Source organism: Legionella sheltonii (assembly GCF_026191355.1).
Classification (GTDB): domain Bacteria; phylum Pseudomonadota; class Gammaproteobacteria; order Legionellales; family Legionellaceae; genus Legionella; species Legionella sheltonii.
Genome location: NZ_JAPHOQ010000022.1, coordinates 1 through 46649, shown reverse-complemented (window position 1 = coordinate 46649; position 46649 = coordinate 1). Strand labels below are relative to the sequence as shown.

Here is a 46649-nt window from a genome sequence, read left to right as displayed (position 1 = left end):
ATCAATAAATCGTATTTTAGAAAAAAATCCTTCGAATTTCTTTATGGTCTATATAGTAAAATTTAAATAGCAACAGATTGCCCTTCTACTGTAATCCGATATATTTCTTAATTGTTGATCGTTTTAATTAAACCTTATCTCGATAAAAGCTAATTATCGAGATACACTGATTTAAAAATTATTCAGGCAGATTGAATGAAAAAAAATTTCCTTATTTATGGTTCTTATGGATATACCGGTAATTTAATTGCTCAGTTAAGCCTACAGCAAGGATTAAAGCCGATATTAGCAGGAAGAGATGAAGAGAGATTAAAGCGGCAAGCAAGGGCTTTGAATTTGGAGTATCGAGTATTTGATGTGAACGATTTGGAGCAAGCTAAAAATGCTCTTGAGGATCTTATAGCAGTAATTCATTGTGCGGGCCCATTTAAGTATACCTCCAAAAGCATGGCGCTGGCCTGTCTTGCCACAAAAACCCATTATTTGGATATTACCGGTGAGGTGATGGTAATAGAAGAACTTATGTCGATGAATGAACAGGCAAAAACTAATGGTATCATGCTATTACCTGGTTCTGGATTTGATGTAGTTCCTAGTGATTGTTTAGCTGCTTATTTAAAGCATACTTTACCAGATGCCAATCGATTGATTCTTGCCATTGGTACATTTGCTCAAAGTGCACATTTAGGTATTTCTCATGGTACTGCTAAAACGATGTTGGAAGATATCCCTGAGGGAACTAAAATACGAGATAAAGGAATTTTAAAAACAATTCCGTTTTGTGGAAAAACCCAGTTTTTTGATTTTGGGAGCGACAAGAAATTGTTGTGTGCCACTATTTCATGGGGGGATTTGGCATCTGCTTGGTGGTCTACACAGATTCCACATATAGAAACGTATATGGCATTGCCGAAAAAAATAATAAAGCTGAAAATTTTTATTAACTTCTTTAAATGGTTTTTAAGTTGGTCTCCAGTTAAAAGGTATCTAATGCATAAAATTAATCAACTACCCGCTGGGCCTACTGAGGATCAAAGACAACACTCGGTTGTAAAAATATATGCTGAGGTAAGCAATGAAGCCGGCAAAAAAATTGCTGCATTGATGACTACACCTAATGGTTATACATTAACTGCTTTATCAACGTTATTGATAATTCGGAAAGTTATAGCAGGAGATGCTCCAATTGGTTTTCAAACCCCTTCTAGTGCATATACAGAAGATTTAATTATGGAGCTACCTGAAGTAACGCGTGTTTTGGTTAATCCGTGTTAACATCCATTTCGTTTTCAATCTGGAGAAAATATTTTCATAACCCATTATAATTTACGTTTATATAAATTTTAAAAATGCATAAGGAAATTAGATGACTCTTGAAAAAATAGAAAAAGGACTTAATGGCCTAGAAACTGGTATCGAAGAAGTAAAATTAATGAATTTGGAGTTGAATAAAAATAATGATCGTTTCCAAGCCCTTATTGAGCAAATGGAGGAGCGACTCAATCAATATGAGAATGCTCTAAATGCAGCACAACAAATAAAAATGAGTAGTGGAGAGTTACTAAATAAGTATGGCATAATGAAACCGCCAAGCCAGCAAGAGTCTTTAACAACCACATTGGAACCCCGGCGTCCTTGAGTTACAGTTATAGGCCCCTTAATTTGGGGATTGTATAAGCTGCTGTGATTTGCGTTAATTTCTTTCAGATTTCTTGATTGCTTAATCAGCTAAATGAATTGAGCATTCTGAACTCATTGCAAAAGCAATCAAGCTAATCTGTATAATTTAATCGGATGATCCCGATGTTTTAACATCGCATTACCAACAAATTCGCCCTTAATTTCAGGTAATTCCTTCATGGCATCTTCAGAAATAAGAACATGGGAATTATATGTTTTATTTAACTGCTCTATATGCGCAGCTGAATTGACTACATCACCAATAATGGTATATTCCTGTCTTTTTTTAGTCCCAATCGTACCTGTGATCGCATGACCAAAATGGAGTCCTATTCCTAATTTGAGATCAGGTAGATGGCCCTTTTTTACCTCCTCTTCAGTGCGTTTTATAATCTCAAGTGCTGCGTTTACGGCATTAGCCACATCATTGCCACTCGATATAGGTGCCCCAAATACAGCCATAAAACCATCACCTAAAAATTTGTTGATAATCCCTTTATTATCATGAATGATTTTGACCATAAATTTAAAAATATTATTGAGATAATTAACCGCAATTGATGGTTCGCTTACCTCGGTAAAATGAGTGAAATTTCGCACGTCCAAAAACATAACACAAACAGGTATGTACTCACTGAAATTACCATCCTTAGATAATAATTTGGAGACAACTTCAGGTGAAACATGCTGACCAAATATACTTTCAATTCGGTCCCGTTCTTTTTGTGCCTCAAATGCCACAAACAATTGCTTTTTAATTTGTGATGTGACAAAAGCGGTAGCAACCCCAGCAACTAATAACATACCTCCTCGATTGGCAAAGGCATACCATGCGATTAGATAGTAATCAATTCCTTCGATTGGAGTGTAATGCAGCACGTAATAAGAAAAAAACCAATATTCAATGGCTGCAACCATTCCTGAAAACCCACATAACCATTCATTTAAGGTCAGTGAAGACAGAATAATAAATATAAAATAAAGTAAAACAGGTGGCATTAAAAGAACATAGATTGGGGTGTGATAATTTATGAGAACTATTATTCCTATTGTTGGAATATTTATTTCGATGAAGGCTTTGATATATTGTATTACGAGGGGAATATTTTTCTGATGAAGCATGTATTGAGAAACAACAATACGCATTAATAAAAAATAAAACGCTACCGCCACTAAAGAACTCGGCATAACCATTGGGGATACGTTCGCTTGTCGATAATATACTTCAGGGGAATGAATAAAAAATATTATCCAAATGAGAGCCATTAGAATAAAAATAATAGATAGAATGGTTGTTCTTAACTTTTCAGTTTTTAATATTTCCAATTCCAAAAGAGATTGAGTCATTTACACTAACCCATGAGTCCATTTCTTTTATTTTAGATTAAAATTATAAATAACAATTATTTGCTTGAATCCAGTTCCTCTGAATCCGAGAACATGTTCCGTCATCTCGTTTGCTAGGTGGGCTTTCCGATCCTAACACGGTGTGACCGGATAGGATTGGGCTGTTGCTTCCTATCCAGGCTACAATTTTGATACCTACTTACATCGATACCAAATGTTTATCTTTAAGTCGCACATAATGTTGTGCTGAATATTCTAATCTCTCGATTTCTTGATCAGTTAATTTTCTAATTGCTTTAGCTGGGTTACCAAGATATAAATAACCACTCTCCAATTTCTTTCCAGGAGTGACTAGAGAGCCAGCAGCAACCATTACATGACGCTGAATATGTACTGCATCTAAAATTAAGGCGCCCATACCAATGAGACAGAAATCATCCACCCGGCAGCCATGCAATACCGCTTGATGTCCAATTGTAATCCCTTGGCCTAAAATTAATGGTTGTCCACCAGCAGTATAAGGACCATCATGGGTAACATGCAAAACAGCCCCATCTTGAATACTGCAGGCATTGCCAATTTTAATGGAGTTCACATCTCCGCGTATCACGGCCATAGGCCAAACAGATACATCGTCGCCCAGAAATACATCACCAATGACTACTGAGGTAGGATCAATGAAAACTCTTTGGCCTATTGAAGGTGATTTACCTTGAAAACTACGAATTGCATTATTCATGTTATTAGACCATAGTTACAAATTCTTCAGCGCTCGTGGGATGAATCGCAACCGTATTATCGAAATCTTTTTTACAAGCGCCCATTTTTATTGCCACACCAAAACCCTGGAGCATTTCATCCGCTGCTACTCCAATAACGTGCAAGCCAATAATTTTTTCTTCTTTGCCCAAGGTGACTAACTTCATCACTGTAGGTGTTTTTATTTCTGCAAATGCATCAAACATAGGAGTAAAACGAGTTTGATATATTTTGATCTGATCTTTACCGTATTGCTCAATGGCTTCTTCTTCACTAAGGCCAACTGTTCCTACAGGAGGATGACTAAAGATTACAGTACAAATATTATCATAGTTTAAACACGCCTCAGGTTGCTGGCCAAATAAACGATCTGCTAAACGTCGACCCGCAGCAATTGCTACAGGGGTAAGTGCAGGTGCATTCGTTACATCACCTAAAGCATAGATTCCCTGCGCGCTCGTATTTTGAAAGGCATCGACTAAAACTAAACCTTGTTGATCAGTTGCAACGTTTACCTTTTCTAGATTTAATCCAGATGTCCTGGGAGTCCTTCCCACGGCGACAATAATTACGTCTATGTCCTGAATAATTGAACCGCTTACAGCGCATACTATAGATTTTCTGCCATCGCTATGTAAATTAATTTCTTGTGCTTTATGATTTGCATGAATCTGAATGCCTTGTTGCTGCATCATATCCATTAATGTTTCTCCCAAAACTTTATCAAAACGAGATAAAGGTCGAGAACCCCGCATTAAAAGATGGGTTTCACTTCCCAGGCTGTTTAATACTCCGGCCAGTTCCACTCCGATATAGCCGCTTCCAATAATTGCAACTTTTTCAGGTTGTTTGGTTAATGCAAAGAAACCATCCGAGTCAATCGCATGCTGAATCCCATGAATTATTGGTAGTGAGGGCTTGCCACCCGTTGCAATGATGATATGCGGTGCATGATAAAAAGAATCATTTACTTTGATCGAGTGTGCATCGTGAAATGTCCCTAAACCTTGAATCAGGGTGATATTAAATTGAGCAAAACGCCGTGCATAATTTTCCCTGAGTCGGTCTATATAAGCATTACGCTTCGTAACGAGGGTATTCCAGTCAAGTTGAGTTGAGGGAGTAGAAAACCCATAGTCGGATGCATGGTGCATGATGTCACAAATCATGGATGCATTGAACATAATTTTTTTGGGGACACAGCCTAAATTAACGCAAGTTCCACCCAAGTGATTAGGTTCTACCACTGCTACTTTAGCGCCATGCTTTGCGGCTCGAACAGCACTGGCGATACCACCACTGCCTCCACCTAATACAATAAGATCAAAATGGTTGTTTTTCATAGACAATTTTTGACAAATAAGTTTATATTATCAGGAACTGTCCAAGCAACCAATATAAAATCCCAATAAATGAAGTGTGAGTAATGGGATGTTTTTCCATTGTCCTGCTTTTATTGCTTAGATTCTAACAAGAATATCTTTAGGTGATGAAAGCAAAATTATATCGCTCTAATTTGTATTGTTAAGTAGTACAAAAGCAGCTGATTTCAAAACTGAATTATCTTTTTAAATAATTTGTAATCATTTTTTCGGATCTCATTCTTGAGGCTTATCAAGGATTAGGTTTAGGAGATTTTGGGTTGCATTTTAGACTTATCCTGGTTTTTTCCTGCAAGAGGGCGGAGATCTTGGTTAATGATCTTTAATAAGGAGATTAATATGCCAGTATCAGAGATTAAAATTAGTCGTTTGGTGATTTTGGGAGATAGTCTATCGGATAGGGGTACTTTTAATAAACGGATGCTTTTTGGTTTTATTCCTTTGGGAGATATTTATGAAGTAGGTTTTGATGCACCTAGAGGGCGCTTTACTAATGGATTTGTCTGGGGAGATTATTTTGTTACAGCGATTATTGAACAATTTGAAATAGAACATGCTCGTAAAAAACTGAAAGTCACGCGGGATGCGCCGGGGAATGCAGACGTGGCTGACGCGATTTTAGCTAATGATCATCATTTGTTGAGCAAAAATGAGAAGGCATTTAGTCTCAATAGTGATAAACATATTTTATACAAAGGAGAGCGCTTTGTCCGCTTCTATTGCGAAGCGGGTTTAACCTCATACGATTATAAGACCCAACTCACGCTGAATCCCATGGATGAAGCAGCTCGACTGGTCTTAAGCCATTTAGAAGAGAAACAAAAGTTACTCAGTGCGGACGATAAAAAATATCATATTAGCGCTCGGGAAAAAGCTGAAACTTTAGTTATTGAATGGTCTGGGGCGAATGATTTAGTTACGGTAAATTCCGAACCTACATTTCTTGAAGCAGAGAATGCAATTAATGCGCGAATCGCCAATCTTGAAACCTTGATTCAACAAGGGTATAGGAATTTTGTTTTATTGAATTTACCCGATCTATCCTTAACTCCAAAATATAAGGCTAAAAGTAAAACAGAACAAAATAATGCCGCTGAATGCTCGGCACATTTTAATGAGCAATTGGCAATTAAAGTACAACAAATCCTTGAAAAGTATCATGGTCTGAACATCCCTTTGAATCTTTCAGTTTTCGATGTCAGTAAACCATTTAAGGAAATTTATGATCATTGTAAAGATTATGGTTTTGATGAGGATAAATTAACATCTCCATATATTGAGTCGGATGAATTTAAACAAAATCAAAAAAATCCTGTGGATCACGAAGAACATATTTCGCCAGCCAAAGGCTACATGTTTTGGGACATCTTACATCCTACTATGAATATGCATTCTTGGTTAGCAGTAAAATTTAAAGAAGCCTACAATAAAATTTTTAAATTTACTCCTCCTGAATCATTAAGAAAATGCCGTAAGGAAGCAGAAGATGCAATGGGTCATTTTTCACCTGCCTTTTACGCCCATTTGCCGCAAGATTTAGTACAAATAATAAGTACTATGCATAGCAATGCAGTAAATATGGCTAAGTCATTCAGCTCATCACGTCGTGAAAAAGGCGAGTTATTGAAACAATTTATTTTTGAACTGAAGTGTCAAAGTGGTAATTTACGAGAGATTGATGCCTTTATAAAATCATTTATGCAAGATCCAGAGAATATAAAAATAATAAAAAAACACAATAATCCCATATTTGATTTTTTTGCGGGTAAAAAAACGACCCGCTCAGAAGATCATATTGGTGAACTCAGTCGAGCGCTTGTAGCTCATCTTAATGTTCCGGAACAACTAACCATGTGATGAAAGAAATTTCGCTGCTGGCAGGTCGTCATCCCCAGTGCAATGAGGAATCTCTCAAAATACTGTGCTACAGCATGGAGATCCCTCGCTACGCTCGGGATGACAACCTTTCACGGAATGAGTTGCAGCCGTTTTATTCTGCACTTACTTTAAATGCCACATCCACATTGCCGTGAATTGCTTTAGAATAGGGACATACTTCGTGAGCTTTGGCTACCAATTCTTCTGCATCTTGTTGATTTAGACCCACGACATATGCATGCATTTCAACACCAAGTTTAAATCCTTGTTCTGGTGTGGAATACAAGGAGACTTGAGAGAGAATAGAGGCATCTTTTAAAGGAATGTTCTGTAAACGAGCGACATGACGCATGGCACTTTCGAAACATGCAGCATAACCGGCAGCAAATAGTTCTTCGGGATTGGTACCGCCACTTTGGCCACCAAGTTCTTTAGGTTTCGCAAGGTCCAGTCTTAATAAGCCGTCTGATGTTTCTATATGACCCTCTCGACCACCATGTGTACGCGCTGTTGCGGTATAAAGTGCTTTCATTTTTTAGTCCTTTAATTATTAAGAATAACAAAGTTAGAGTTGATTGATGAATTTGTCAATCAGAAGTAACCCTATATATTATATTGCATTCATGAATTGGCACATTAGGGCTTTTGACTCCGTAAAACAAACCCTTATCTAAATAATTACATACCTGATTTGTATTTAATGAATTAAGGCATTGGGATAAGGTCTTGTGCTGACAATGTGGAAAAATTGCATTCGTTTTGCTTATCGCTTGATAATGCTGATCACCCCAGCTGTTTATATCGCTCGTGTAATAGGTAGTATAATTTTTAATTTTAAGATTATTATCCAGGTTAAATATTTTCATCCCCGGGTAATTATGATGGACGCGACTAACACTGGGCGTAGAATAAGCATAGATATTGGTGCCATGATCTAAACTGATTTTTCTGAGTTCATCCATATGCGTATGTGAAGAAAGCAGGGTAATTTCTCCATATGATTTTTTATTGTTATTTAATATTTTTATAAATTCATCGACGTACTTTTTATGCCAAATAGGTGTCCCCTGGTATGAATTGCCAGGTGGTTCATGCATAGCAATTAATAGCTGTTTGGCATGATGTGTTTTTAATTGTTGGTCGAGCCATGAAAGTTGGATGGAGGCATCGTGTTCTTGATTGGGGTATTCAGAAAGTACGGGTGTTTTTGTCCATTGAGTTGCATTTAGGGCAATTAAGATAATTTGTCTATTTCCAGGTATCACATAACTGGAATAATATCCATCGTGGCTCATGTGACTGTCATCGATAATTAATTCTTTACAATGAGCACAGGCTCCATTCCAGCCTGCAGCAAAATTTAACGGAGAAACACCATTCGCTTCAAAAGGTTGATAATTACCCAGTAAGGAATCGTTATTCCCTGTGATATAAAAAATAGGTTTCTGCCCTCTGTCGTTTTTATATAACTCTTCAAATACAGTCTTTTCGAACTCCCCCTTTTTCGATGTATTAAATAAAGAGTGAGTGGGTAAATCACCTAAGCAAAGAATAAAATCTACTTTTTCGCTTAATTTTTCATATTGCTTCATCGCAATATTTAGAAATTCTGGACCCGTGTCTTCTCCGTCATTTGATGAGTTACTACTGCCGTAATGAATATCACTAATGGTTAAAAAGTTAGGTGCTGCATGTACTGAATGAAGAAAACAAAAAATCAATAAAACAACTTTAAGTGGGTTCAATTGCATCTCCATTGATGATTAATTATGTTTATGAGCCAATCCAATGATATCAACTTATGACGTTGTGGCTGCATCCAGGTCAATTGCTATTAAGAGAAGCCCCTCACCCACTGGGTGGGTGAGGGCATTAACTGCAATATGCCATCCGCCCTGTAAGCCTCTTCTCCACATAGGAGAAGGGACGTTTCACTATACCCCTAGGCAGCTTCGCGAATACTCCAGGTTCTTTGCGCCTGATTGGGTAAATCCAAGGCCTCTACCCAGAGTAGGGCGGGGTTACCCGAAGGATTAATGGATAGCGTCTTAGCCGACAACATGACCGCAAAAGGATATTTTTGGGCCACCGCTTGCAATGTTGACCATACTTTTCCTGGATCAGCCTGGTTGTCATTGACTATCAGTTCATTGCCTCGATAGATAACATTAACCGATTGGCCTCGTAGCGCAGTTCGTAGTGCTGACTCCAATCGGCGCCATTTCCCTTGATGTGCTTTTTGTCTTTCTGCTTGAGTCGGATTCAATTGAAAACTAATTCGTTGATGCGGTGAAAAAATTCGACTCAAACGACTGCTTCCCGGACTATTTTGTAAGAAGTAAGTGCATAGGGCATCCAACACAGGACGGCCAGGGCCAGAAGCTTTACCTGGTTGTCGGTTAACATACATTGCAAAAGCTAAAGTATGGCCATTGGCTGTATATAAATACCCAGAAAGACTGTTTATTCCAGTCATAGTGCCTGTTTTAGCGCGCACAAATCCTTGTTGCGTTGGAATTTTAAATCTTTTTTGCAAGGTTCCATCACGCCCGGATATGGGTAATGCGGCGATGTATTCATAAGATAATGGAAAACGTTGGTATAGGAATTTTAATAGGGATATGGTTTGTTCTGGGGTTACTAAACTGTACCTTGACAAACCTGAACCATCAGTAAAAATTGCATTACTGAAATCAATGCCTGTTTGTGATTGTAAAAAATTCTTAACTAAGGGTTGAGCATCTCGCCAGTTGACGGGTATTCCTTTATTGAGTTTTTCTGCAGCATGCAGGTACAAGCTGTCTGCATAGAGGTTATCTGAAGGCTTTAATGTATCTGCCATCAATTGTGATAACTGTTTGGAGTGCTGTGTCGCAATTAATAAAGAGCCTGTTGGCGTTTTACCTAATTGGACCTGACCATTGAGTTGGATATTCGACTTTGCTAATTGACTCTTGATCATGCCTTGGGCATACATTAGAGGATTTTTTATTGCCAGTCGTTGTTGCACTGCCCACTGTCCAACACCAACGCAACCGCGAACAGTTAAATGATTCTCTTGATCCAAACTAAAACCTACACCACAGCCTTTGCTATCCGCTTTGGTTGTTGCCTGATTGTTTAGAGCAATCGCGCCCCCACCATCATCTACTTCAACCACGGCGGGATCGCCAGCTTGAGCTCCAGGATTTACAGTGACAGTCAAGCGATTGGAGTCAACCATAACTGGTGCGTTGGGTGCACCATAGCTGTAAGATAAATCAGTTGTCAGCCATCCGGGTGGATAGGGGTCTACATTAGCCAGGCTGCTGTCAATGTACACATTACCTTGAATGGTATGGATGTTCCATTCTTTCAATGAAGAAAGCAGGGTATTTAAATCATCACGATTAAAAGAGGGATCTCCACTCAGTCGCACATAAACGTTCCCCTGCAGCACCCCTTGTTGTATTTTTCCTGAGCTCATACTTAATTGGTTTTTAAAACGATAGTCTGGCCCCAGTACCATTAATGCTGCTGCTTCAGAAAAAAGTTTTAAATTACTTGCAGGGATATATAATCGTTGTGCATTACGACGATATAAAACTTTACCGGAAGTGAGGTCAAGGACGACAATTCCAAGATTGACATTAGGGTTGACGCGATTAATTAAGCGATCTACTTCAGTTTGGATACTGGCACTATAGGCGAATGCGGATAAGGCCAATAAAAACACGCCAGTCAATGTCTTTCTCATCGATGTCGTTCCTTTTGTTGTACCCTATACAGAATATAGAGTTGGTAAACATTAATCATATCTTAAGCCTAAACGCTCCAACAGTCCCGCAAGGGTATCATTATCAAAAAATTTCACTTGCAGCCATCCACCATGCTCATTATCGTTTATTATTTGCACGGGTGCACCTACTTGTTCTGATAATAGGGCTTGTAGTCGTTCAACATCCCGATCTTTTTTCGCATTTTTGGGGAGGGCAAAATCTTTGTTTTTTTGTGTTCGAACAGCATGTTCTAACTGTCTTACAGACCATTGTTGTTCTATAGTTTGTGCCGCCAAGTATTCCTGCTGGGCCGGATTTAGCCCCACGAGAACACGCGCATGACCCAAAGATAAGCTTTTATCTCGAATTAAATTTTTTATTTTTTCACTCAAATTCAGTAACCGTATGATATTGGCAATATGGCTTCGTGATTTTCCTACTAAAGTGGCAATTTCATCTTGATGATAATGAAACTCATCAATCAAACGCCGATAAGCGCTTGCCTCTTCAATCAAATTTAAATCTTCTCGTTGGATATTTTCAATTAAAGTGAGGGCACAAGCCTGTTTATCAGTATAGTTTCCGATGAGGCAAGGCACTGTGTGTAATCCTGCCATTTTTGCTGCGCGCCATCTTCGCTCTCCAGCAATAATTTCATAACGCTGTTTCGCTATGGTTCTCACGATTAAAGGTTCAATTAGTCCTTGAGATACAATCGATTGCGCGAGTTCTTTCAAAGCAGCGTCATTAAAATCTTCTCTGGGTTGATACTGTCCTGCTTGAATGTTTTCTATGGGTATATGATGAAATTCAACGTGCATGAAACAAAGTATTGGATGGGATTGTTGAGAATTGTTTCATATTTTGCTGGGAATGGAAATAGGGATTTAAGGGGGTAAGCTCTGCACACGATATCACTCGCAGACTGCATTCTCTGTATTATAACGAACGCTTTATTTTGCTGAAGCTAAAAAATAAAGAGTCTAATCAATTAGACTCTTTAATCCATTTTTTTATTTGGTCTACATAGCTAAAGAATGAGAATGGGAGGACTCAACTTCGATCAGGAGTCGTGAAATGGATTTTTTGTCTAGACTTCCATCTCTTTTATAGTGCAAATTAACCTCTGGTCTTTCTAATGATTCTTTAAGATATTTTTTTAGATCCTGGTTAAGACAATGATAAACAGCCTGATCATAAGGTAATAAATTTTTTATTTGTCGTTCTAATGCTAATACAACCCATGGGGTAGTATGTGGAATAACCGCTTCCAGGATTTGATGCAGCCTTTGTTTTTCTGCCGGACTGTCTTTACTAATTTGAGTAATGAGCACAGCAAAATCGATATGTCTATCGATTGAGGCATGAGCAATAATCGTTGCAAATTGTTGGGGAGACAATACTCCAGCCGCCATCTTACCGTAAGGTTCTTGAGTATTTCTAAAAATCTCCCAAAATTTAATTTCTTTTAAAGAACTTTTTAATTGTTCTTCGGATAAGGTTTCTAAAACAATTTTTAAGCGGTTGCTTCTGTTTTCAATATAAGACAGATGGTTTGTGGTTTTTGAATCGATTTGCCAAAGATGTTGCAGTAGATTTTTAAAATCAGGTGAAGAGGCTCGTTCAACTATGATTTTAATTTGATGATCCGGTAAGCTCATCAAATCTTCAAATAGCTTTTCGCTCTTTATAATATAATCTTCTGCATTTAAATCGGAAATAAAAGCCTCTAATGCCTGATCAGCCCATTCTTTTTTTGGTACAACCAGATGAGTATATACAGGCTTAGCGGGAAGATGGACAGTCCATTTGGACGGAGCAGTATTACTTCTCGTTAAATGGGTTGTGGTGCTCGACTTTAAGGCTTCAGCCTCTTTTAAGGCAATTTGATTATTTATTTTAATATAATGATCCGCTAATTGGGTCAATTTGATTTTAAATGAAGCAGGACAGGCTAAATGAGCCAGCTGATCAATTAGAGCCTCCCGCACTTTTCCAGTAGCAAAAGGCAGGATAGAAACAAGTTTGCCTAATGTATAGGGGCCTGGTTTCAATTTCTTTATCATGGCATTGAGGATATCATGTCCTTTGCTATTAGAAGCAAACAGCTCTAATTGCTTACGACTTAACGTGTTGGCTGCAGCCGCAATGTAGTTGTCTTTATTTAATATTTTTAAAAAATCTGGTGATTCAAAAGATGCTTTTAGCTGTTCTTCAGAAAGTGCATCAAGCATAACAGCAAATTTTCTGCTTTGAAATTCTCTTTTAGAGGGCTCAGATTCAAAACCTGTAAAACAACGCCATAAATCATCAAGTTCGCTGGAGCTGAATCTTTTGGCTTTCATTGGACTTAATCTCTTTACAAATAATCTAATATCTTGATTGGAGAGCTTTTCTAATTTATTCCAGAATTCATTCTGAGCTCGAGTTGAATTTTTGATTACTGCAACGAGTTCGGCAATCTCTTGTTCCGGCACCTTCGATAAATTTTCTTCTTCTTTCAATTCAGCTTGTGCTTCATTTTGAGCGATTAATGCGTTTACTTTCGCCATAAAGGTTTCGATGTGCTCCGGCTGGTCGAAGTAATGGGGTGCAGATGTTTTTGAAGTTTCTGGTTTTTCTTCGGTCTTTGAGAAAAAAATATTAGGGACAGTACTTGCTCTGATAATTTGAGTCGCATTTGCTGAACCAGAGTGTTGAACGACATTCGGTCCTTCCTTAGGTTTGACCCCCGGGGGGGCTTCTTTGGGTTTGGTAGCCTTGAGTTCTTCTTTTGGCTGAACTTTTTCTGTTTGTTCCTCGATAGAGCCTTCATCATTAGATGAATCTGGTTCCTCTGCACGTTCATTTAATGGTAATTCTTGTTCGGAAATATCACTCACCTCAATAGTAGCCTGAGTGAGTACCAGTCCGAAAAGCATTGCACTGATAGTTCCTAAGGAACCGATTTTGGCACCTTTAAGAGTGGTTTCTAAAGGATTACTTTTTGTAAATAGCCCGGTTAACCAGCCTGTAAGTCCTCCCAAAAAGAGGAGAGGCGAGCTAAAGATTAGTCCGATAGTACTCACGAAAATAAGGAGAACGCCAACTGTACGTTTTAAATAATCAGGGGAGGCAGATTGTTTTTTTTTCTTGGGAGAATCATCGCTCATAAAAATTCCATCTTTTAAAATTAAGCTAATGGACAAATAAAGACCACTAAAAATATTGGGAGCGTATAATGATGGATTTAGAGTAAAACATCAATCTTTATTATAGTCCTGGCTCAGCCTAATACGGGAGTTTTTTTCGCAACCTCTTTTGCAAGAACTGGATTCAAGAACCTGAGATGGCTTTGGTGAGCAGTAAATAGAAACGAGCAAACTAGAACGTCTATCTGACCGGTTTAAATAAAATATTTCCTCTCGTTGCTTTTGCAGTTAATCCACTTTAAAGGGCCTATTTGTTTCTTGACAACAGATCGATAGAGCCATAACATTGGTGAATTTGTGATCTTTATGGTTTTTTAATGGCTAAAAATACGCTTTATAACTTTCTTGATCTCTGTGTTTATAAAAATAAAAAACTGCATCTGGGTAATGATGTTTATCTGATAAAAACACAAGACAAGACAAATTGTCCCTACTTTCGCTTTGATTTGCCGATCGAACAGCCTATTTCCTTTAAATTTAAGGACTTGGAACTTAATCTCTCGAAACATCATATTAGTGTTTATGAAGGTGAAAACTCAGAGAATCCATCGCTTAGCCAATTTCATTATTCTGCGTATTTTGTGGATAAAAAAAACCAAGAGTACGTATTGCATGTATTTTTTAATGAGCGTAACCAGTTATCTCAATTACCGGTACTTTCCTTAGTGACCGATGATGATAAAAAAACTCATCTAGAAGTTGAGGAGTATTTATCCGATCAATTTATTACCTTAGCAAGAGAACAAGTCGATCCGATTATTTCTGAAATTCAGCGAAGAAAAAGTGAAAAAATTAGGAATTTGCAAACGCAATACGAGAAGGATGAACTTCAGGCATCAGAGTTATCAAAAGATCTAAAAGCAAAGAAATCAGAGCATGAGCTTGTTGTTGAACGCATGATAAAGACACTTAAAGCTTTAAATCCATTATTCAAACATGATTCCTACATTAGAATTGCAAAATCGCTTGAGTTATTTATTCAGCAACAAAAGACAGCAAGTCAGCAAAAAAAAATAACGGGTCAGCAGACAAAAAAACAAGCTTCTAAAGCAGATTCAAAGAAACCTGAATTGCTAGAAGAAAAACCTAAATCTGCATCGAGATTAGCGAAAAAATCTTCTCAATTCCAAGCCCCCAAATCTTCTTCAACTTCTCATGTAGAGGAAGAATTAGACGCTGCAATTTTAAAATTCAATAATCTAGAAAATGATGATGCAAGAGCGGTTAACGAAATTTGTAATCTATATGCCGAAGTCAATTCTATTTTACTATTAAGTGAGGATGATGATCTTCCTAAAGACTTTATGGACAAAATGAATACTTTGCAATTGAAAATCAACCTCAAAGCTACGACATTACTGCATCATTTGATAGCACAAAGAAAATTCGACATAGCAAAGACATTTACACCTTTCCATTATCAGTTAGATGAGAAATTCCTTATCCAGGCTTTAGAACAGGCGGATGGCGAATTCTTGGATTTTTTATTGGATCACGGTGAATATATTCTCGACAATCAACCCATAAGAATAGAAAATCAAACATTCAAATCGGCAGCCCACTACTGTTTCAGTACGTGTCAGAAAAAGTCAATGGCCTCTTGTTTATCTACTTTGCTTCGCCATGGAGCGTCCATTTTGGTGAAAGGAACAAATGGATTACCACTCGCTCATACCATTCTTTCAACGCCACAACATCCATTACGCCCAGCACTGGAAGAAAATAAATCTTTAACATTGCAATCTAGATATTTTTACGCTCAGTTAGCCAATTTAGTACAAAATTATATAATGACAGGTGTTGTTGACTCTGAGAGAAAGGAAAAGCTGACTCGAGATATGGAGTCTTATCGTGATGAAGCGCAGTCATTTCCTTTATCAAAAAATCTTGATAAGGGAGTAGGTAATAAACTTCGCAAACATATTGATCAGTTAGCGGAGATTTTGACGCCAAAATACGACAATGCGCACAATGACTTACAACAAGCAATAAGATCCTCAATTCACCAGGGACTTCTAGGGGTAGGGGATCCGAAAAAATTAAGAAGAGTCAATCTACTTTTTAAAGAAGCAATCAAATTTGTCCAGGAGGACAAATTGGGTACCTGGAATGGAGAAGAGGAGCAATTAAGAAAACTATTGGGGGCAAAATAATTTGCCTGCGATAACGTACGCTTACTGAAATTCAGTGTTAATCATCTTGCATCAGCGACATAGATTATCAGGCTGTCGAGAGATAAAGAAAAGAGGTCCTTTCTTTATAGATCTCAATGAAATAAATAACTTGGCTGGGGGAAACTTAATATGATTGTACAAATAGTGCAATCCCTCAGCCCAAGGCTCGACCCAATCTTATTTTAAAACAGACCATATACTATGGCCGAAATAGCGATAATGCCTATAGCTGTAGTAAATATATTGCTTACTGTATTTGACTGATATTTTTTCATTGCCGGAATTTTTGCAATTGCAAACATAGGCATGATAAACAATAAAGTAGCAATGACCGGTCCACCTAATGTTTCTATCATTTTTAAGATATTGGGGTTTATGGTCGCTACAATCCAGCATGTTACTACCATGAAAATTTCAATAATTCGCTGGAGCCTGCATTGACTTATTGTTTTTCCAGAGGGTTTTAACATATTCACGATAATGCTGCTTAGACCCTCTTTAGCACCCAAATAATGACCTAAGAATGATTTGGAAATCGCAATAAAGGCAATAATCGGAGCAATGCATGCAATAAGTGGTGTTTTAAAATGATTCGCTAGATAGGACAGGATAGAAATGTTTTGTTGTTTTGCCTGCATAAGGTCTTGAGGTGAAAGACTAAAAACACAGCTAAATACAAAAAACATAACCGAAAAGACCATAAGTAAATGGCTGTAGCGCATAATTGATGTGCTACGTCTATCGGCATCGCTGCCATATCGTTCTTTTTGATTGACAGCAAAAGATGAAATAATGGGTGAATGATTAAAGGAAAATACCATAACTGGAATGACTAACCATAGAGTCATCAAAAGACCATGCCCACCGTTCGCATGTAATGAATTGCTTTGTTGTAGAATGGCGTTGTTCCAGTTGGGAATTAAATAAAGTGATAAAAATAATAATATCGTTGCAAAAGGATAAACCATAAAGGACATTGATTTAACGATAATTTCCTGTCCAAAACGGACTATAGCCATGAGGGCAAGGATGAGTACTATGGCTAAAAGTGCTCTGGGTGGGGCAGAAATGCCCAACTGATTTACGAGAAAACTTTCAGTGGTATTGGTAATTGCTACACTGTACATCAATAAGATAGGGTAAATGGCAAAAAAATATAAACCCGTAAGTATTCTTCCTGCAAAAGTACCAAAATGTTCTTCAACTACATCGGTGATGTCATTTTGGTTCGAAGATCCTGATAAAACGAAACGGCAAAGCGCACGATGGGAGAAATAGGTCATAGGGAAGGCAAGTACAGCCATTATAATTAAAGGCCAGATTCCATTTAATCCGGCATCGATTGGAAGAAATAATGTTCCCGCGCCTACAGCAGTACCATAGAGGCTAAGCATCCATACGGTATCGTGTTTTGTCCAAGAATATTTTTTATTCACTGCAAGAGATGAAAGTATTGCTGTAGATTCATTTGATGACATTAAAATATCCGTTCCTTTTGTAATACCGTGCACTGTGTTCAATATTAACACTGTGAAGCTAATATTTCAACAGAATCTGTTTGTGCTGCTGAAAGCGCTCGATTAATTTATTTAATTTTCAGCAGCTAGTATTCCAGCTTTGTTCCATAAAGCCTATCTCCAGCATCACCTAAGCCAGGAATGATGTACCCTTTTTCATTAAGCTGTTGGTCTATTGCTGCTGTGAAAATAGGAATCTCAGGATGCTCTTCATGAAAAGCAGCTATTCCTTCTGGCGAGGCAAGTAAACAGAGAAATTTAATCGATTTAGGACGAATGGCTTTAATTTCTTTAACTGCAGCAATTGCCGAATTTCCAGTGGCTAACATGGGATCAACTACAATAACATCTCGATCCCGAGTATGTTCTGGAAGCTTAATATAGTACTCGATCGCCTCAAGAGTTTTAGGATCTCGATACAAACCAATATGGCCAATTCGTGCTGTCGGTACAAGTTGTAACATGCCATCAACCAAACCATTTCCGGCACGTAAGATTGAAACAAAAACCATTTTTTTACCTTTTAAAACAGGTGATTGCATCAAGGCCAATGGCGTTTCGATCTCTTCATATTCCATTTCCAAATCACGAGTGATTTCATAAGCAAGCAACATGCTTATTTCATGCATCAAGGTGCGGAATTTAACTGTGCTGGTGTCTTTTCGACGCATAATCGTTAATTTATGCTGAATTAACGGATGTTTCACTACTACAACGTGTTGATTGTTCATTTTAACTCCAAACTGCGATTTGAAATGGTAACTTGGGCTTCTTCTAGCCCTGCTGTATTTGTCTTAACTTAAAAAACGGTGCCATCACTAATAATCTGTATGGGAGGAATACCTTCAGGACGTTTCTGTCTCGCAATCCGTCGTCCAGCTTCCCAGGTACCTCCTTGTAAAATTTTGGCTAAAGGAAGTTCTTTGGCATTTTTTTGTAATTTTTTTCTGATTAAGTCGGCTAATTCATCCAAGAGAGCAATGGTTAATGCACGCCACTCCACAATGATTTCTGAATCAGGAGGAAGTGCTGTTTCCAGAATTTTTTTATTTTTAATATGCAGCACTTCACAATCAATAAATAATCCTCCGTTTCGATATTCTGGTAAACCCGTGAGCTCTTCCAGATGCGTCACAGAAATTCCTGCTTGTTCTAAGGGTTCAATTAAGGAATAAGTGAGCCATTGGGATAATTTATGAAAGGGAATATATTCTGATCCGGGTTCATTAGTTTTTAATGCATTGTATTGCCATACATCGCCAAGAGGGATTCCATGAAATAAAAGTCTGGCTGGCCATATGCCATTAAATGCATTAAGGACTTCATGAAAAATTTGTGCTGCTGTCAGCGTGTGATTTCTTGCTAAAGAACTGATATAGGTATAAAAATTACCCAAGCGGTTTTCTTCTCCAAAATGTTCTTTATCCTGTTGTATTAATGCACCGAGCCGGTTGAGCAGAGTAACACGTCCAGGAAGACCATCTAAAGGATTGTTGATAGTAACTAGAAATCCGCGTCGTAAGTCGTCTTCATTGAAATTCAATAGACGTTCAGCATCCACTCTGAGGGGCTCATTGGGAAAGGCACTAAACCTTCCTTGTTGATAAAGAGCTAAACTAGCTAAAGCAAGACCTTCCGAACGGGAATATTCTCTTCCTGTCCCAGGTTCGGTATAGCGCCAGTATTGGCCTGCACCGGCATCGAGGAATACACTAATGATAACGAGCTCATAAAGTATTTTTCCTCGCTCATCGGCAGATAAACCACTCAAATGCTTCAGCATTTTTTTTATTCGATTAACCCCTCCGGCTTCAAAATGACGCCAGCGACTATGATAAGGAATATCCAGCTCCGGATAATTATTTTGAATGACCTCGATAACAAAAGAAGCAGTGCGGGTCATCTTTTCTGGATCTAAGGAAAAGTAGGCTGACTGATCGTGTTTCACTCGTTCCAAAATAGCTTTTGATCGCAAGCGTATGGTGCGAGGATCTTTTAGCGTAGCCAATACGTGGGCAATTTCTTGTTGTTCATTACTCATTAAGATCACGTCCTTTAGTTTTTGCTAATTCATTGATATCAACAATACGATCAGGTGAGTAGTAACCCGCTGCGCGTTTGGCATTCATTTCAACCTGGGCATCAGGGGGAACAAGTTCATCAGGAATGGATACTCGTTCCACGACTTGAATTCCTGATTTGAGTAATGCCTCATATTTCATATTAGACATAGAAACAAAGCGATGAATTTTGGTAATACCAAGCCAATGTAAGACATCTGACATGAGCTCTTGGAATCGCATGTCTTGAACTCCTGCCACACACTCTGTTCTTTCAAAGTATTTTGCGGCGGTATCGCCACCTTTTTGTCTTTTGCGGGCGTTATAAACGAGAAATTTGGTTACTTCTCCGAGAGCCCTTCCTTCTTTGCGATTATAAACAATCAAGCCAGCTCCACCTTTCTGGGCTGATTCAATAGATAGTTCAATTCCATGTACTAAATAGGGCCGACACGTACAAATATCAGAGCCGAACACATCAGAGCCATTACATTCGTCATGAATACGACAAGTTAATTCAATTTTGGGATCGTGGATGGTGGTTACATCGCCAAAAAAATAAGCAGTTAATCCGCCTATCGGCGGTAAAAAAACATCAAGATCAGAGCGTGTTACCAGTTCGGGAAACATGCCAGCTGTTTGTTCAAATAAGGTCCGACGTAAATGTGATTCGGAAATTTTAAAGCGCTCAGCAATTCCAGGTAAATACCAGACTGGCTCTAGTGCTGCTTTAGTCACGGCAACATCACCTGACTCTTTTAATATTTTTCCATCGGGTATGAGACGACCTTTTTGGATTGCTGTATGCAATTCAGGAATATTAATATGCGCTTTAGTAACTGCTATTGTGGGGCGAATATCATATCCTGCTTGAATTTCATCAGCGAATACACTTGCCACGAGATGTCCCCAAGGATCAAGTGAAACAATCTTCTGAGTATCATTCCATTGAGGATGGGGACCTATAGTGACTGGTGGAGTAGTATCTGTTAGATCGGGTACATGCTCTGGATCCAATACACCGGCAGCAACTGCAAGAGCTCGGTAAACTGAATATGAGCCTGAGTGGGTGCCGACTGCATTGCGATTTTTGATATTCGTAAGCGAAGCGATAACAGGACCACGTTCTTTAGGGTTTTCTGCTCCCCATTTAATTTTTAATGGAGCAGCAGTATGTCCGGATGGATGTGATGATAAAACAATATGTCCTTTGGATTTTTTTTTTGACTCATCTTGTACCATAGTACCAATCCTTTAAATGATGACCACATCAATTTATCATAACAGAAGAATTTAATTGGTATAAAGTACTATTTTCCCTTTATGAACAGGGAGTCATGTGTCATTGTGCTAAGGGAATATTCTCGCTATTATGATTCCCTTTTTATTGATTATTTAGGAATTAGTCGCCATCTCTTTTTGAAGAGGTTGAGAGAACCGAACTACAATTTACAAATTTTTTAAAGCAGGAACGTTTATTGAGGAAATTTGCCCATTATGACTACTTTGATTATATGTTTGTTCATTGCGATACTATTACCCTATCTTCTCAAGGTGGTTGTTGCTTATTTTATGCAAAAAGAAGGCCGCTACGACAATAATTATCCAAGAGCACAACAGGCAAGATTGCAGGGGATGGGAGCGCGAGCAGTTGCCGCACATCAAAACAGTTTTGAATCGTTGCTTGTTTTTGCAACTGCTGCATTAACTGCGATGGCTACGAAACATATAGGTATTTCAATTCAAATTGTGGCGATTGTTTATATTATTTCCCGAATTATTTATTGTTTTTTTTATTTAATGGATAAGGCTTCATTAAGATCAGCCGTGTGGTTTGTTGGTTTTGTTTGTTGTTTGATTATATTGGGTCTATGTATGGTGTGATTGGGATATGAGTTTATGGAAAGGGGCTGTTAATAAGAGGTTAAAAGGGTTTTTTGATGCACAAAAAAAATGATGTTCAGCAGGTTTCACTTCAACCTTTATTGGTTTTTGTTGTTTTAATGCTCATGATATTGATGCAGATGACTACGGATCAATATGTTCCTTCATTGCCTGCCATTACCAAGATTTTTAACAGCAATGAGGCATCGATTCAATTAACGTTATCTCTTTTCATGTTGGGCTTAAGCATTTCCCACGTATTTTATGGTCCTTTGTCCGATAAAATCGGTCGTAAACCGCCACTGATGTTTGGTGTTGGTTTGAGCATTTTGGGTAGTTTAATCTGTTTTGTTGCCCCTTCAGTTTTAGTATTGATTGTTGGTCGCTTTATTCAAGGATTTGGTATTGGATGTTGCGGTTCAGTGGGCCGTTCTTTGGTGCGAGATCTTTTTACTGACAGAGTGTTATCCAAGATCGGCTCTTACGTAGGCATTGTAAGTGTATTTATTATGGTCGCCTCTCCAGTTCTAGGTGGATATATCCAGGAGCATTTTGGATGGCGAATGAACTTTTTATTTTTATTAGTCTTCGGCATTGCTATATGGATTTTGGCCCTGTCCTTTCTTCCAGAAACCAATAAAAACCTTAATCCTGATGCAACTCAATTTAAAGTAATGCGTGCAAATTATTTTACTTTATTAAAATCTAAAGTCTTTGTCGGTTATGCATTGTGCGCTTGTCTTGCTTCTGCAGGCTTAATTGGTTATCTGGCGATTGCACCCTTTCTTTTTCAGGATGTATTGGGACTTAGTCCTATAGAATTTGGTCAATTAACCATTTTTATTGCCGGAGCTATTTGTGTGAGTGGGATAATTAACAGTCAATTGGTGATGAGCAAAGGGGTCTCCTATATGGTATTTATAGGAATTGTATTCATGATCATCGGTGGTTTTACCATGCTGTCCCTTGCTCTGTTAGGATTCCAAAATGTGCTTTCTATCATGATTCCCGTAGCATTATTTAGCATGGGTGTCGGGTTTACTTTTATCAATGCATTTGCCGGCGCTTTTCATCCATTTCCTCACATGGCAGGCACAGTAGGGGCTTTATACGCCTGTATGCAAGATTTAAGTTCGGCGTTATCTACTGGTATTATTGCCTTGGGTCAATGGTATGGCCAATTCTCTTTAGCGATAATATTGCTTATTTTAGGGTTATGTTCTTTCGCTTCATGGTATTATTTAGCCTCAAAAGATAATTAATAGGTGTTGTATGAAAATCACTGACAGTGAATTAAAAAAAATTATATCCAGGTTATCAGGGGCAAAAGCAGACGAAATTCATGATCATACGGTACTGATCGAAGACCTGCATTTAGACTCTTTGAAAATCGTTGAGTTACTGGCCATTCTCAGTGAGGATTATAATCTGATCGTGACCGAGGAGGATGCCATGAATTTTCATACTTATAAGGATTTATTTGATTTTACCCAGGCATGAGCCGTTTTTGTTAATCTCTTTTATCGATCTCACAATCTTTGGCCAACAAGTAAGCTTCTAGATGCTCTTGAAGCTTACCCCCTCAATATTGTTGGCTGATTGCATATGCTGATGTCCGCTATTGTCCCCACGGTAACAAAATTAAAATGTTTCTTTGCTCGTAGCCAGGACCCTCTTTTCAAACAGCCTAATAGCTTCATCAGCTTAAAGCACTGAATTGCTCATCTTTATGTAGCGGAATATTTTTGGTTCTTATTTTGATCATTTTTTTCATAAAAAGACCATTTCGTCCTATAATGAAAATAGTAATCTATTGTATGGTGTTCCAATGCAAGATAAAGACGAATTAGAAGAGAGTGGTCAATCTATACGAAAAGACGCAAAACCTTCACTAGCTGAAGTTATCGGAGGAGAAGATATAACAAAGCATTACCTCAATGAGGAAAATAAAAAATTTAGAATTTATCGCTACAATAAGGAAGTCTATGCAGTGCGTCTCGATGAGCAAAACTCAAATCCAATTGATTTTGTTCATATGTGGAGTAGTCATAAAGCAGAACAAAAAGGAGTTCCTAAAGAGCAGCAAGAAAATCTTGGTTCAGGCGTATACGGTACTGTGTATAAAATGACCTATCCCCCAAAAATAATGCCATGACATAGATGAGATTTCCGATAAACTAAACCAAAAGGAGATCTCAAAGTGAAAAAGCGTTACACAGAAGAACAAATTATAAAAGCAATCAAATCGCATGAAGCAGGTATAAAGGTCGAAGAGATATGTCGAGACTATGGAATTTCGTCAGGCACATTTTACAATTGGCGAAGTAAGTATGCTGGCCTTGAAGTGAATGAGGCCAAGCGTCTTCGTGAGCTTGAATCAGAGAATGTTAATCTTAAAAAACTGTTGGCAGATAAGCTCCTGGAGCTAGAGGCAATGAAGGATGTATTATCAAAAAAGTGGTGAAGCCAGCAGCAAGAAAGTCGATCATCGAGCACCTAATATGTTTCTTTAAGTTGAGTGAGCGAGTAGCTTGCAAGCTGGCAGGATTAAGCCGCACAGCATTTCGTTATCAATGTAAACCACGTACGGATGAGAAGGCCAGAACACGACTCAAGGTTTTAGCCGCACAATATCCGGCCTATGGTTATTTAATTCTTCATGGACTACTTAAAGCTGAAGGCTTGGTTCAGAATAAGAAGCATACTTATCGATTATACACTGAGGAGGGACTTCAAGTTCGAACAAAGAAAAGGAAAAAACTGACTCGTCCTCGCCAACCAATGGAAGTTCCTTCTGCACCAAACCAGCGTTGGTCGATGGATTTTGTATCGGATCAACTTAGCAATGGGAGACGATTTCGAATATTGAATGTAGTGGATGATTATTCTCGTGAAATGGTTGGCCAGCTAATATCTACCTCAATCAGTGGCAAACAAGTGGCTCGCTTTTTAGACCAACTTATTGAGCAAAGAAATAAGCCTGTTAAAGTGATTTGTGATAATGGTACAGAATTTACTAGTAAAGCGATGTTTTTCTGGAGCAAAGAAACGAATGTCACTTTAGGGTTTATTCAACCAGGAAAACCAACTCAAAATGCGTTTGTTGAGAGCTTAAACGGGAAATTCAGAAATGAATGCCTTAATCAGCACTGGTTTCGAACAATGGAGGAAGCACGATTTGAGATTGAACAATGGCGTAAACACTACAATAATGTTCGACCTCATAGCTCTCTAAATTATATGCCTCCTGTTGAATACGCAAGAAAGGTGGCATAGGATAATGAATCTCATCAAAGAAGTGGTACTAATTTAGGGGATAGGTCAAAAAAAACAGAGGATAAGGCCTACAAGGTAGTTGGTCGAAAAGCGGATAAAGAAAGAGACATAAAAATAAACCTGGATATTTTAGAGCAAAAATTTTTACTTAAACAGCATAATCTGGAAGAATATTTTGTTTTGGGTTTATGGAATACTAAAAAAGAATCTCCTTTATTTTTTATGCCTAAGGTAGATACGGCCCTTCCAAAAGGGTTCACCAAAGAGAGTTTAAAGCCAAAGCTCGAAGAATTTATTCTAGCTCTTAAGAAACTTAATGAGTTAGGGTATGCGCATCCGGATTTAGCAAATGACCATCGACACAATAGTCCCCAAAATATGCTAACAACAGCAGAAGGAATCAGACTCATTGATCTTGATTCAGGTTTCTTACCTTATAAGCAATATGCTGCTACATTAGAACCTACAAACCCCAGCATGGTCAAATTTAAGGAGCGTACTCTCGTTGCGGGTAGGGATCAATGGATATATGTATACAACTACAACAATCCTCCTGAAGGAAGGCCTAGAAATGAGTGGAGATCAGCTTTAGATAAGTGGTATGATCAAAACAAGAACAAAACCTTATCAGATAATCCCCAAGCGCTATTGAGTCTTTGTAAAAGAGGAGAGCTTTCATTACCCAAAAGTTTTGTAAATGAGCTACACAAGAAAAACGCCCAAGAAAGCATCGCTGAGTATCGTGCAGGAAGTACAAAGGATAGAGAACATACCTTTCGTGAAGTAAGTGCTTCTAATTTTAATTGTGCGGAATATAAGAAAGAATACCAGGAGTTAAGAGGAGACGCTCTAAAGAGAGCCATTCTTAAGTCACTTAAAGATTCTTTAGCGGATGTTACTACTATAGAGGATGTGAAAAAATTAAAGACAAAATTTCTTACTTCTCCTGAAATGGAAGTTATTAATAAAGCTCAAGGCAGAACCACAGAAATACTAGGAGTATTCGGCCTAAAAACCGATTCTCGCAAAGCAGTAGAGAAACTTTTTAAAGATGCTGAAAAAAGAATCGAAGAAAACAGTCAATTTAGTCCAAAATGAGAGCATAGAGGACAGACCCCACTTTAAGCTTTGATTTTACTCGGGCGTAGCCAGGAATTGATAATGGTAACATCCCTGTTTGATTGGCTCATTTGATGAAGCAACTGTCTTGAAAGCTTATTTCAAGACAGCCGCTACAACCTAATTAAACTTCAGGGCCTGGGAGTTTTCATTATCCAATTGCATGAAATAGGACATTAGCATATAAATTGCTACCGTTCCTGTGAGAACAATTCCGCCAAAGAGCATGTGATTTCGTGATGAGTAACTCGATTCAGATGTCTTTTTTGTCGTAGGGAGAGCAACCTTATGCCATTCATGGTTCGCAGAGAATAATTGCGAAGAGGGGACAATGCTCTTATAACGGTTAAATAAATTTTCCCATTTTTCCCTATGAGTTTTTTGATGGAGTTCAGCTTCTTCTTTGGAGAACACACTACTACTCTTTTGGAGATCCGACTGACTTAAAAAGTCATCATACTTTTTATGAAGTTCCTCAATAGGTGTCGCAATTTTTTCTTCACAATAACGAGTTTGAGCATTCTTTTTCAATATGATACGCGCGTGAGGAGGGATATTCTCAGGAAGCTCCATCTCCGGATTATCTTTAATTTTTTTTGCCAAATCCAAAATATAAAACGCAATGGCGCAGCTGTCGTATTCACATTGTTTTTGTACTTTGGTTGTTGGCTGCGAAGGAAGAGAACAATCAATTTCTGCGGCTTGTCCTATTTTCTTGAGTTGATTTAATTGTGTTTCTACTCGTTCTTTAACTTCTGAATGAATGTTATTTTCAGCAAGCAACCATCCTGCATAAGACCGAACATATTCTTGTTCAATATAAAATTTTACCTGATTAAAAAGGGCTATAAATTGCTCTCTATCAGCAGTAATGGATTTGTCTCGTTGCTGATTTTCCATGTCATCCATAAGCTGTTTTGCAAATCCTAATAATTCATTCACTTCCTCGAAAACAAGTTTTGCATTGAGACGCGCATCTGGACCAACGCCAAACTTTGCTAATGCAACATATTTTTTTATTTGAATATCAATCAATTCACATAAAAATTCGAATAATTCTTTTTGACTCTTCATCGTTATTTTATCCCTCTTGATTTGGCCAGTTAGCTTATCTGATGGCCTTAATTGATGCAATCAAATCACCACTTGAGTTTATTTTTCTGAGGTGTTTATTTTCTCTCCGTTTTTCTTAAAGACATATATAATAAAAAGAAGGAGGAAGAATTTAGGAACAATATGGAAACGAATCGTGGTTTAGCCGTGACAACAGAATCGTTGCAAGTTATAGAAAGTATTAATCACTTTCATCATCAAATCTTAGGTGCAGGGAAGGAGCCTCATTTTATTTTAGATGCAGTTAAAAATCATCCTGATAATTTACTCCTTCAAGTCTATGCGGCTGCTTTTTATCTTTATGGCCAGACTGATTCAGCCACAGCTTTGGCAAAAGAACATTTATTACATGCTGAAAAATTATTGCCAACAGCAAATTTAAGAGAAAAATTAACCTATCAAGCGGTTAAAGCTTGGATGAATTTGGAGTATGAAAGTGCTTTAACCATTTTAGCAAGTTTAACGGCTTTATATCCTCGTGACACTTTGGCGGCAAAATTTGCTGAATGGTTATTTTATTGCGCGGGACAAGCTTATAACAGCCACAACTATTTAGCTTTTTGTGAACGAATTGCGGCACATAATCAGGATGAATCTCACTTTATAGCCATGCATTCTTTTGCTGCTGAGTTGTCAGGACATGTGACAGCAGCTCAACAATTGGCTGAGCAAGCGCTTACAATGGAACCCATTACCCCTTGGGCTCATCATACCTTGGCACACACCTATCTGAATACAAATAATATTGCCAAGGGAATTGAGGCTTTGGAAACCTTCCGAGGGAGTTGGGACGAAATCTCATCCCTTCTTCGTGGGCACAACAGTTGGCATTTAGCGTTATTCTACATGGCATTACGTCAAGCAGATAAAGTGATGGATCTATATCCTGTAATTTTTGGTCTTTCTCCGGAAATTATAACCGAGCAAATCGATGCCATTTCATTATTATGGCGTTTGGATATGGCGGGGTTACCGCATTTGGATCGATTCAATGTGCTTGCCTCATATCTCAATGAACATCCGTTGATGCACTATACTGGTTTTAATACAGTTCATTACATTTATTGTCTTTCTCGTTTAGGTCAGGAAGATGCAGTGCGGAAAGCTCTGTCATCAATTGAAACTTATGCTAAAACTCTGGCGAAGGGATATAATCAAACGCTTTGGCTTTCCGTGATATTGCCCTTGAGCAAAGGGATTTATGCTTTTGTAAACAACGATTTTCAAACAGCCTGCGATTTCATGACACCTTGTATTTCAAGACGCACGGAAATCGGTGGTAGCGATGCGCAATCAGAAATCATTGCCCAGATGTATTTTATCTGTCTCGCACAAAGCAATAAGCTGAAGGCAGCGCAAGAGTTTTTCCATTTTCATTTAGCACATTATAAGGGAACGCCTTTGGCTGAATTTTGGTTTAGTTCGAAGTTTAAATTTTAATAAATAGTAACCTGGGGTTTAAATTACACATTCCCGGGTTACGGCCTCGCCTAACCCAGGGCTATACTAAATCACCTCTAAAAGGGCGCAAGCGGCAATGCCTCCTCCACCCGCTGCGACTAATAACACTTTATCTTTGGGTTTAATCTCAGCATGTTCGCGCAGGTAATCCAAAGCAATGCCTACACTTGAACCGGAGGTATTACCGGTTTCTTCGACGGTTTTGACAATACGCTCTTCAGGAAAACCTAATTGTTTGGCAACCGATAAAACTAAATTTTTATTACCTTGATGAGGTACCAGCCATTGAATATCAGCAGCAGTCAGATTTAATGCCTTGAGAAACTCCTCAGCTCCATCAACCATTCCGTGTACTGCTTTGACAAATAATGCTGTATTTTCTTTGATCGTAATATAAAAAAGTTCAGGGTTTGTACACTGTGCGGCGGGCAGTCTCGAGCCTCCTGCAGGAGTAGATACGGTATCGCTTACTTCTCCATCGGCAAACAACGCAGAAGCAATAAAACGGAATTCTGCATGTTCTTTATCGGTGGACACCACACAAGCGGCGGCACCATCGCCAAAAAGAACTCCCGTAGCAAAATTATTTTTATTTAAAAATTTGGAACGAATTTCACTGGCTATTAATAAAACGGATCCCATGCTCGCTTGAGCAATCGCGGCACTTGTATGTAAACCAACTACAAAGCCTGCACAGGCTGCTCCAATGTCAAAAGCACCGGTATTTGTTAATCCAAGACGGTATTGCACGAGCGGGCTAGTAGGTGGAGCAAGATAGTCTCCGGAAATCGTAGCCAGGATAATTTGGTTGATCTTGTTTTTTTCTACAGGCTTCGCTGCAAATAGCTTTTCTGCAGCAAGTACAGCCAAATCACTGCATGCTTGATCCTCATTAACCCAACGCCTGTTGCGAATTCCTGTCGAGAAGCTGACCAGTGTTGGGCTTTGTGTACTATTCATCCATTGGAGCACTTCTTGATTGCTCATAATCTTTTCGGGCAATGCAGCGAACGGACCTTTAAGGTATATATTTTTTTCAGCATACAATAAATTCATGATGATAATATTCCTTCAGAACGCATTAGTGGTAAACCACCGCTGACTGTAATCACGGAGCCTGTCATAAATGAGGTGCTGGATAATAAGGGATCCATCGCCTCTGCCACTTGATCGGGTTCTCCCATCATGCCTTGCGGAATAATTTGGGCCATTTTTTCTTGATAAGCAGGTCGCTTCCAAAATTGTTCGGTTCTGGATGTCTTAATCAAACCAACACGGACGATGTTGGATAAAATATTGTTGGCGCTGTAATCAACGGCCAGGTTTAAAAACAATCCTTCTAATGCGGCTTTGGTCGCACAATAAGCGCCATAACGACTGGTTCCTGTAATTGCCGAAAGGCTGGAAATCAGAATCAACCGACCAAATTTATGGGCCAAAAATGCGGGTAATAACTGATGAATCAACCAGATATTGCCATGGACATTATCATCAATATAAGTACGTAAGGCAGGATAGGATAAAGCATGTAATTTACGGAGTTGGTTTACCCGTGTAAAGGCATTCAGGATGACACCATCTAAAGGCTCTTGCAGCAGATGCTGCAGATCTTCTGTACTGCGTTCCGGATTGGAAAAGTTGTATACCAAGCCGCTTACATGCATCTCGTGCTGTTTATAGTGTTCCAATGTTCTATCCAGGCTTTCTTTAGTGGAACAAGTAATGATGATGCGGTCACCTAATTGCAGCCTTCTTTTGGCTATAGCCAGGGCAATATCTGAGGAGCCTCCAGTAAGCAAAAGATTCATTGTGCCCCCAATTCAACTAAGTGTTTTTCAATACTATCTATCGATACATAATGTTCTTTTACTAAAGGCATAACCGGGATTTTTAGTTTAAACTCACGCTCCAACTCGATAATAAGCAGGGCCAACATTAAACTATCCAGGCCGCCTTGTTCCAATGAGGCGGATGTATCTTGGGGAAGATGGGTAAGCCCAATCTTTTCCAAAGTATTGCGAATGCGTTCAGTGAGCATGGATTTTATCCTTCTGACTTAAAAGTAGGTTTTTTCTATCCAGTTTTCCGTGTTGATTACGCGGCAATTTTTCAAGTAATCGCACACTAATTGGAAGCTTTCTGGGTAAAAATTGTTGTTTTAATTGTTCGGTAAGCATTTGCTCCGTGATATTGGGGGCAAAACAACCTTGTTCCATACAGGCAAGTAAGCGGATACCATACAATTCATCAGCCAAAGGTAAGACAATCACTTCTTTAATCCCATTAATTTGACAAATTTTATGTTCTATCTCAATTAAATTGACCTTCTCCCCTGCTATATTCACAATGTGATCTCGGCGTCCTTTAATTGCGATTAAACCCGAAGGTAATTGCTCGGCTAAATCGCCAGTTAAAAACCAGCCATCTTGGATACGGGATTGTTGTTCCTCCCCCCCCAGATACCCTAACATCAATTGACTGCCTTTAATGAGCAATTCATTGTCTTCTGACAAACGTAATTGCCAATCACCAATGGGGTAACCGGCAAAATCCTCAAGAAATGAAGGGTCTTTGCTGGAATAAGTGAGCACGCGAGGCGAGGCTTCTGTTAACCCGTAATTATTGTAAATTATTGCTTTGGGAAAGGTATGCACCAGGTTGTCCCGTAATGAAATGCTCAAAGGGGCTCCTGCAGAGACAACCGCCTTTATTTTTGCAGCACTTTCAGGAAACAATGCAGCCATTTTACTCATCGCAACCCAATGAGAGGGGACCCCGCTCCACATTTGCGGCACTTTGCCACTTTCTAATAAAGTTTTGATGTCAGTAAATTGTGGGATCAGTTTAGTCGTTATGCCTGCAATTAACCCTGGGAGTAATTGGCCTAACAAGCCAAAAGAATAGGACAAAGGTAAAAATAATAATTGATCCTCAACTTGAGAAAACTCAAGGGCGCTTATAACTGCTCGACAATTGGCGCTGATATTTTTTAGAGAAAGTTGTACTGCTTTCATTTGTCCTGTACTCCCTGAGGTAAAGAGTACTAAGGCTAATTGGGGATGATGCGTGATGCCCTTGTTTTCGCATATTTCGATAAGTTCACCATGTTCATTAACAGTCATGCTCGTGCTTAAAATAGCCCGTTTTTGCCAGTCCAATTCTTGAGGGGGAAAAAGTGCTACGGGTTTTCCGATAGTTAAAGCAGCTAATAATTGAATCACAAATAGGGGTTGAGGCGTTGCTTGTAAAATCAGTATTCCTGGTGGAAGTTTCTCTAATTGCAAGGACATTGTTTTGATTGCTGTTGCTAGCTCAGCAAAACTTAAACGGTGCTTCTCAAAACTTAGCGCAACTTTATTTGGAGAATCTTGAGCCAAAAATTGCATATATTAACCCTCAATCTTATTCAATCGCCAGCTAGAGATGATAGGCAGTGTACTATCCAATAAGTGTTTGCGACAGAAATTTCGACGAATTTTACCGCTGGTAGTATGCGGCATTGCCTTAAGTGGAATAAGAATAATCTTATGAATTTCAAGTTGATGAGTCTGATAAACCAGTTCAAAAATGTTATGAAACAAGGTTTCTCGTTCCTCTGGTGTCATAAAACGATTTTTTATCTCACACATGACGGTAAGTTCGTATTCATGTCCGGTTTGTATGACAAAAGCAGCACATTTACCCAGAGATTCGTGCACTGGCGCATGTAAGATGGAGTATTCTATGTCTTGTGGATAATGATTTTTTCCATAGAGGATAATCAAATCTTTGATGCGGCCAGTCACATAAAGTTCCTCTTCATGTACAAAACCTAAATCACCCGTTCTTAAATAAACTTGATTACTGGGATCATCATGAATTTTGCCTTGAAATGCGTGCTGTGTTTCTTCTTCTTGTTGCCAATAACCTTGAGCAACACTGGCGCTTTGCACCCAAATTTCCCCGATTTGATCATTATCACAGAGGGTGTGTGTTTCTGAATCAACAATTTTGACTGTTTGCAGCAATTGGCCGCAACTGACTAGGCTGTGGCTATGTGGATTTGCTTCTTCAGCAAAATGGACGCGATGATCCTGATACTGTTCTTTAGCTAAGGTGAGTGTGCGATAGGGTGTACCAGGGACATGACCTGTGACTAATAAAGTTGCTTCAGCCAATCCATAACAAGGGTAGAAGGTTTCTTTGCGAAACCCATAATCTTTAAAGGCATGATAAAAGTGTTCTAAAGTTTCTTTTCTAATCGGTTCAGCACCATTAGAGGCAATGGTCCAGCAACTTAAATCCAAACCCTCTTTTTTTTCTTCTTTAATGCGTTTCACACAATAATCGTAAGCAAAATTAGGACTGCCACTAATGGTTACTCTGTACTTGCTAATGTTTTGTAACCAGGAAAGCGGATTTTGTAAAAAAGAAAAAGGGGACATCAGATAAGTTGAAACACCCGCATAAAGGGGAGTCAAAATATAACCTATTAATCCCATATCATGATGAGGTGGGAGCCAGCTGAATGAAATGGTTTCTTCGTTTAACTGAAAAGCATGGTAAATTTTGTGAATATTATCCAACAAATTGCCATGAGTAATAATCACTCCTTTAGGATGCATCGTTGAGCCTGAGGTGTACTGCAGAAAAGCAATATCCTGTTTTCGAATCAGCGGTGGTCGCCACAGCACACTCATTTGTGATTCTATGGTGTCTATGGCGAGACACGGAACGTCATCCAAATGTGGTTTTCCTTGTTTATCCAGAGCGGCAAATTTTACCAAATGATCTGCCGTCATAATGACACATACCGGTTTTGCATTGTGAATGATGCGATGTGCCTTATCTAATAATTTTGCTTGTGCAGGGGGATAAATGGGTACCGCAATACACCCTGCGTAAAGACAACCAAAAAAAGCTTGAATCAGAGGCAAACCAGGGGAAAATAATAATAAGATCCTGTCCCCAGGTTTTGCTCCTTGAGCTTGTAAGCGTGCGGCAATGGCTTTTGCACGTTCGTCCAGCTCAGCATAAGTTATTTTTTCTTCTAAATCTCTATTTACAAAAGTACAGCTCACCTTTTCCGGAGTATGAAGGGCTCGGTACTGAATTGCATCTGCTAGTGAGATACAATTAAAAATCTCTTTATTCATCGCAGAAAACCTCATGGCTTATGAAATTGGAGAACCTGTGCTGCGTAGGAGAGTCCGCCTCCAACACTCATCATGAGTATTTTTCCAGGGCGGTCGAAAATCTTTTCCTCGACCGCTCTTGCTAAAGAATAAAGAACCGATGCACCACCAAGATTACCAATCGTATCGGAATCCCAAATTATGGATTTATTGATTATTTGATTTTCTTCAAGAAGGTGGGTGATTAGTTTACGATTCACTTGATGAGGTATGATCCAGGTGATGGCTTCTCTGTCCTCTTTGGTAGGGAGTAAATGGTCCAGCATCTGCTTGTACTTAACATAGGCCAGTTCTTTCATTAGGGATTCATCGCCAATTAAATGATAACCTATGGTATCAATCTGTTCTTGGGTGGGCGGAAAAACACCCTGAGTAGTAAATGCTTCAACGTATTTTCCCTCCGTAGAAAAAAAAGTTTTTTCAACGGTGAAGGCACCAGTTTCCTTTTTTTCCATCAACAAGGCGGCAGCACCATCAGCCAAACCTATCCAGGTTTTTTCATTTTCAGGGTCGATTACTTTGGATAATGTCTCAGCACAACTGACCAAGATATTACTATACCCTAAAGCCATTAACGCATAGGCAAGATGAAGTGTAGATAAGGAAGTGGAACAACCCGTTTTCAAATCATAAGCAGGGGCATCTACTCCCAAGCTTCCGAGAACAGCTGCAGCTTGTGAGCCCGTAAATCGTTTATTGGTGGTAGACCCCAATAAAAAAGCATCTATTTTGGGCGGGGTGAACTGTGCAAGCAGTTTTTGTACTGCCTCAGTGGCTAATGATTCAGAAGTCAATGTTCTGGATTTGTCTAAAGACTCCCAAGGCTTATGGCACCAATAACGAGAATAAAAACCAAACTCCTCCCCAATTTTTTCAGCAAATTTCTCTAAAAAAGATAATGAGTGGCTGGAGGTTCTTGGGAAGTTTTTTAAAATATCCAGATTAGTGACTGGAAGAGAATTTGGAAGAACACGGGATGCCGCACTAATATCAAAACGAATATTGGGGGAGAGAATTTCCATAGAGTACCTGTAAGAATTTAATGCGAGTCATTATAACCGTTTTTTTAGATAATTTGACCCTATTAATGACGAAGTGTATTATTTTGCACAAATTTAACTTAATGCTGAGTGAAAGATGCCCTCATCGTCTGTTGATAAAACCACGATGAAATGGATAGAAAGTCTCATTGATGAGCATAGTTTTCTTCCATTGCTTACTGATTATGCCCCTAATGATCAAGTCCACATACAATTTGGGGCTGAAGTGATTACCGGTTTAGCTAAAGTAAACCATAGACCAGTTGCAATATATGCTCATAATCATTCAGTGAATCGAGGATATATTACCAGCCAAGGTGCAAAAAAGATTCTACGCCTTATGGATAGAGCCAAAGACTTACGCATCCCTATCATCGCCTTTTTAGCTTCCCCTGGTATTTCTTTGGAAGAGAATTTGTTAAGTGGTGATGAATACACTCAAATTATTGCACGCAATATTAATTTATCGGGTATTGTTCCACAGTTTGCAGTGCTTGTTGCTCCAACTTTAGGTGCACCTGCTTATTCTGCTGTGTTGATGGATTTGCTCTTTTTTAATAAGCATCGTAGCTATTTAATGGTTACCAGTCCTATGGTAGTTCAACAAGCAATCGGTGAAAAAGTCAGTATGGGGGAACTGGGTGGTACAGCAATGCATGCAAATACTACTGGGATTGCCGATTTTGTTGATGACAGTATCACCGCACAAATAAACCAGGTAAAAAAAATGCTCCACTTTTTTCCATCACATAATGGAGAATGCCCGCCGAGGCATGCAGTCCTGGAACCCATGCATGCTTTGCCCAATGTCCCAACTGATCCCAGAGTGCCGTTTAATATGCTCGATTTGGTTCAGGCAATTGTGGATAATTCAGAAGTATGGCAATACAAAAGCACCTATGGACAAGCCATGATTTGTGCTTTTGTACGTATCCATGGGTATGCGGTAGGGATTGTTGCTAATCAAAGTATTCGTTTTAGTGGTGCAATTGATTCTGATGCTGCGCAAAAAGCAGCTAAATTTATCCGGATATGCGATGCTTATCGAATTCCCATACTGACTTTAATTGATGTTCCTGGTTTTATGCCGGGAAAACGGGAAGAGCAAAAGGGCTTATTGCAACATGGGGCCAGATTATGTGCGGCCATGCAAACTCGAGTGCCTAGAATGAGTGTGATTGTTCGTAAATGCTATGGGGCAGCGGCTTTTCTCATGATGCAAACCGCATCGCAACAAGGTGATCTCGTCTTGGCTTTAGAAACTGCTACTCTTGGTGTTATGGGTAAAGAGACCACAAAAAAAGTGCAAAGCACGGATGGACAAGTCTCTGCCGAAATACAATCGAGTGAAACGGATGCCCTGCACCTCGACCCCTCGTTAAGGGATGCCTATGTGTCGGGTTTGATTGATGAACTCATTACTGCCGAACAAATACGTGGTCGTTTGGCGCAACATTTGGAATACTTATATCGCAAGATGGATGATCTGCCCATTGCACGACATTCTATAGTGTAGAAAGCGCTCTCTTTTTTTGAGCAAGAATAGGTAAGTAGAACCCCTCAGGGCACCTTCTCCCCGCGGGGGCGAAGGGAAGAACGAAATCTTTTCTCCTCCCCCACAGGGGCGAGGGAAGAACGAAAATCCCCTCTCCCGTTTCGAGAGAGGGGCAGGGGTGAGGGTATCACACGCTACAATTTAGTAAGGATCATCATGTCTTCTTACCACGATTTACTGCAATTAATTCATTCGTTTGAGACCTATTTAGGCAATCCTGAACAACAAGATAGCCCGATCAATTTTCAAGAAAGCTTGCACTACGATGAGCAAGAACAGCTTGCCTGGAAGCAAATTAAGCGGATTCAGCAATGGGGTTTTATGGATTATCTCATTCCTCAGTATCTTGGGGGGAAGTTTAATTCGCTAGATGTGGGATATTTTTTGGTTAAATCCATATGTAGACGCGATTTAACCACAGGCATAGCCCTAGGATTGCCATTCCTAGGTGCTTTACCTCTTTGGATAGCAGGAAATGAAAAGCAGAAAAAAGAGCTGGCGGCCTCTTTTCGACGTGGTGAAATTACGGCATGTGCGTTGACGGAGGAAGAACACGGTTCTGATATCATGGCCAATGAAGTCGTAGCCCAACCTTCTCAGAATGGGTGGGAATTATCCGGAAGAAAATGGTGCATTAATTTTGCTACTCAGGGAGAAAATATTACCCTTCTTTGTCGAACTCATGAACGGGGAGGGCCCTTAGGCTTCTCGGTTTTTTTTCTGAATAAATCTAAACTACAATCCGGTTTCATGCCAACCCCTAAGCTCCCTACACATGGGGTGAGAGGGTTGGATATTAGTGGTTTTTCTTTGGAACAGGCTTTTTTGCCCCAAGATGCATTAGTTGGTGATAAACAACGCGGATTGGAAATTATCTATAAAACATTGCAGGTTTCACGAACTTTATGTGCTTCTTTTTCTGTTGGCGGTGCAGATACAGCGTTACGCTTGGCGCTTTCATTTAGCCAGCAAAGACAAATATATGGGAAGGCTGCATATGAAATTCCTGCGGTAAAACAACGGCTAGGAGAACAGTTTACGCAATTACTCATCGCCGATTGCACGGCTTTAGCTGTGGCTCGTGCGAGTTCGGTAATGCCTCAACAACTCTCTTTTTGGTCAGCTATTATTAAATTTCTCATTCCCAAAATAACTGAAGAAATTGTCGAAGAATGTAGCATAGTAATGGGGGCTCGGGCTTATTTGCGTACAACCGAGTGGGCCATGTTTCAGAAAATCAGACGCGATATCGCAGTAATTGGTTTATTTGATGGGAGTAGTCAGGTTAATTTATCCGTGATTGCAGGAAGTTTATTACCGCAGGCCAGGATGAGGGGAAGTTGCCTTCCAAGTCAGTTAACCCAACTGGAGTCTATTTTTAATCTCAATTGTGTTTGCTCCGAGTTTTCTCTAGATCGCCTAGGCCTTTTTACGCATGCAGAAGACGATATTTTAGCGGGTTTATCCGTATTAGAGTCGGAACACATCAATCCCTTAATTCATGCAATTCGTGCTGAGCTTACTCGATTGGATCGCAAAATTGTTTCTTTGCATGAGCAAAAACAATTTGACCCACGCAGCTTGGCTGCATTTCGCTTAGCAGAGCAATATTGCTGGATTTTTGCAGCAAGTTGCTGCCTTCACTTTTGGCATTTTAATCAGGAATTGATGGCTAAAGAATTACTGGGCATAGACTGGATTCAGTTGGCAATTCAATTAATTATTAACAAATTAAATTCATATCCAAGTATTGATAACAGACTGCAAGAATCTATGGCGGGCAGTTTATCGCAATTTTACGAGCAACATAAATTATTTTCGGTGATTCCAATAACAATACCCGCCTAACCTAGAAAAGTGCCTCGCCAACTTGAATTTTTGAGGTTATCATTTCGCATCGCATTCATTTTGGCCAGTAATAGGAATGAATTGGAAAAGAATACTTATTGCAGCAATTACCCGAAAAAAATATCAGGCTTTTATTGAGGATACCCAATATCCTGAGCGTTCTCGTGAACGTTTATGGAATCAAGAGATCGTTCCTTTATTAAAAAAATCCTCCTATTGGCAGGCTCTGTTACAAAATAGCCCAATCTTAAGTCTCGATGATTTTCCCATTACGACTTATGACGATTATGAGGCAGCGCTTTTGGCTGCTCAACACAGCCATATTCAACCTTTTAATGGAGAAAAATTACTTTTTTGGTCAGAGACTTCGGGAACTTCAGGCGTTCGAAAGTTTTTCCCAATCACCACGTCATTTCAGACGCAGTTTCAGCGCACGATGCCCCCTTATATTTATACCTTGACTCAACGCGTTCCTGGTTTGTTTAAAGAAAAAATAGTGTATTTGGCCGCAGTCGATTCGCATAAAACATCTCCAGCTGGCACTCCTTCAGGCTGGATTAGCAATTTTAACTATCGTCATTTACCTTCTTTTATTAAACGTTTTTATGCGTTGCCTGATGAAGTATTCGATAATGCCGAAGTCTATGAACAATGGTCTGCTTTATATGCTTTAGCAACGGATCTGAGTGCATTGTTTGCTGTAACTCCTATGGTTATTGATGCTTTTTTTGAGCGTTGTCGTAACGACTTTAAATATTTTTTACCCTATTTATTAGGGGAAAAACCGGTTCCTGATTTTTTGCCTCCAATTCAAATTACAAGAAAACGTCGACGTTATTTACAGCAGCTGCTCCAACAGGAGCCTAGCTCCTTTAAAGAATTTTGGCCTTCTTTAAGTATTGTTGGTTGCTGGATTTCCGGTCTTTGTGAATATCCTGCGCTTCAATTGCAAAAATTGTTAGGACCAGGAGTTGGCATGGTTGATGGCACTTTTTCTGCTACTGAAGGATGGCTTACTGTCCCTATAGACAATCAACCAGGTGGTTTTTTGCATCCTGGTGCCCATATTGTGGAGTTTATTGAAGAGGGCAATATGATTAAGAAAGAAAATCTTTTGCAATGTTGGGAGTTAGAGCCGGGTAAAAAATATGAAATATTCTTAACCACAGCAATGGGCTTTATTCGTTATCAGTTAAAAGATGTAGTGAAATGCACCGGTTTCTTGAATAAAGCACCACGACTTGAATTTTGTTATAAAACCCAAATGGTAAAGTTAGAAAGTTGTTCTGTCTCAGGTTCTGAATTGCAAAACATGCTGAGCGATATTTCTTTTGACATTGAACCGCATTGGTATTTTGCACGCAATCGTTTAGGCAATAGAATTGTTTTTGTCACTGACGATGCAATTCAAATATCCGATGCGTTATTAGCGCGTATGCACGAGCGCTTAATGCAAATCAATGAATCTTATGCACATGGTGTGATGACTAAAGAGGTATTACCCATGGTTTTATTGCAATTGTCGAAAGATGAACTATTGGCAGATAATCATGCACAGACAAAACCTAAGTTAATTTCTCAGCAAGTTATTACCGGAAAATAAATAGGTTCTTTGCTTATTGATGATAATGAAAAGTGAATCCCCTGGGCTCACTGTCCTTTTTTTTAATTTAATGACAGTGCCTCTTCGGGGCATTCTCCCAGGCTTTTATAAAAGGAACTCATGTTATGACCGAGAAAAATAAAACCAAGGCAAAAAAAGCACCAGCAAAGACCGAATTATCACCGTCGATGCTGATTCTTATTGACTTGGTATCCATCTTATTTAGTTTGATGCCCGGTGTAGCTGCCTTTAGCATAACCGGCTTATTTATTTATCATGGATATGCTCAGACGTGGTTTGTTCTTCCCTTGGCTCCCTTTGTTTTATTTGCCTCGTTTATTCTGATTATTGCAGCGATTAGACTGTGTTTGCCTCATTTAAAACCAGGTCGATATAAACGAGAAATGAATCAAATGACTTTTGCTTGGTTTTGTCATTTTGCGCTGACTCGTTCCGCTAAAGTAATTGGGCTGAACCCTTTACTGCAAACCTTCAACGTGGTGAAGTTTTGTTACTGGCGGGCGCTAGGTGCTAAAGTTTCCTTTCAAATAGTCAATTCGTTTGACATAGATTTTGTTGATTGTCCTTTAATTACTATAGGAAAAAATGTCACTCTTGGTGGTGGAGTGTCAATTTGTTGTCACTCCGATGTAGGCAACTTACTTTTTCTTGCTCCTGTCGTTATTGAAGATAATGTTTTTATTGGTATGTCCACCGCGATTGGCCCAGGAACAACCATTAAAAAAGGGAGTTGGATCGGTTATGGAAACACATTTGTTAATCAGGTAGTTGAGGAAAATACCCGATTAGGAAATGTCAGACCTACCCCTGATATGGAGTAAGTATTTCGCACTGATTCATTGCACGGCTGTATTGGGCGCTTCTGGTTTAAAAAAATCCAACTGTTCCCCAAGATGCACGCATGCCCCCTGAAAAGGACATGCAGTTTTATCTATGTAGGGTACTTACTGAGATGTTAGGGATAATAAGGTGGGTTGGGTACCTACCTGAAATACTATGGGCATATACGGAAGATTGAATAGAAAGAGCACTATTATAAAAAATAATGCAGAACAAATATTTCCTATTCGTATCCATTTTTGTTCTCTGTTTTCAGGCAACCAGGCGGTAATGGCATAAGTCAGGCTAAATAAGATCACCATGATGATACAAATGACTACATTAACATCTAAGGAATAGGACAGGAAAATTTTATGAGTCATTATTAAAACCAAAAGAAATAAAATAATACGATAAATACGTAATATTAATTTCAGCCAAAAAGGGGCTCCTGATTCTACGCTGCCATCTTGGAAAAATGCATTGAAAAATATAATCCCCAAAAATGTGAGAGGGATTAAAATCGCGAGAGGATTAATGTATTCTTCACCACCGTTTACAGAGTGGCCTAAATAAAGGAAAAAATAAAAGATACTGATGACTGCTAGAAACGGGAATAGATAATACATCATTCTTAACAATAAAAAGCGCAAATTGTAAATGATTTGGATATTTTGTTGCCCAACTCCTAGTCCTATAAAAAACAAGGTAACATGGGAAATCAAACGAAAATGCAGATTATCGGAGTACAAATTCCATAAGTAATCACTCCCTACAGTTCTGAATATAAAGGCGCCCAATAAAATGAGCACATTTGCTAAGGCAGAAAACACCGAAGCAACAAAAAGTAAAAGAATAGTATTCCATACGGCAGCAAATAAACTGTTATAGCTGATACGCCAAGTATTGTCATGATGGTATGCATAGTGAAATGAATGACCTACATAAACAAATATTGGAAAGGCGCATAAGAATGTAAACCAATGCTCCAGAGGTAAAGAGGTAAAACGCGCCTCTATAGGGAGCAAGGGCAAAGACAAAAATAAGGCGATTAAGAAGCTGCTTGCAACCAAGCGTACGCAATTTTTGTTGTTATAAGCCAGTGCGTATAAAAGGCCAAAGAGACCGATTAAGGCATAATCGAATATTTTGGTAATTTCATTTCGAATTAACCCATCAACAGCAAATCCAAGGAGTAAACCGATTAGAGTAAAGAGGTAGATTCCTTTTTTTGATGGCATATTTGTTTCTCCTTAGACTTATGAATTTAGAATAGCTGATTTTGAAGGTACTTGCATTCCATTCTCTCTTCTCATTCATTTGTTTTGGATTGGGTTCGTTTGGGTGCAATTGATAGATATTATGGTTTTATTTTAATCGATGTTTTTGTAGAATGTAGTTAAGAGCCATTTAACGAATCCACTAAGGCGTTATGCAAAGTAAAAGAGAACGTTTTAAACAATGGCGTGGAAGCCAAAGCGATAAAGAGCAAAACATCCTCGACTCTGCAATGCTGATTAGCGACTATGTGAGTTCAGTAGATAATCTTGAAACAATCCAAGTCAATGCAGAGCAAAAATTTAAAGATTTTGAGCAACTTAAAGCACGCACCTATGGAATAATCGTTTTTGCCAAACTATTTATTGATGAAGCAATTGAACAACTACCAGAATCAGCGGCAAAAGAAAAAAAAATACTTGTTCACTCCAGTCTGATCGCATCTAACTTGTATGAGAACTGGAAAAATAACACCAAGGAAAATGTTTTTACTTTAATTGGAAATATTGAAAAATTATTTCTTTTAAATACACAGCCTTTTACAGATCAAAATCACTATAAAACATTTATGTTTTCTTCATATATGTTATGCCACCTTATTAAGGTAGCCATTGCGCAAATAGATTGGAGAGCGCAACTCGTGATTTCCGCTTTTTTTGATCTAAATGTAATCAAAGCTAAAGTTGACTTCTTTTTGCAAAAAATAGAAGAAAGAATAGAGCGGTTAAATCATCCAGAACTGGAAGCAAAAAAAATTGATGAGGTTGATCCCTTAAAGCCAGTTAAAGATCTCTTGAAGGAACGTTATCTAAAGGTATTAGGTCTCAGTCCTTTAATCAAAGTGAAGCCCACAAAAACAGGTGCCGTACATAAACACGGTGCACCGGGAGCCCCTAGGTTGCTGCCATCAGAGGTAAAGCAAGTAAATCAAAATATTTTTAAGAGCCTTACTGAGCTTGAAGCAGAGATAGAAAAAGTTTCTTCAGGAATTTTCAGCATCTATGAGTCGCGAAGGAAAAAAGTCGAGCTTGATGAAGAAATAGAAAAAGTGAGTCAATTACTCATAGCATTAGATGAAAATGATAAGAAAATTATTGGAAGAAAAGATTTTTTAGATTTTATCGAAGAACATAAGAAGTTATATCAGTTTCTTTTAGAAAATACAGAAGATACGCAAAAACAACAACTTCTTGACAAAATATCGCAACTGAAGGCTTCTCTTGAGTCACCAAATTTATCTTCAGGGGCTATTCAGGGAATAAGCTGGATGGCTACTCCGCTCACAGTTGTTTACCGAACTACTACACCGCAAGCAGTGCAAGAAGCAATCGGCTCCACACTGCCTGCTACCTCGGATGGTGCGTGCAAAATGGAGCTTAAGGCTTTGGTGCACGCATGTTTGTTGGATTTGCAAAACAAGTTGAAAAAGAAAGAGAGTCAAATTGCTGCAATAAACAATCGTTTTTTTAATCGCGATACATCACTAAGGCTATGGCTAGCAAGTGAAAGTTTCGAACAACTTGAGGCATTAAAAAAAGCAAATGATATGATGAAAGATGCTGTACAAGCCAGTTGTAATTTACTTACTACCATAAAACAAAATGCACTTTTTCTTAATAAGCTTCAGCAATCAAGTCAAACCTTAGACGACTTTGTTCAGTTGCATGATGGATTCTTCGTAAAAATTTCCAATTTTTTAGCTCAGTACTTTGCTTTTTTTAAAACAGAGACAGCAAAAATGATTGACGATGCTGTTGTCCTGAAGGCTAAAGTAGATGGATTAGCCGGTGAATATCAACGTGCTGTAGAGCAAGGAGTACGACAAATCGAATATACTCCAAATCTGGATGCTCCTATTAAAAGCCATATAAAAAGCCAGTTTAATGGAGATATACAGGAAATCCTCCAAGAAAAAAAGAACAACTTGAACCCAAACAAGCGTACAGTACGTTTACTGATGAACAATCTATCAAAGTTATTTGCTGAAAAGTCTCAACCCCTCAAGGCAGAACGAAATAAAAACGAACGCCATGAAGAAGAACCCGTTTTGGTGTGCGGTGTGAGCTCTTAAAAAATTTAATTCGGTTTTTTAAGGTTCAAGTCGTTCTTATGTACCGAGTCATTCCCGTATAGTCAATCCTGCGATGCTCACTATCAGGGTTTACATGTTATCCTCTCCAGTTATATAAAGACAGAAGATATTTTAATGGAGATTGCTATGAAGATTTTTACCCGCCATCTTTTGGGAGTTACGGTTGCCTTATCGTGTATCACAAGTTCTTATGCGTCCAATCAATTGGACACTGATTTTTGGTATGCCAAAGCCGAACAAATGCTGGAGCACGCAGTAAAGGTTCCAACTGTAGTCGGACAGAATCATGTACCGGAGTTGGCACAATATTTTGCTGATCAATTTCGTGCTGCAGGTATTCCTGATAAAGACATTCATATTATACCTTACAATCAAACTGCAGCATTAATTGTGCGTTGGCGAGCTGCGATTCCTACTGCTGAGAAACCCATTATGGTTATGGGACATATGGATGTTGTTGAAGCAAAAAAAGACGATTGGTCCATGGCTCCATTCACTTTAGTTAAAAAGGATGGTTATTATTATGGCCGTGGAACAATTGATATGAAAGACGGTCTGGTAGCAACCACAGTAGCCATCATGAAGCTCAAGGCACAGGGTTTTCAAAATAAACGCGATATCATTGTCTTTTTTACAGGAGATGAAGAAACAGGTGGTGTTGGTGCACAAAAAGGAGCTACTGAATGGAAAGATTTGCTGAATGCCGAATATGGATTAAATGCAGATGCTGGTGGTGGAGCATTTGATACAAATAATCATCCGCTTGGATTTGAGATTCAAACTGCTGAAAAAACATACACTGATTATATGTTCACAGTTCGCAATTCTGGTGGACATTCTTCAAAACCCAGAGCCGATAATGCTATTTATCAACTAGCTGATGCTTTAAAACGTCTGGAGGCTTATCGCTTTCAGCCGATGATGACCGAAACCACACGAGCTTATTTTGCCGCGAGAGAAAAATCAGAAGCGAATGCGTTAGGCGGTGCTATGAGAGCCTGGTTGAAAAACCCATCTGATAGCAAAGCAGCTGATGTCATTGAGGCGGATCCTGGTGAGGTAGGTCTAACACGTACTCGTTGTGTTGCAACCCGATTATTTGCTGGACACGCCAATAATGCTTTACCACAGCTAGCACAAGCAACTATAAATTGTCGTCTTATGCCCGGTGTTTCACCTGAGACGATAAAGAAGGAGCTTGAACAAATTGTTGCTGATCCCAATATTGTAGTGACACGATTGGATGATCATGTTGCCTCGCTAGATTCTCCATTGCGACACGATGTCCTGAGTGCCTATAAAAAATCCATTCATGCTCGTTTTCCTGATGCACCTATCATTCCGAGTATGAGTACAGGTGCAACGGATGCGCGACCCTTTCGTATAGTTGGTATTCCTGTTTATGGCGTAAATGGTACTTGGGTGATCAGTCCTGAAGATTTACGTGCACATGGCCGAGATGAGCGCCTACCGGTACAAGCATTAAATGATAATGTGGATCATTGGGTAAGCATGCTAACAACCTTAGCCGGATAGAGGCTGTTTCATTCCTGGATGTTTGAGTCAGTAAGAAAGTAGTAGATTGCTCCTCTAGCTTTCATAGATTGCACGAAAACCTACTAGGTAAAATCGAGGAGCAGAGTTACTATATTTGAATTCAGTGTATGAGAATCAAGTTGAAATCCTGGTTACTCGCAACCAGGATTGTATCTATACCTGCTTTTTTCCTGAATTTGTCCATTAGAGTAGTTTCCTTTCGGATTGAATTTCATAAAGAATTTTTTGTAATCCTAAGCTTTTATAGATAGTCCATTTTTTCTGCACGTACCATTCCATACCGACCCATACGGGTTTCGCAAACAATATGTTTAAATTAAGAACATTATGCTTTTTGTTGTTCTTTAATGTTCACTTAATAGTATTTGTCTAAAATTAAACATAATTATGTTCCTTCGTTGGTATTGGTATGGCTTTACTACCTGACAAAGCAAAAAAAATAATTACGTTGATACAAAAAAATCACAAAGAGTTACTGCAATCAAAGATGGTGGCTCACCTTCGTTTAAAAAATAAATCATTAGAAGACCCAGAAATAATAGGGGCATGGGTCGAAAAAATTGCAGAAGTAAGAACATTGGAAAATAGTTATCTTAATGAGGTGACTAATTCCCCTAATATCGCAGAAAAAATTGGTAGTGGCGCTCTGGCTGCACTAGCTGGAGGAGGGCTTGGATCCGCTGTATTTTTAGCAATGAAAGTATTCAGTACTAGCCCAATCGGCTGGGTCAAAGAGCTAATGGGTTTAGGCTCAGGGGACTCTCGCTCCATAGTGGAACAAACCGCAAGTGGTGTATTTTCAGCTGCGTTGGCAGCATTAACAACTAAAATACTGTACGATTCATTTATTAGTTCCTACTCAGGGGATAAATCAAAAGCCAAAGAAGAATTTGAACGTGAATTCCAGAAAGAAGATGGTTTTTCAAAACTAATTAAAGATAAAGCAGAAAATCTTTCCATACAAATGATTCAGCTTTTTCATTTTCGTGAAATGTTGTTATTAGGAAAAATCAGCGACAACGCAAATGAAATCGATGCTCGAAAAAAATTTATCGAAATAGCA

37 protein-coding genes and 1 pseudogene are annotated in these 46649 nt (G+C 38.8%); 18 read left to right on the top strand and 20 right to left on the bottom strand.

What is annotated here, in order from left to right; genetic code table 11:
* Window positions 1-195: 195 nt before the first annotated feature.
* The gene (locus tag OQJ26_RS18660) at window positions 196-1275 is read left to right on the top strand and encodes a saccharopine dehydrogenase family protein (RefSeq protein WP_265705201.1); all 1080 of its coding nucleotides are present in this window, start codon (window positions 196-198) and stop codon (window positions 1273-1275) included.
* Window positions 1276-1366: 91 nt separating this feature from the next.
* Window positions 1367-1639, top strand: a complete 273-nt coding sequence (locus OQJ26_RS18655) for a hypothetical protein (RefSeq protein WP_265705200.1) — start codon at window positions 1367-1369, stop codon at window positions 1637-1639.
* Between the two features lie 128 nt (window positions 1640-1767).
* Here the strand turns inward: OQJ26_RS18655 and OQJ26_RS18650 are convergent, their stop codons facing one another.
* From OQJ26_RS18650 to gorA, 3 genes are all read right to left on the bottom strand, one after another.
* Complete coding sequence (locus tag OQJ26_RS18650) at window positions 1768-3027, bottom strand: adenylate/guanylate cyclase domain-containing protein (RefSeq protein WP_265705199.1); 1260 nt, start codon at window positions 3025-3027, stop codon at window positions 1768-1770.
* Between the two features lie 199 nt (window positions 3028-3226).
* On the bottom strand, window positions 3227-3766 hold the full coding sequence (locus OQJ26_RS18645; RefSeq protein ID WP_265705198.1) for a gamma carbonic anhydrase family protein: 540 nt from the start codon (window positions 3764-3766) through the stop codon (window positions 3227-3229).
* A 4-nt stretch (window positions 3767-3770) separates the two neighbouring features.
* Complete coding sequence (gorA, locus tag OQJ26_RS18640) at window positions 3771-5129, bottom strand: glutathione-disulfide reductase (protein WP_265705197.1); 1359 nt, start codon at window positions 5127-5129, stop codon at window positions 3771-3773.
* A 378-nt stretch (window positions 5130-5507) separates the two neighbouring features.
* Here gorA and OQJ26_RS18635 point away from each other — a divergent pair, with 378 nt between their 5' ends.
* Window positions 5508-7025 carry an SGNH/GDSL hydrolase family protein gene (locus tag OQJ26_RS18635; protein WP_265705196.1) on the top strand — a complete coding sequence of 506 codons (1518 nt, stop codon included), beginning with the start codon at window positions 5508-5510 and terminating at the stop codon, window positions 7023-7025.
* Between the two features lie 133 nt (window positions 7026-7158).
* Here the strand turns inward: OQJ26_RS18635 and OQJ26_RS18630 are convergent, their stop codons facing one another.
* The 5 genes from OQJ26_RS18630 to OQJ26_RS18610 all read right to left on the bottom strand — a co-directional run bounded on the left by OQJ26_RS18630 (window position 7159) and on the right by OQJ26_RS18610 (window position 13956).
* Window positions 7159-7578 (bottom strand): organic hydroperoxide resistance protein, encoded by a 420-nt coding sequence (locus OQJ26_RS18630; protein ID WP_265705195.1) that lies wholly within the window; start codon window positions 7576-7578, stop codon window positions 7159-7161.
* Between the two features lie 55 nt (window positions 7579-7633).
* The gene (locus OQJ26_RS18625; protein ID WP_322783979.1) at window positions 7634-8797 is read right to left on the bottom strand and encodes a metallophosphoesterase; all 1164 of its coding nucleotides are present in this window, start codon (window positions 8795-8797) and stop codon (window positions 7634-7636) included.
* Between the two features lie 191 nt (window positions 8798-8988).
* Window positions 8989-10782 (bottom strand): D-alanyl-D-alanine carboxypeptidase/D-alanyl-D-alanine endopeptidase, encoded by a 1794-nt coding sequence (dacB, locus tag OQJ26_RS18620; protein WP_265705193.1) that lies wholly within the window; start codon window positions 10780-10782, stop codon window positions 8989-8991.
* Window positions 10783-10833: 51 nt separating this feature from the next.
* The gene (locus tag OQJ26_RS18615) at window positions 10834-11625 is read right to left on the bottom strand and encodes a ParB/RepB/Spo0J family partition protein (protein WP_265705192.1); all 792 of its coding nucleotides are present in this window, start codon (window positions 11623-11625) and stop codon (window positions 10834-10836) included.
* Window positions 11626-11826: 201 nt separating this feature from the next.
* Window positions 11827-13956: a hypothetical protein gene (locus OQJ26_RS18610; RefSeq protein ID WP_265705191.1), complete on the bottom strand. Its 2130-nt coding sequence runs from the start codon at window positions 13954-13956 to the stop codon at window positions 11827-11829.
* A gap of 356 nt (window positions 13957-14312) precedes the next feature.
* On the opposite strand from OQJ26_RS18610, the gene OQJ26_RS18605 reads away from it, so the two are divergent.
* Complete coding sequence (locus tag OQJ26_RS18605; protein WP_265705190.1) at window positions 14313-16148, top strand: hypothetical protein; 1836 nt, start codon at window positions 14313-14315, stop codon at window positions 16146-16148.
* 203 nt (window positions 16149-16351) lie between these two features.
* Here the strand turns inward: OQJ26_RS18605 and OQJ26_RS18600 are convergent, their stop codons facing one another.
* The 4 genes from OQJ26_RS18600 to OQJ26_RS18585 form a co-directional block, all read right to left on the bottom strand.
* On the bottom strand, window positions 16352-17647 hold the full coding sequence (locus OQJ26_RS18600) for a serine/threonine transporter (protein ID WP_265705189.1): 1296 nt from the start codon (window positions 17645-17647) through the stop codon (window positions 16352-16354).
* A gap of 125 nt (window positions 17648-17772) precedes the next feature.
* A complete protein-coding gene (upp, locus tag OQJ26_RS18595; RefSeq protein ID WP_265705188.1) occupies window positions 17773-18417 on the bottom strand; it encodes a uracil phosphoribosyltransferase in 645 nt (214 codons plus the stop codon).
* Window positions 18418-18485: 68 nt separating this feature from the next.
* Window positions 18486-19727 carry a URC4/urg3 family protein gene (locus tag OQJ26_RS18590; protein ID WP_265705187.1) on the bottom strand — a complete coding sequence of 414 codons (1242 nt, stop codon included), beginning with the start codon at window positions 19725-19727 and terminating at the stop codon, window positions 18486-18488.
* The gene (locus OQJ26_RS18585) at window positions 19720-20988 is read right to left on the bottom strand and encodes a GTP cyclohydrolase II (protein WP_265705186.1); all 1269 of its coding nucleotides are present in this window, start codon (window positions 20986-20988) and stop codon (window positions 19720-19722) included. The genes OQJ26_RS18590 and OQJ26_RS18585 overlap by 8 nt, the downstream gene beginning before the upstream one ends.
* Window positions 20989-21243: 255 nt before the next feature.
* Here OQJ26_RS18585 and OQJ26_RS18580 point away from each other — a divergent pair, with 255 nt between their 5' ends.
* From OQJ26_RS18580 to OQJ26_RS18555, 6 genes are all read left to right on the top strand, one after another.
* A complete protein-coding gene (locus OQJ26_RS18580) occupies window positions 21244-21630 on the top strand; it encodes an MAPEG family protein (RefSeq protein WP_265705185.1) in 387 nt (128 codons plus the stop codon).
* A 56-nt stretch (window positions 21631-21686) separates the two neighbouring features.
* Window positions 21687-22892 (top strand): multidrug effflux MFS transporter, encoded by a 1206-nt coding sequence (locus tag OQJ26_RS18575; protein WP_265705184.1) that lies wholly within the window; start codon window positions 21687-21689, stop codon window positions 22890-22892.
* A 10-nt stretch (window positions 22893-22902) separates the two neighbouring features.
* On the top strand, window positions 22903-23130 hold the full coding sequence (locus tag OQJ26_RS18570) for an acyl carrier protein (RefSeq protein ID WP_265705183.1): 228 nt from the start codon (window positions 22903-22905) through the stop codon (window positions 23128-23130).
* A gap of 328 nt (window positions 23131-23458) precedes the next feature.
* Window positions 23459-23785, top strand: a complete 327-nt coding sequence (locus OQJ26_RS18565; RefSeq protein ID WP_265705182.1) for a hypothetical protein — start codon at window positions 23459-23461, stop codon at window positions 23783-23785.
* A 45-nt stretch (window positions 23786-23830) separates the two neighbouring features.
* Window positions 23831-24906 (top strand): IS3 family transposase gene (locus OQJ26_RS18560; protein ID WP_265674795.1). Its coding sequence is split into 2 segments (ribosomal slippage): window positions 23831-24080 and window positions 24080-24906, totalling 1077 coding nucleotides; the frame shifts between segments, so codons are not numbered across the junction.
* A gap of 180 nt (window positions 24907-25086) precedes the next feature.
* Window positions 25087-26004 carry a hypothetical protein gene (locus OQJ26_RS18555; protein WP_265705181.1) on the top strand — a complete coding sequence of 306 codons (918 nt, stop codon included), beginning with the start codon at window positions 25087-25089 and terminating at the stop codon, window positions 26002-26004.
* A gap of 141 nt (window positions 26005-26145) precedes the next feature.
* On the opposite strand, the gene OQJ26_RS18550 is transcribed toward OQJ26_RS18555, so the two are convergent.
* Window positions 26146-27099, bottom strand: a complete 954-nt coding sequence (locus tag OQJ26_RS18550) for a hypothetical protein (RefSeq protein ID WP_265705180.1) — start codon at window positions 27097-27099, stop codon at window positions 26146-26148.
* Between the two features lie 162 nt (window positions 27100-27261).
* Between OQJ26_RS18550 and OQJ26_RS18545 the strand changes: the two genes are divergently transcribed.
* Window positions 27262-28578, top strand: a complete 1317-nt coding sequence (locus OQJ26_RS18545; RefSeq protein ID WP_265705179.1) for a tetratricopeptide repeat protein — start codon at window positions 27262-27264, stop codon at window positions 28576-28578.
* 66 nt (window positions 28579-28644) lie between these two features.
* Here OQJ26_RS18545 and OQJ26_RS18540 read toward each other — a convergent pair whose 3' ends face one another.
* From OQJ26_RS18540 to OQJ26_RS18515, 6 genes are read right to left on the bottom strand one after another with little or no spacing between them, the layout of a single operon-like run.
* A complete protein-coding gene (locus OQJ26_RS18540) occupies window positions 28645-29655 on the bottom strand; it encodes a 3-oxoacyl-ACP synthase III family protein (RefSeq protein ID WP_265705178.1) in 1011 nt (336 codons plus the stop codon).
* Entirely contained in the window at window positions 29652-30407 is a 756-nt protein-coding gene (locus OQJ26_RS18535) for an SDR family NAD(P)-dependent oxidoreductase (protein ID WP_265705177.1), read from the bottom strand. The genes OQJ26_RS18540 and OQJ26_RS18535 overlap by 4 nt, the downstream gene beginning before the upstream one ends.
* Window positions 30404-30637: an acyl carrier protein gene (locus OQJ26_RS18530; protein WP_265705176.1), complete on the bottom strand. Its 234-nt coding sequence runs from the start codon at window positions 30635-30637 to the stop codon at window positions 30404-30406. The genes OQJ26_RS18535 and OQJ26_RS18530 overlap by 4 nt, the downstream gene beginning before the upstream one ends.
* Complete coding sequence (locus tag OQJ26_RS18525; protein ID WP_265705175.1) at window positions 30627-31985, bottom strand: class I adenylate-forming enzyme family protein; 1359 nt, start codon at window positions 31983-31985, stop codon at window positions 30627-30629. The genes OQJ26_RS18530 and OQJ26_RS18525 overlap by 11 nt, the downstream gene beginning before the upstream one ends.
* Before the next feature lie 3 nt (window positions 31986-31988).
* Complete coding sequence (locus tag OQJ26_RS18520; RefSeq protein WP_265705174.1) at window positions 31989-33734, bottom strand: fatty acyl-AMP ligase; 1746 nt, start codon at window positions 33732-33734, stop codon at window positions 31989-31991.
* A gap of 11 nt (window positions 33735-33745) precedes the next feature.
* On the bottom strand, window positions 33746-34795 hold the full coding sequence (locus tag OQJ26_RS18515; protein WP_265705173.1) for a 3-oxoacyl-ACP synthase III family protein: 1050 nt from the start codon (window positions 34793-34795) through the stop codon (window positions 33746-33748).
* A 115-nt stretch (window positions 34796-34910) separates the two neighbouring features.
* Here OQJ26_RS18515 and OQJ26_RS18510 point away from each other — a divergent pair, with 115 nt between their 5' ends.
* The 4 genes from OQJ26_RS18510 (at window position 34911) to OQJ26_RS18495 (ending at window position 40661) form a co-directional block, all read left to right on the top strand.
* Window positions 34911-36329: an acyl-CoA carboxylase subunit beta gene (locus tag OQJ26_RS18510; protein ID WP_265705172.1), complete on the top strand. Its 1419-nt coding sequence runs from the start codon at window positions 34911-34913 to the stop codon at window positions 36327-36329.
* A gap of 195 nt (window positions 36330-36524) precedes the next feature.
* Window positions 36525-38216 carry an acyl-CoA dehydrogenase gene (locus OQJ26_RS18505; protein WP_265705171.1) on the top strand — a complete coding sequence of 564 codons (1692 nt, stop codon included), beginning with the start codon at window positions 36525-36527 and terminating at the stop codon, window positions 38214-38216.
* Window positions 38217-38292: 76 nt separating this feature from the next.
* Window positions 38293-39819: a GH3 family acyl-acid amido synthetase gene (locus tag OQJ26_RS18500; protein WP_265705170.1), complete on the top strand. Its 1527-nt coding sequence runs from the start codon at window positions 38293-38295 to the stop codon at window positions 39817-39819.
* A gap of 125 nt (window positions 39820-39944) precedes the next feature.
* Window positions 39945-40661, top strand: coding sequence for a hypothetical protein (locus OQJ26_RS18495; RefSeq protein WP_265705169.1), 717 nt, complete (start codon window positions 39945-39947; stop codon window positions 40659-40661).
* A gap of 123 nt (window positions 40662-40784) precedes the next feature.
* Here OQJ26_RS18495 and OQJ26_RS18490 read toward each other — a convergent pair whose 3' ends face one another.
* Entirely contained in the window at window positions 40785-41900 is a 1116-nt protein-coding gene (locus OQJ26_RS18490; protein ID WP_265705168.1) for a hypothetical protein, read from the bottom strand.
* Window positions 41901-42091: 191 nt separating this feature from the next.
* Here OQJ26_RS18490 and OQJ26_RS18485 point away from each other — a divergent pair, with 191 nt between their 5' ends.
* The 3 genes and pseudogenes from OQJ26_RS18485 to OQJ26_RS18475 form a co-directional block, all read left to right on the top strand.
* Window positions 42092-44008 carry a hypothetical protein gene (locus tag OQJ26_RS18485; RefSeq protein ID WP_265705167.1) on the top strand — a complete coding sequence of 639 codons (1917 nt, stop codon included), beginning with the start codon at window positions 42092-42094 and terminating at the stop codon, window positions 44006-44008.
* Between the two features lie 147 nt (window positions 44009-44155).
* On the top strand, window positions 44156-45565 hold the full coding sequence (locus OQJ26_RS18480) for a M20/M25/M40 family metallo-hydrolase (RefSeq protein ID WP_265705166.1): 1410 nt from the start codon (window positions 44156-44158) through the stop codon (window positions 45563-45565).
* 430 nt (window positions 45566-45995) lie between these two features.
* Window positions 45996-46649: pseudogene (locus OQJ26_RS18475) on the top strand (hypothetical protein); the annotation flags it as partial.

Excerpts from the sequence above, each read along its gene's own strand:
- OQJ26_RS18550 (WP_265705180.1), bottom strand. The coding sequence starts at position 27,099 with ATGAAGAGTCAAAAAGAATTATTCGAATTTTTATGTGAATTGATTGAT.
- OQJ26_RS18565 (WP_265705182.1), top strand. The coding sequence starts at position 23,459 with ATGCAAGATAAAGACGAATTAGAAGAGAGTGGTCAATCTATACGAAAA.
- OQJ26_RS18485 (WP_265705167.1), top strand. The coding sequence starts at position 42,092 with ATGCAAAGTAAAAGAGAACGTTTTAAACAATGGCGTGGAAGCCAAAGC.
- OQJ26_RS18610 (WP_265705191.1), bottom strand. The coding sequence starts at position 13,956 with ATGAGCGATGATTCTCCCAAGAAAAAAAAACAATCTGCCTCCCCTGAT.
- OQJ26_RS18490 (WP_265705168.1), bottom strand. The coding sequence starts at position 41,900 with ATGCCATCAAAAAAAGGAATCTACCTCTTTACTCTAATCGGTTTACTC.
- OQJ26_RS18495 (WP_265705169.1), top strand. The coding sequence starts at position 39,945 with ATGACCGAGAAAAATAAAACCAAGGCAAAAAAAGCACCAGCAAAGACC.
- OQJ26_RS18575 (WP_265705184.1), top strand. The coding sequence starts at position 21,687 with ATGCACAAAAAAAATGATGTTCAGCAGGTTTCACTTCAACCTTTATTG.
- OQJ26_RS18605 (WP_265705190.1), top strand. The coding sequence starts at position 14,313 with ATGGCTAAAAATACGCTTTATAACTTTCTTGATCTCTGTGTTTATAAA.
- OQJ26_RS18630 (WP_265705195.1), bottom strand. The coding sequence starts at position 7,578 with ATGAAAGCACTTTATACCGCAACAGCGCGTACACATGGTGGTCGAGAG.
- OQJ26_RS18580 (WP_265705185.1), top strand. The coding sequence starts at position 21,244 with ATGACTACTTTGATTATATGTTTGTTCATTGCGATACTATTACCCTAT.
- OQJ26_RS18570 (WP_265705183.1), top strand. The coding sequence starts at position 22,903 with ATGAAAATCACTGACAGTGAATTAAAAAAAATTATATCCAGGTTATCA.
- OQJ26_RS18645 (WP_265705198.1), bottom strand. The coding sequence starts at position 3,766 with ATGAATAATGCAATTCGTAGTTTTCAAGGTAAATCACCTTCAATAGGC.
- OQJ26_RS18590 (WP_265705187.1), bottom strand. The coding sequence starts at position 19,727 with ATGAGTAATGAACAACAAGAAATTGCCCACGTATTGGCTACGCTAAAA.
- OQJ26_RS18500 (WP_265705170.1), top strand. The coding sequence starts at position 38,293 with ATGAATTGGAAAAGAATACTTATTGCAGCAATTACCCGAAAAAAATAT.
- OQJ26_RS18525 (WP_265705175.1), bottom strand. The coding sequence starts at position 31,985 with ATGCAATTTTTGGCTCAAGATTCTCCAAATAAAGTTGCGCTAAGTTTT.
- OQJ26_RS18540 (WP_265705178.1), bottom strand. The coding sequence starts at position 29,655 with ATGAATTTATTGTATGCTGAAAAAAATATATACCTTAAAGGTCCGTTC.
- dacB (WP_265705193.1), bottom strand. The coding sequence starts at position 10,782 with ATGAGAAAGACATTGACTGGCGTGTTTTTATTGGCCTTATCCGCATTC.
- OQJ26_RS18650 (WP_265705199.1), bottom strand. The coding sequence starts at position 3,027 with ATGACTCAATCTCTTTTGGAATTGGAAATATTAAAAACTGAAAAGTTA.
- OQJ26_RS18585 (WP_265705186.1), bottom strand. The coding sequence starts at position 20,988 with ATGGTACAAGATGAGTCAAAAAAAAAATCCAAAGGACATATTGTTTTA.
- OQJ26_RS18655 (WP_265705200.1), top strand. The coding sequence starts at position 1,367 with ATGACTCTTGAAAAAATAGAAAAAGGACTTAATGGCCTAGAAACTGGT.
- OQJ26_RS18545 (WP_265705179.1), top strand. The coding sequence starts at position 27,262 with ATGGAAACGAATCGTGGTTTAGCCGTGACAACAGAATCGTTGCAAGTT.
- OQJ26_RS18505 (WP_265705171.1), top strand. The coding sequence starts at position 36,525 with ATGTCTTCTTACCACGATTTACTGCAATTAATTCATTCGTTTGAGACC.
- upp (WP_265705188.1), bottom strand. The coding sequence starts at position 18,417 with ATGAACAATCAACACGTTGTAGTAGTGAAACATCCGTTAATTCAGCAT.
- OQJ26_RS18600 (WP_265705189.1), bottom strand. The coding sequence starts at position 17,647 with ATGTCATCAAATGAATCTACAGCAATACTTTCATCTCTTGCAGTGAAT.
- gorA (WP_265705197.1), bottom strand. The coding sequence starts at position 5,129 with ATGAAAAACAACCATTTTGATCTTATTGTATTAGGTGGAGGCAGTGGT.
- OQJ26_RS18515 (WP_265705173.1), bottom strand. The coding sequence starts at position 34,795 with ATGGAAATTCTCTCCCCCAATATTCGTTTTGATATTAGTGCGGCATCC.
- OQJ26_RS18510 (WP_265705172.1), top strand. The coding sequence starts at position 34,911 with ATGCCCTCATCGTCTGTTGATAAAACCACGATGAAATGGATAGAAAGT.
- OQJ26_RS18480 (WP_265705166.1), top strand. The coding sequence starts at position 44,156 with ATGAAGATTTTTACCCGCCATCTTTTGGGAGTTACGGTTGCCTTATCG.
- OQJ26_RS18635 (WP_265705196.1), top strand. The coding sequence starts at position 5,508 with ATGCCAGTATCAGAGATTAAAATTAGTCGTTTGGTGATTTTGGGAGAT.
- OQJ26_RS18625 (WP_322783979.1), bottom strand. The coding sequence starts at position 8,797 with ATGCAATTGAACCCACTTAAAGTTGTTTTATTGATTTTTTGTTTTCTT.
- OQJ26_RS18615 (WP_265705192.1), bottom strand. The coding sequence starts at position 11,625 with ATGCACGTTGAATTTCATCATATACCCATAGAAAACATTCAAGCAGGA.
- OQJ26_RS18520 (WP_265705174.1), bottom strand. The coding sequence starts at position 33,734 with ATGAATAAAGAGATTTTTAATTGTATCTCACTAGCAGATGCAATTCAG.
- OQJ26_RS18535 (WP_265705177.1), bottom strand. The coding sequence starts at position 30,407 with ATGAATCTTTTGCTTACTGGAGGCTCCTCAGATATTGCCCTGGCTATA.
- OQJ26_RS18660 (WP_265705201.1), top strand. The coding sequence starts at position 196 with ATGAAAAAAAATTTCCTTATTTATGGTTCTTATGGATATACCGGTAAT.
- OQJ26_RS18530 (WP_265705176.1), bottom strand. The coding sequence starts at position 30,637 with ATGCTCACTGAACGCATTCGCAATACTTTGGAAAAGATTGGGCTTACC.